Source organism: Nocardioides sp. NPDC051685, assembly GCF_044453405.1.
Lineage (GTDB): Bacteria > Actinomycetota > Actinomycetes > Propionibacteriales > Nocardioidaceae > Nocardioides.
Map to the genome: position 1 here is coordinate 115343 of NZ_JBITCR010000003.1, position 54393 is coordinate 169735.

Genomic DNA, 54393 nt, shown 5'->3' on the forward strand with positions numbered 1-54393 from the left:
GGCCTTCCGATGACGACCCTTGCGACGACGCAGTCGTTCCACACCTCCCAGCCCGCTCCTCAGCCCGATCCGCCGAAGGACGAGGACGTGGTCGCGGGCTGGACCGCCTTCGGCATCTTCATCGCGCTCTGCGTCGCCGTGGCGGTGATCGCGTGGAGCATGCTGCGTCAGTTCAAGAAGGTCGAGAAGGCCAAGGTCGAGGGTGTCTTCGGTGAGGAGGCCCAGGCGGAGGCGATCGCCCAGCAGGCCGCCAAGGACGAGATCAAGAAGCTCAAGCGCTAGCCAGAAGCCGAGATCAGAGCGTCGGCGCGATCGCGGGCAGCAGGTCCTGGAACGTACGCCCGTTGCCGATCTCACCCAGCGCGGTCATCGTCCAACCGCTCTCGGAGCGGCTGACCTTGGCCATGATCTCGGCGGTGTGCGGGCCCGACTCGCTCAGGTCGAAGCGGGCGATCTCGGCGCGCGTGTTCTCGTCGACGAGGCGGCAGAACGCGTTCTGGATCTGGGCGAAGCTCTGCCCGGTGAAGGAGTTGATCGTGAACACGATCTGCGCGACCTCCGGAGGCACCCGGTCGAGGTGGACGATGATCGACTCGTCATCGCCCTCACCCGTTCCGGTGCGGTTGTCGCCGGTGTGGGCGACGGCGCCGTCCCTCGACCTCAGCTGCCGGAACCAGGCCTGGTCGATGTGTCTGCCCGCCGCGTCGTAGAGGATCGCGGAGGCGTCCAGGTCGACGTCGGCGCCGCGGAAGCCGCCGAAGAGTCCCTGTCTGACCGCGTCCCAGCCGAGCGCGATCCGCACGTGCGTCATGCTGCTGCCGTCGCCTGTGGTGAGCGAGACCGACTGTCCCTTGGCGAGCGAGACGGACAACTGTTCCTCCGATGGCTGGACCGGCGAGGGGGACACGGCCACCTTAGTCAATCGTGACCGTCACCGGTTCCGTTCCGCTCGCCTCGACCAGGATCCGGTTGTGCTCGGCCTCGCCTACGACCCGGCCGCCCTCGACGGCGATGTCGGCCCCGTCGGGATAGTGGATCGGGCTGACGAAGATCTCGGTCGGCTCGTCGATCTCCGGCGCCGGCCGATAGGTGTAGCGGAACGCGCCGGTGGCGGGGTCGAAGGAGAGATCGACGGGCGTGCCGGCCGTGGCCTGCGGGTAGGTGCGGACCAACGTACGCAGCTTCTCGGGCTTCACCGTCGAGAGATCGGCGTCGTCGGCGAACATGCCCTGCGCGCCGTCGGCGGTGGTCGGGTCGTCCCAGTGCTTGTAGGCCCAGTGCATCCAGGAGGTGAAGTGGTCGTCGGCCGAGGCGGTGTCGATGGCCAGCAGCTCGGTGTTGTCGGTCGCGCCGAACTCCGACATCAGGTTGGTCGCGCCCATCGTCTCGGCCTGCTCGAGCGCCTCGAGGTTGTGGGTCTCGTCATAGTCCTTGCACCCGCTGACCCCGATCGGGATGCCCTGGGAGTCGAGATAGCCGTAGGGACAGTAGGCGTGCCAGGAGTAGCCGACCTGGTCGTCGTTCGCCGGCCCGAAGCTCGAGTTCGGGACCTGGTTGGCGAGCAGTTGCGACTCGTACCAGACGATCCCGTCGGGATCGGACTCCCGGATCGCCGCCGTCGCCCTCTCGTACGCCGGCTGGAACTCGTCCCGGTAGGAGCTCGCGCATCCGGTGATCGGGCAGGTCAGCCACTCCCGGCCCGCCCACGGCTCGTTGATGAGGTCGTAGCCCATCGAGTACGGCTGGTCGCCCCACCGCTGCGCGACGGCGCCCCAGGCCGCCGCCCAACCGTCCTGGACGCCGTCCTTGTTGGCCCAGAAGTTGTCGTAGACGGTGGCCAGCTCGGGGGTGATGTACGTCGCCGGGAAGGACAGCTTGATCGGCGGGTGCAGGTTGTAGGGCGAGGGCCGCTTCGCCGCCCAGTCGGGCACGCCCTCGCCGCCGTAGGTCTCGTGCCACATGTCCTGGTGGAAGTCGTACTGCATCCAGATGCCCTCGTCGGCGAGCAGGTCGATCACCCGCTGCCAGTCGTCGAGGTAGTCCTCGTCGACCTTCCCCAGGGAGTCCGGGGTCACGCCCGCCCACAGGGTGCCGATCCGGGCACCGTTGAACCCGTGCTCGGCCAGCCATTCGGCGTCGGCGGCGGTGAAGCCCTCGGCCGAGTCGGGCGGGACGTACGGGTCGTGCTTCCAGACCAGGTTCTGCCCGTGGACCAGCACGATCCGGCCGTGCTGGTCGACCAGCCAGCGACCCTCGCGGGACAGCCGGGGCGTCTCCTCCGCCGGGTCGGCGCCGGCCGGCCCGACCGGGCTCAGCAGCGAGGTCCCGAACGCGAGCACAGCCGCCGCGGCGGCAACGATGGCGAAGCTTCCCGAGCGAGGTGACATGTGCGGAACCTAGTGCTCTTCGTCACGTACGACAAGAACATGTTCTCATTCTGAGCGGCGGGCCGGGCGTAGAGGCCGTCCGGACGAGATCTGCAGTGGACAGGGCGGCCTCTCTGCGGTTGAGTCAGACGAGGAGCATTGGGGGAGAATGTCACCTGTGAGAGACGAAGCGAGCGGCTGGTCGGGAAACTGGGTGGCCGAGCGTCTGGGCGTGCGTCTGCGGACGACCGACGCGCCGAGCGGGATGATGATCACCGATCTGGTCGGTCTGGCGGTTCGACGCAACCCCCGCCGCGCACAGCTCCTCGTCTCCTCCGTCCTCGGCAAGCACGTCCCGACCGATCCGCGGCTGGTGACCGACGCCGGGCTGCGCCTGGGTGCCAAGGCCCGTGCCGCGGTCACCGGCGACGCGGTGGTGCTCGGCTATGCCGAGACCGCGACCGCGCTGGGCCATCTGGTCGCCGACGCGCTCGGGGCGCCCTACCTGCACTCCACCCGCCGGGTCGTCGACGGCATCGAGTCCGTGGCCGACTTCTACGAGGAGCACTCGCACGCGACCGCCCACCGGCTGCTCCCCGCCGACCCGGCCTTCCTGGCCCGCGCCGAGACCCTGGTGCTCGTCGACGACGAGGTCATCACCGGCAAGACCGTCGTCAACACCATCCGGGCGCTGCACAAGAAGTTCCCGCACAAGCACTACGTCGTGGCCGCTCTCGTCGACCTGCGCTCGGAGGCCGACCGCGGCCGGATGGAGCGCTCGATCAAGCGGTTGCGCGCCACGTTGGACGTCGTCTCCCTCGCGAGCGGCGAGATCGAGCTGCCCGAGGACCTCGCCGACAACGGCAACCGGCTCATCGACACCGTCGAGAACCTCCGTCAGCTGGCCGGGGTCGAGCCGAGCCGGCGCCCGCGCGGCGAGGTCGTCCAGGTCGTCGCGACCTGGCCGCGGGCCGTACCCGAGGGTGGGCGCCACGGCTTCACACCCAGCGCCTCCAGCTCCTACGAGTCGGCCGTCACGGTGACCGCCGCGGCCGTGGCCGGCCGCATCCCCGACGGCCCGGTGCACATCCTGGGCACCGAGGAGCTGATGTACGCACCCTTGCGGATCGCCTCCGCGCTGGCCGACCGGCGCGCGGCCGAGGGTCGGCGCCATGAGATCACCTACTCGACGACCACGCGTTCGCCGGTGCTCGACGTCGACGACCCGGGCTACGCGATCCGCACCGCGATCACCTTCCCGTCCCACGACGCGCCCGCCGACGGCGACGGACCGCGCTTCGCCTACAACCTGCGCGAGGGCGCCTTCGAGGCGATCGTGCTGGTGGTCGACGAGCCGGCCGACACCCCCGCGCTGCATCAGGAGGGCGGCCTGGTCGACCAGCTGGCCCGGATCGCGCCGCGGGTCGTGGTCGTCACCATCCCCGCGTTCGCCCCCGAGCCGCGCCACGACCAGCCGGCCCGGCAGCTGCCCGCCCCGGTGTACGGCCCGGCCTTCGGCTCCTACGAGCGGGACGACGTCGCCTGGCTGCTCACGGACCTCACCCCGGAGGACGCCGAGGCGGCAGCCGAGGCGCGTCCGGAGGAACCCGCCGACCTCTTCGACGAGGCGCTGAGCGCGTCGGCCCAGCGGGTGGCGTACGCCGTCGGCCTGGTCACCGAGCACGTGCTGGCCCGGCGCGGCCAGGACGCGGTGCTCGTCTCCCTGGCTCCGGCCGGCACCCCGATCGGGGTGCTGATGCGGCGCTGGGCACAGCGGGTGCACGGGCTCGACCTGCCCCACTATGCGATCTCGCTGGTCCACGGGCGTGGCATCGACCAGACCGCGCTCGCCTATCTGGCGGCCCACCACGACCCCGCCCGGGTGATGTTCATCGACGGGTGGACCGGCACGGGCGCGGTCACCCGCGAGCTGGCGGCGTCCGTCGAGAAGGCCAACTCCATGCTCGACGCCCACCTGCCCTCGCCGTTCTCGCCGGAGCTGGCGGCTCTCGCCGACCCGGGCCGGAGCGTGTCGATCTACGGCACCCGGGAGGACTACCTGATCCCGTCGGCGTGCCTCGACTCGACGGTCTCGGGCCTCGTCTCCCGCCCCGTCCTCGACGATGACCGGGTCGGCCCCAACGACTTCCACGGCGCCGTGTTCCACGCCGAACGGGCGGCCTCCGACATGTCCAAGAGGTTCGTCGACACGGTCGCGGCCCGGTTCCCGATCGTACGCACCAAGGTGATGCTCGACCTCGCGGCTCACCTCGGCGGTGACCACACGCCCACCTGGGTGGGCTGGGACGCGGTCGAGGACGTCGCCGACAGGTTCGGCGACGGTGACGTCAGCCTGGTCGCGGCCGGTGTCAACGACACCGTCCGGCTGCTGCTGCACGGCGAGCCGGCGCAGATCCTCGTCAACCCTGCCCGCGACGCCGACCTGGCTCAGGTCAAGAAGCTCGCCGAGGCGCGCGGCGTGCCGCTGGAGCGCGTCTCCGACCTGCCCTACTCCTGCATCGGGCTGCTGCGTCCCTGATGCCGGTGCGCTCGCCACAGGACCTGGTCGTCGTCGGGAGCATCAACGTCGACCTGACGGCGCTCGTCGAGCGGCTGCCCGGTGCGGGGGAGACCGTCGGCGGCGGGCGGCTGCGCCGTGACGTCGGCGGGAAGGGCGCCAACCAGGCGGTCGCCGCGAGCCGGCTGGGGGCGCGGGTGCGGATGGTCGGCGCCGTCGGCTCCGACTCGGACGGTGACTGGGCGGTCGAGACGATTCGGGACGCCGGCGTCGATGTCGGAGACATCACGACGGTCGACGCGCCGACCGGTACGGCCCTGATCGCCGTCGACGAGGCGGGGGAGAACCAGATCGTGGTCTGCGCCGGCGCCAATGCGTCGGTGGGCTCCGAAGGGATCTCGGTCGGGGCGCACGAGGCTGTGCTGATGCAGCTCGAGCTCTCCCTGGACGTGGTCCGGGCCGTGGCCGCCCGGGCGCCGGGCTTCGTCGTGCTCAACGCCGCCCCGGCGCAGCCGCTCCCGGCCGACCTGGTCGAGCGGGTCGATCTCTTCATCGTCAACGAGACCGAGTACGCCGCGATCCCCGAGCTGCGTGCGGCCAGGCGGGTCGCGGTGACCTACGGCGCCTCGGGTGCGGCGATGTTCGTGGACGGCGCCGAGGTGGCGAAGGTGCCCGCCGCCTCGGTTTCGGAGGTGGTGAACACCGTCGGCGCCGGCGATGCCTTCTCCGCGGCGCTCACCCTCGCGATCCTCTCGGGTGCGCCGGACGAGCAGGCGCTGCGTACGGCCTGCGCGGTCGGCGCGGCCGCCGTCGCACACCCCAGCGCCCAGCCGCCGCTCGACCGGTTGGAGACGTACGTCTAGGGCGCGTCTCCCAAATCCACGCCCGCTACGCGACGTTTCGCATCCGATCTGGCTGTGTTGGCGCCGCTCGACAGCCTCCAGGATGCCTTCGCAGCGCCGCCTTGCCAGATCGGCCCGAAACGCCGCTCGCGGCCGCCGTGTCTTTAGGAGACACGCCCTAGGCCAGCTCCTTGCGGAAGAAGTGGGTGGCGTGGGGGTTGTCGTTGTAGCGGTCGATGCGCTCGTAACCGGCCCGCTCGTACATCCCGATCGCCTCGGTGAGGACGTCGCGGGTGTCGAGGCGTACGACCCGGTGACCCAGTCGCAGCGCCTCGGCCTCGAGGTGGCGCAGCAGGCGTGAGCCGAGGCCGGCGCCGCGCCAGGCGGGGTCGACCCACATCCGCTTGATCTCGCCGGTGCCGTCGAACTCGCGCACCCCGCCGGAGGCGACCGGGGCGCCGTCGCTGGCGGCCACGAAGAAGGCGCCGCGCGGCGCCCGCAGGGAGGGGTCGTCGCCGAAGCCCTCGTCGCCGACGGTGAACCCGAAGCGGTCGCCGATCTCGGCGAAGTAGTGGCCCATCGCCTCCTGCGCCATCGGGTCGCGCGGGTCGACCCGCTCGATCGTGATCGTGGCGGCCCGCACCAGCAGGTCGGCCGTCGCCAGGGCCTCGTTGAGACGGTCGCGCTGCCGCTGCGTCAGCGGGTCGAGCAGGAGATGGGCGCGCTCCTCCGACCGGCGCTCGAGGTCCTCCCACTGCTTGACGCCGTCCTCGGTCAGCACCACCAGCCGGCGCCGGCCGTCGGAGGGGTCGCGGTCCATCGTGACGTACCCCTTGCTCTCCAGGGTCCGCAGCATCCGGCTGACGTAGCCGGAGTCGAGACCGCCGAGGCGGCTCCGCAGGTCCTGCACCGTGCCTGCGCCGAGGCCGATCTCGTAGAGGATGCGGGCGGTGCCGTAGGGAAGGCCGCTGCCGAGGAACGACTCCTCGAGCGCTCCCACGCGACGGACGTAGCTCATGTTGAACTTGCGCATCACCGAGGTGTCCACTGTCATGTATCTGACTTTAGTCAGATACTTCCTCGAGTCCAAGAGAATATCTGGAAATGACAAACGGCCCGTCCTCTCGGACGGGCCGTTTTCATGGGGTGAGCGACGGGGCTTGAACCCGCGACCCTCGCGACCACAACGCGATGCTCTACCAGCTGAGCTACGCCCACCATCGACTCGGACAGCGCATGTCCGAGCCGTCAGAAAGCATAGGGGAATCAGGCCGGATCTGTGGAATCGGCGGCCTCGGCCGGATCGCCCAGGCCGGTGATCGAGGCGCCGTGGCGGGCGGCGATCTCCTTGGCGGTGTCGGAGTCCGGCCCCGGCATCGGGACGAAGACCGCTTCACGGTAGTAGCGAAGCTCCTCGATCGACTCCTGGATGTCGGCCAGCGCGCGGTGGTTGCCGCGCTTGGGGGGAGCCGAGAAGTAGGTCCGCGGGAACCAGCGGCGCGACAGCTCCTTGATCGAGGAGACGTCGACGTTGCGGTAGTGCAGGAAGCCCTCCAGCTCGGGCATGTCCCGAGCCAGGAAGTTACGGTCGGTCGCCACCGTGTTGCCGCCCAGGGGCGGCCGGGAGTCCTTGGCGCAGTGCTCCCAGACGTACGCCAGGACCTGCTCCTCCGCCTCGCGCATCGTCACACCGTTCTCGAGCTCGACCAGCAGGCCGGACTTGGTGTGCATGTCGCGCACGAAGTCGTCCATCTGCTCCAGCGCCTCGGCCGGGGGTTTGATGATGATGTCGACCCCGTCGCCGAGCACGTTGAGATCGAAGTCGGTGACGAGGGCCGCCACCTCGATGAGCGCGTCGTTCTCGAGGGACAGCCCGGTCATCTCGCAGTCGATCCAGACCAGACGTTCGTTCAGTGAAGCCACTGGAGCACCCTAACGCCGCTGGTCAACGGCTTTACGGAGGGTTAGGCGACGATGTGATAACGGTTCCCATGGCGTGGTTTCAGGCTGCGCTCAGGAGATCGACCTATGTTGGCCCCATGAGCACGGATTCAGCCAGCAGCCACTCGCGCAAGGAGAAGCGTGAGGCCCGCGCTGCCAAGGCCGCCGCGGAGCTGGAGGCTCTGCGCAAGAAGCAGGCCCGCAAGTCGATCCTCACGGTCGTTGCGGTCGTCGCCGTCATCGCGGTGATCGTCGGCGGTCTCGTCTGGTTCAGCCTGAACCGCTCCGAGGACAGCGAGATCGCCGCGCCCGAGGCCGGCAACAGCGAGCACGGCCTGGTCATCGGTCCCGACGACGCGCCCCACAAGGTCGTCATCTACGAGGACTTCCTGTGCCCCTACTGCGGTGACTTCGAGGCCGCCTCCCGCAAGGACCTCGCCGACCTGGCCGCCGACGGCAAGGTGCAGGTCGACTACCGTCCGTTCGTGCTCCTCGACCGGGCCGGCCCCTACTCGATGCTCGCCACCTCGGCCTTCGCGGTCGTCCAGGAGGAGGCCGGCGCCGAAGCCGCCAAGAAGTTCCACGACCTGCTCTACGAGAACCAGCCCAGTGAGTCCGGCCCGTTCCCGAAGGCTGCCGATCTCGTCGACCTCGCGGTCGAGGCCGGTGCCGAGGAATCGGCGGTCAAGGACCGCATCGAGAACCTCGACGGCAAGGCCTGGGCCGACGCTGCCACCAAGGCGGCCGCCGCTGACGGCGTCCACGGGACTCCGACCATCCTGCTCGACGGAGAGCAGTTCCAGGACGGCAACAGCATCGAGGAGTACGCCGCGAACCTGGTCGAGCAGGTCTCCTGACCCGAGCGAGCGGTGGCTGGACCGCCGGCCGGCGGCGTAGTGTCGGTCACATGACTCGGCAGACTCAGCTCTTCCTCAGCGCGGTCGGGATCCTTCTGACGGCCTACTTCGCTGTGGTTGGACTGGTGACCGTCGTGCAGGCGATCTTCCAGGCCTGATGGTCGACGGGGCGGTCGGGAACGTACCTCTCGCTCGTGGTGCGGTCCGCGTTGCCCAGGGTTCGGCTGCCGTTTCGGTGGGCACCTTAGGGTTCGGCGACAGCCAATGGCGGCTGGGCCGAAAGACTCCAACGCGAAGGTGCTCGAGATGGCGTACGCGACGACCGAAGACGGCCATCGGATCTATGTGAAGCCGACTGATCCGCGGGCGCTCGGTCTGATCGCCAACAAGGGGCGGATCATCCCCGGCTCGCTGGAGCTGTGGCGGGTGGCGCTCGGGCTGCATCCTTGGCGGACGGTGATCGACATCGGCGTGAACTACGGCGAGATGCTCGTCGGGGTGGAGATCCCGGAGGGTGCGGAGCTGATCGGGTTCGAGCCGAACACGTCGCTGCACAAGGTCCTGCGCAAGACCCTCGACGCCCGCGGGATCGCGATCGATCTTCGCTCGCAGGCGGTGGCGGACACGCCCGGACAGGCGCGGTTCGCGGTCGACCGGACCTGGTCGGGGACGTCCTCGCTCTACGACGAGCGCCATGACGGGTCGGCTCGGTGGCAGCTTCGCGACGTCGAGGTCACCACGCTCGACGAGGTGCTCGGCGGCTCGGGGCGGTCGTTCTGCGTGAAGGTGGACGTCGAGGGCTTCGAGCGGGAGGTCGTCGACGGGGCGGCCGCGTCGCTCGACGGTACGGAGCGTTGGGCGCTGATGCTCGAGATCGAGCACATGGACCGCGGTTACCTCGCCGAGCTGGCCCGGACCCGCGACGTGTTCGTGAAGGAGAAGGACTCGATCGCGCTGCGACGCGTGCCCGGCGAGCGCATCGCCGTCGAGGAGCTGCTCGACGACCCCACCCTGCATCGCCAGGACTGTGTGGTCTTGAGCCCCGCGTTGTCCGTGGCGCAAACCTGAGGCCCTGAACAGCGATAACGTGGCGACATGACCGAGATCCAGATCGTCGAGCAGTTCCTGGCCGCCCTCGAGACCGGCAACGTCGACGCGGCGATGCTGCTGTGCGCGGACGACGTCACCTACCAGAACGTGCCCCTCCCGCCGGCCCGCGGCCTGTCCGAGGTCGGGCGCCAGCTGCGGGTCATGGGGAAGTACGCCACCGGCTTCGAGGTCCGGATGATCAACATCGCGGCCAACGGCCCGGTGGTGCTCACCGAGCGCATCGACGTGCTCAGTCGCGGCTCGGTCTCCGCCGAGTTCTGGGTCTGCGGCACCTTCGAGGTGCGCGACGGCAAGATCGTGCTCTGGCGCGACTACTTCGACTGGACGACGTTCATCGCCGCCGGGGTCAAGGGTGTCGGCCAGGCGGCGTTCGGCGCGATCCGGAAAGCAGTCGGCCGCTGAGTCGTTTGTGCGCACCGCACGAGACACCTCGTGCAGTGTTCTTGTGACGTCAGTCACAGCGAGCCCTACGCTCGGACCATGCCCCGTGCGTCAGTCGCTCTCCTCGCCCTCCTCCTGACCGCCTCCGGCCTGGTCGCCTCGACCGGCCCGGCGATCGCTGACCCCGAGCCACCCGGTGACCAGCCGCTGCCGGGCTACACGATCAGCAACCCGCCGGTGGCGCCGATCGCGGTCGACGGGCGGACGACCACGGTGCGCCAGGGCGTGCACGAGCATGCTGCGTACATCCTCGAGGTGCCGGCGGACTGGAACGGCGAGCTGGTGATGTGGGCCCACGGCTACCGCGGGCTCGGCTACACGCTGACGCCCGAGACCCCGGGGTTCGGGCTGCGGCGTACGTTCCTCGAGCAGGGCTACGCCTGGGCGGCGTCGAGCTACTCGACCAACGGTTACGACGTGGGGGCTGGGGTGCGCTCGACACGGGACCTGGCGACGTACGCCTCGACGTTGCTGCCCCACGCGGCGACCCGCACCTACGTGACGGGGGTGTCGATGGGCGGGCACGTGATCGGGCGCTCGCTGGAGCAGTATCCGGGCTTCTACGACGGCGCGATGCCGATGTGCGGACAGCTCGGCGACGTGGAGCTCTTCGACTTCTTCGTCGACTACAACCTCGGCGCCCAGGCGCTCGCGGGACACGACGCCTACCCCTACGACGCGGACTACCAGAGCGTCGACGTCCCGGTCATCAAGGAGCAGCTGGGGCTGAACGGCACGCTGACGCCGGAGGGCCAGCAGCTGCGGGCGATGACGATCGAGCGCAGCGGTGGACCCCGTCCGGGCGCCGAGGCGGCCTTCGGGCAGTGGAAGGACTTCCTGTTCACGCTGCCGTCGGTCGACGACGGCGGCACGCTGGCCTTCAACATCGGCCGGGTCGCGACCAACCGGGACACCGCCTACACCCCGAGCTCGCCGGTCGATCTCGACGCCGAGATCGAGCGGATCGACCCCACGGACCCCGCCGGGCGCTACAGCCACCGGCTCGACGCGCCGTCGCGGATCTCCGGCCGCCCGAGCGCCCCGGTGGTGAGCCTGCACAACCTCGGCGACATGTTCGTGCCGTTCTCGATGGAGCAGATCTATCGGCGCGAGGTGGACCGCCACCACCGCGACGGTCTGGTCGTCCAGCGGGCGATCCGGTCGGCCGGACACTGCGAGTTCAGCCCCGCCGAGGCCTCGACCGCCTGGGGCGATCTGGTCGACTGGGTCGAGCACGGCGACCGCCCGGCCGGCGACGACGTGCTCGATCGAGCCGCCGTCGCCGCACCCGACTACGGTTGTGCGTTCACCGATCCCATGGCGTACGGGACCGGGTCGCGGCGCCTCTTCGCGCGCTGCCCCTGACCGGGGTCAGCGGACGACGTCGTAGACGAGCTTGAGGATGCCGTTGCCGTAGGCCTCGGACTCGACCAGCGTGAGCCGCTGCTTGTCCTTGTCGGTCTCGCTCCACATCGACTTGCCGGCGCCGAGGACGACGGGGAAGACGAGCAGGTGATAGCGGTCGATCAGGCCGGCGTCGGAGAGGTTGCGGGCGAGCTCGGCGCTGCCGGCGACCAGGATCGGGCCGCCGTCGCCCTGCTTGAGCTTCTCGACCTCGTCCAGCGACCGCAGGACGGTCTGCGGACCCCAGCCCTCGACGAGGGCGTCGTCGCCGAGAGAGGTCGAGACGACGTACTTCGGGATCTCCTTGATCACCGCGAAGTCCTCGATGTCGGGCCAGATCGGTGCGAAGGCCTCGTAGCTGCGGCGGCCGAACATCATCGCGCCGGCCTCCTCCATCTCGCTGCCCTTGATCGCATAGGCCTCCGGCAGGAACTCGATGTCCTTGAACGTCCAGCCGCCGCTGCGGTGCTGCTCGGACGGCGAGCCGCCGCCGGGGGAGTCGACGACGCCGTCGAGGGACACGAACGCTGAGTAGATGAGGGTGCGCATGCGGCGATCCTGCCGCTCCGCGGCGTATGGCGCCAAGAAGATTTGCGGGCGCTACCGTGAACGTCATGACGGCCCGACGACGTGCTCAGGAGTTCTGCGAGGCGTACGGCCTCTCGATGCCGATCCTTCAGGCGCCGATGGCGGGTGCCTGTCCGCCCGTGGCAGCGGCCGCGGTCGCCGACGCCGGCGGGATGGGCGCGGCGGGGGTGGTGCTCGACTCGCCGTCGCGGATCGCGGAATGGGCGGACGAGTTCCGGTCGATGTCGGCCGGCCCGTTCCAGCTGAACATCTGGATCCCCGACCCGCCCGTGGACGACCCCGATGGGGTCTCGGCCGCGGAGGAGTTCCTGGGCAGGTTCGGTACGCCGGGCCCCGGGCAGCCGCCCGCGCCCTCGTTCGAGGAGCAGTGTGAGGCGATGCTCGCCGCCCGGCCGACCGTCGTCTCCTCGATCATGGGCCTCTTCTCACCCGACTATGTCGACCGTCTGCACGCGGCCGGGATCGCCTGGTTCGCGTGCGCGACGACCCTGGCCGAGGCGCGTGCCGCCCAGGAGGGCGGCGCCGACGCCATCGTCGCCCAGGGACTCGAGGCAGGCGGGCACCGAGGGGTCTTCGAGGCGGAGGTGGCGGAGCGTACGGCCGTGGGGCTGTTCGCACTCCTGCCGCACATCGTCGACGGGGTGGACGTGCCCGTCATCGCCGCCGGCGGGATCGCCGACGGCCGTGGGGTCGCCGCGGCGCTGACGCTCGGCGCGAGCGCGGTGCAGGTCGGCAGTGCGCTGCTGCGGTCGCCCGAGATCGGGATCGCCGACGCCTGGGCCGCCTCGCTCGACGGCGTCGAGCCGGAGGAGACGGTCGCGACCCGGGCCTACTCCGGACGGCTCGGTCGCGCCGCCCCGACTCCCTACGTGCGCTCCTGGGAGGACCCCGACGCGCCGTCGCCCGCGCTGTACCCGCACCATCGTCGCCTGGTCGCCAGGTGGCGCAAGGGTACTCCCGATCCCGGGGCCGCGGTGCCGCTGGACCGCGTCAACCACTGGGCCGGCCAGGCTGCCGGGCGTGCCGTCACCGAGCCGGCGGCGGACATCGTGACCCGGATGTGGAGCGAGGCCCGGAGTCTGCTTCCCGACACGGAGCAGGACGACGGTGTAGAACGGAAGGCATGAGCGAAACCTGGCCCCAGCGACTGCTCGCGGACGGCTTCGGCCGGATCGCGGAGACCCTTCCCACGATCGTCGACGGCCTCTCGGTCGACGACCTGCTGTGGCGGCCGTACGACGGAGCGAACTCGATCGCCTGGATCCTGTGGCACATCGCCCGGATGGAGGACGCCCAGATCGCGCCGCTCGCCGGCACCGACGAGGTGTGGTCGCGCGACGGCTGGGTGGAGCGGTTCGGGCTGCCGTATCGCCCCCGGGCGATGGGATACGGGCAGTCCGCCGAGGAGGTCGCGGCCTTCCGGCTGGAGGACCCGGCGCTGCTGACCGGTTACTACCAGGCCGTTCACGCGGCGACCCTCGAGCTCGTCGACTCGCTGAGTGAGGAGGATTTCGCCCGCGTCATCGACGAGCGCTGGGACCCGCCGGTCACCGTCGCGGTGCGACTGGTCAGCGTCGTCGACGACGCCGCCCAGCACATCGGCCAGGCGGCGTACGTCAAGGGGCTGCTCGCCCTTCGCTGAGAGCCGGCCTCAGAGCACGGCGGCGATGGCCTCGTCGACCGACGCGTCGCCCGAGACCAGCTCCCACTGCTTGCCGACGGTGGCGTCGTCGTCGATGACGGCGGCGATGACCGCGGCCACGTCGGCGCGCGGGATGGTATCGCGTTCGAGCTTCGGGGCGAGCTTCACCCGCCCGGTCGCGGGCTCGTCGGTGAGGCCGCCGGGACGCAGGATCGTCCACTCGAGGTCGCTGTCGCGCAGGGCGATGTCGGCGTCGCGCTTGGCCTCGACGTAGGCCTTCCACACCTCGCCGGCGTCAGCCGGCACCGGTTCGTCGACGCTGATCGCCGAGACCTGCACGAAGCGCTTGATGCCGGCCGCCTTCGCGCCCGCGATCGACTTCGTCGAGCCTTCCAGGTCGACGGTGCGCTTGCGCTCCTTGTTGCCGTCGGGGCCGCCGCCGGCGGCGAAGACCACCGCATCGCAGCCGGCGAAGGCCGCGGCGAACCCGTCGGCGTCCTGGTTCTCGATGTCGAGCAGGCCGACCTCGGCCCCGAGCGACTCGAGCTCGGCTCGGTAGCTCTCGCTGCGTACGAGCGCGAGCGGGGTGTGGCCCGCGGCGGCCAGGATCGGATGGAGGTGCAGGGCGACCTTGCCGTGGCCGCCGACGATGGCGATGCGCATGGCCTCAGCCTAGGCTGCTGATCGCTTGTCTCGTCGTCTCGCCGGTCCTGGAGCAGGGCTGCCCAGAGCGGGGTGAACGAAAATTCCTTCACCCGCGAGGGGCGAGTGAAAGTTTGTTCGCTCGGCGATGGCGAATGAAAGTTCGTTCGACCAGCGACGGTGAACGAACTTTCATTCACCTCCGCGACGACCTCGCCCGGAGCGGCGCCAGCTGGCAAGGAGCGAAGCCCGTGGGCTTCTGTGCCGGCTTCATCAGGCCGGCTTCATCAGGCCGGCGACAACGTTCCGAGCGCGTGCACGAGCGGCGCGAGCTCGGGGATCTGGGCGGCCTCGTCGAGTGCCGTACGCAGCACCTCGTCGTGCAGCGGACGGGCCTTCTTCAGCAGGGCCCGTCCGGCCGGCGTGAGCTCGGTGTAGATCCCGCGCCGGTCGTCGGCGCAGAGGATCCGGGTGAGCAGGTTGCGGTTCTCCAGGCGGGTGACCAGGCGGGTCGTGGCCGAGGAGGAGAGGGCCGCGGCGCGGGCCAGCTGCTGCATGCGCATGTGCCAGCCGTCCTGGCGGCTGAGCGCGTCGAGGACGGTGAACTCGACGACCGACAGGCCGTGCTCGCGCTGCAGTGCCTTCTCGAGCGCGGCCTCGATCAGTCCGTGCACGGCGGCCAGCGTGCGCCAGCCCTGAGCGCGGATCTCGACGGCGTCGTCAGCGATTCCCATGGGTCCTCCTTCGTGGACACCTCCAAGCATACCCGAGTTGCGCGGATAGTGCGCGCGTGCAACTATAAATACGAAGCGTGTGCAACTACTGCGTACGCCGACTATCGACAGACGCAACCCGTCTCGACCAAGGAGTCATCCATGCCCGTCGCACTGCTAGCCCTCGCGATCGGAGGGTTCGGCATCGGCCTCACCGAGTTCGTCATCATGGGCCTGCTGCCCGAGGTCTCCACCGACTTCGCAGTCAGCGAGACCACCGCCGGCTACCTCATCTCCGGCTACGCCCTCAGCGTCGCGATCGGCGCCATCGCCTTGACCCTCGCGCTCACCCGCGTGCCTCGTAAGTTCGCCCTGCTGGGCCTGATGGTGCTGTTCATCATCGGCAACCTGATCTCCGCGGTCTCGCCGGACTACGCCACGATGATGGTCGGCCGCATCATCGCCGCCCTGTGCCACGGCGCCTTCTTCGGCATCGGCGCCGTCGTCGCCGCGCAGCTCGTCGCCCCGGAGCGCAAGGCCAGTGCGATCGCCTTCATGTTCGGCGGCCTCACGCTCGCCAACGTCCTCGGTGTGCCGCTGGGCACCTTGCTCGGCCAGGCCGCCGGCTGGCGCTCGACCTTCTGGGCCATCACCGCGATCGGCGTCATCGCCTTCGTCGGTATCGCGCTCCTGGTCCCCGCCCACACCGGCCGCGGCGAGGAGGCCGCCCCGGCCGTACGCACCGAGCTGGCCGCCTTCACCAGCCCCCAGGTCTGGTTCTCGATCGCCCTGACCGTGCTCGGCTACGGCGGCATGTTCGGCGGCTTCACCTACATCGCCTTCACCCTGACCGAGGTCAGCGGCTTCTCCGCCGGTGCGGTGCCGTTGCTGCTCGTCCTCTTCGGCGTCGGCCTGTTCTTCGGCAACATCGTGGGTGGCCGTGCCGCCGACCGCGACCTGGTCCGCACTCTCGGTGTTCTCCTCGCGGCCCTGACCGTCGTGCTCGCCGTCTTCGCCCTCGTCGCCTCCAGCCAGGTGCTGACCGTCGTCGCGCTGGTCCTGATGGGCGCGGTCGGCTTCGGCACGGTGCCGGCCCTGCAGATGCGGGTGATGGGGTACGCCGACCAGGCGCCCACCCTCGCCTCCGGCGCCAACATCGCCGCCTTCAACGTCGGCAACGCGCTCGGCGCCTGGATCGGCGGCGTCACCCTCGCCGCCGGGCTCGGCTACACCTCGCCGCTGTGGGCGGGCGCCGGGGTCACCGCGCTCGGTCTCCTCGTGCTGTTGGTCGCCGTTCGTGCGCCCGGGGGCGAGCGGCGCGCGTCTGTCGCTGTTCCTGCCTGAACCCCAACTCCTGAAAGAAGGAAGTCATGACCATCCCGACCACCACCCTCAACAACGGCGTCGAGATGCCGCAGCTCGGCTTCGGCGTCTTCCAGGTGCCGAACGACGAGACCGAGGCGGCCGTGACGGCCGCGCTCGAGGCCGGCTACCGCAGCATCGACACCGCCGCGGTCTACGGCAACGAGGCCGGCGTCGGCCGCGCACTCGCGAAGTCCGGCATCGCCCGCGAGGAGCTCTTCATCACCACGAAGCTCTGGAACGCCGACCACGAGCGGCCCGTCGAGGCGTACGAGAAGAGCCTCGAGCTCCTCGGCCTCGACCAGGTCGACCTCTACCTGATCCACTGGCCCACCCCTGCCCGTGACCTTTATGTCGGCGCCTGGCAGGGCCTCGAGGAGCTGTACGCCGCGGGCCGGACCCGCGCGATCGGCGTCTCGAACTTCCTGCCCGAGCACCTGGACCGGATCGTCGGGCTCGGTGGCACGGTGCCGGCGGTCAACCAGATCGAGCTGCACCCGGCGCTGCAGCAGCGCGTCACGGCCGCCGCGAACGACCGGCTCGGCATCGTGACCGAGGCGTGGAGCCCGCTGGCTCAGGGCGCGGTGCTCGAGGACCCGGCCATCACCACGATCGCCGACCGCCTCGGCCGCACCGCCGCCCAGGTGATCCTGCGCTGGCACCTGCAACAGGGCCGGATCGTGATCCCCAAGTCGGTGACCCCGGCACGGATCGCGCAGAACATCGACGTGCTCGGCTTCGACCTCACCGCTGCCGACCTGGCCGCGATCGACGCCCTGGAGAGCGACGGCCGGACCGGCCCGGACCCGGCGACCTTCGACGCCGCCTGACGTCCGGACGTCCAGGGGCAGGTGTTATCGATCGGTGATCGGCCCAGGGGTGGTCTCCGTCCCGGTTCGGGGCATGCTTGGCCCATGCGATTGACCGAGCATGAGCTCACCGTGGCCCTGACCGGGACGGCGAAGGCCTTCCTGGGCTCCGGCCGGAAGTTCCGCAAGGGCGGCGCCGACATCGACCAGGTCTGGGATGAGACCGACCGGTTCCAGCGCTTCAAGCTCCTGGACAGCATCGGCACCCAGATCTTCCCGGTCCTCACCGACCTGCCCGACGTCGACGTCCCGGTCGGTGGTCGGCCGACCTTCTCGGAGGAGCAGATCCGCGAGTCCGTCGAGCGCCACATCGGTGACGTCGGCCGGCTCCGCCGAGCGGTCACGGTCAAGGCACGCGTCGCGCTCGTCCAGGCCGCCCTCTCCAACCTGCCGCCCCGGGCCGAGGGGGACCTGCGCCTGGACGGCTGAGTGCGCTCAGCCGCCCAGGCGCTTGGCGACGTTGTCGCTGAGGTGCTCGAGCGAGTCCTTGAGGATGGTGAACTCCTCGGTCTGCAGTGCCATGACCTCGGCGATGGTGTCGGGCACGCCTTCGGCCCGGCTGCGCAGGTCGGTGCCGGTGTCGGTCAGGCACAGCCGGACGCTGCGCTGGTCGTCGGGGTGCTTCTCGCGGGTGATCAGCCCGGCGGCCTCCAGGCGTTTGACCAGCGGCGTGATGGTGCCGTAGTCCAGGCCGAGCCGCTCACCCAGCTCTCCCGTCGTGATGGGGGAGCTCTCCCACAGCACGAGCATCGCGACGTACTGGGAGTAGGTCAGCCCCAGAGCGTCCAGGATCGGTCGGTAGGCGGCGGTCACGAGCCGCTGCGCGGTGTAGAGCGAGAAGCACAGCTGCTCGCTCAGCTCCAGGCTGTGGCGAGGCTCTGTCATGGGCCCCACCCTACAACCCTTGCGCGCAAGGTAAGTGAGGGGTAGATTCCTTGTGCGCAAGGTATTCGACCCTGGAGGAGTGACCGACATATCCAAGCCATCCCGCGCCCGCCGGCAGATCGCGTTCCTGCTCTTCGACGGCGTGAAGATGCTCGACTACGTCGGGCCCGCCGAGGTCTTCGTCGAAGCCAACCAGGCGGTGGATGACTACGACATCGTGCTGCTCTCGCCGGATGGGAAGGACGTGGTGACCTCCCTCGGCGGCCGGGTCTCCGTGCACGGCGCGGCCCACGACGCGGGCGCCTTCGACACCGTGATCGTGCCGGGCAGCGAGCTGCCGCCCCACGAGTTCGTACGCAGCACGCTGACCGAGGCGGCGATCTCGCTGGCTTCGCGTGCCCGGCGGGTGGTCTCGATCTGCAGCGGCGCCTTCGTGCTCGCCGAGATCGGCATGCTCGACTGCCGGCGTGCGACGACGCACTGGAAGTTCGCGCCGGAGCTCCAGCGTCGGTATCCGAAGGTGCGGGTCGATCCCGACGCGATCTTCGTACGTGACGGCAACACCCTGACCTCGGACGGCGTCGCGGCGGGAATCGATCTGGCGCTCGCCCTGGTCGAGGACGACCACGGCGCCGACATCGCGCGGCAGGTCGCCCAGCTCCTCCTCGTCTACCTGCAGCGCTCCGGCGGTCAGTCGCAGTACTCGGTCCCGCTGCGGGCCCGGGCACAACCGGCGTCGATCGTCCGCCGCGCGACCGATCTGGTCGATGCCGATCCCACCCGCGCCTGGACCGTGACCGACCTCGCCCGCCTCGTCTCGACCAGCCCGCGCCATCTGGCCCGGCGCTTCCGTGACGAGCTCGGCCAGTCACCTTCCGAGTACGTCACCGCGGTGCGCTTCGACCTCGCCCGGATGCGCCTCGAGGTCGGTGCGAGCGTGACCGAGGCGGCGGCGCAGTCGGGATACGGCAGCCCGGAGGCGCTGCGGCGTACGTTCGTCGCGCGGCTCGGCATCTCTCCTTCGCAGTATCAGCGCCGGTTCCGGTCCGCGCTGCTCGCCGAGCGCGGCCGGCGCAAGGGACGAGCCGAGTTCGAGCTGGCGGACTGAACCGCCTCAGAGCGCCTGGGTGCCGACGACCGTCACCAGCGCCAGGCGCTCGGCGTCCTCGGTGCCGGGCCCGGCGGTGTAGACCATGATCCGCGGGTGGTCGACGACCTCGTGCCGGGTCGTTTCGTGCTGCTGGGAGGGGTCGGCCCCGCCTCCCTACAGACCCTCTTCTACTGACCGAGCAGGGGCAGTACGTCGGCGATGGAGGCGACCACACGCGTCGGCCGGAACGGGAAGGTCTCGATCTGCTCGGGCCTGGTCGACCCGGTCTCGACGAGGATGGTGCGCATCCCGGCCTCGAGGCCGCTGATGATGTCGGTGTCCATCCGGTCGCCGATCATCACCGTGGTCTCGGAGTGGGCCTCGAGCTGGTTGAGGGCGCTGCGCATCATCAGCGGGTTCGGCTTGCCGACGTAGTAGGGGGCCCGGTTGGTCGCGGCGCTGATCAGCGCGGCCACGGAGCCGGTCGCGGGGAGCGTGCCCTGCGGGCTCGGCCCGCTCGGGTCCGGGTTGGTCGCGATGAACCGCGCGCCGCCCTCGATCAGCCGGATCGCCCGGGTGATCGCCTCGAACGAGTAGGTGCGGGTCTCCCCGAGCACGACGTAGTCGGGGTCGTTCTCCGTCATCACGTAGCCGACCGCGTGCAGTGCGGTCGTCAGCCCGGCCTCACCGACGACGTACGCGGACCCACCCGGCCGCTGGTCGGCGAGGAACTGCGCGGTCGCGAGCGCCGAGGTCCAGATCGACTTCTCCGGCACGTCGAGACCGGACCTGAGCAGCCGGACCCGGAGGTCGCGCGGGGTGTAGATCGAGTTGTTGGTCAGCACCATGAACGGCACCGACGTCTCGGTGAGCTTCGCCAGGAACTCGGCCGCTCCCGGGATCGGCTCCTCCTCGCGCACCAGGACACCGTCCATGTCGGTCAGCCACGTCTTGATGGGGCGCTCGTCGATCACGGAGACATCCTCGCCCACGGATCAGTATCTTGGCGAGATGGAGACCATCGACGGCGAGCCGGTGCTGGATCGGCCGACCGTGGCCGAGGTCGAGGCGTACTTCGACGCGGCCGCCCCCGACACACGTGCCGTGTGGTTGCGCTTGACCCGCAAGGGCGTCGAACCGGCCTCGCTGACCTCCGACGAGCTCGTCGACGTCGGCCTCTGCTTCGGCTGGATATCGGCCGTACGCCGCCGAGGCGATGAGGAGACCTACCTGCAGCGCTACACCCGCCGGCGCCCGGGTTCGAAGTGGTCCCGGCTCAACATCTCCAAGGTCGAGCGCCTCACCGCCGAGGGCCGGATGCGGTCGGCGGGGCTGGTCGAGGTCCGCGCGGCGCAGGCCGACGGGCGCTGGGACAACCCCTGGACCTGAATGGGCCCGTCCGTTGCGGTCGAGGTGCGGTCGAAGGTGTCCGGATTCGTGGGGTATCGGGCAGATACGGCGGGGCGGTTGGGGGTACCGAGCACCGAGGATTGACGTGACGTCGGGATCGCGACAGCTCCGGCGATGGGGGCTGCGGATCGGCGCAGAACTGCAAGGACTTCCACCATGCCAACGTTCACCACCTCTGACGGGACCGACATCTACTACACCGACTGGGGCACCGGGAAGCCGGTCGTGCTCAGCCACGGGTGGCCGCTCAGCTCGGACGCCTGGGCCGTCGAGTCCAAGCTGCTCGCCGACGCGGGCTACCGGGCGATCGCGCACGACCGCCGCGGCCACGGCCGCTCGACCAACACCGACCGTGGCCACGACATGGACACCTACGCCCGCGACCTGGCCGAGCTCATCGAGCACCTCGACCTCACCGAGCTGGTCGTGATCGGCCACTCGACCGGTGGTGGCGAGGTCGTCCGCTACGCCGCCCAGCACGGGAAGGGCCGGGTCCGCAAGGTCGTCACCGCCGGCGCGGTGCCGCCGATCATGGTCCAGTCGGAGACCAACCCCGAGGGGACGCCCATCGAGGCCTTCGACGACATCCGCGCCGGGGTGCTCGCCGACCGCTCGCAGTTCTACAAGGACCTCGCGGTGCCGTTCTACGGCTTCAACCGCGACGGCGCCAAGGTCTCGCAGGGTCTCATCGACGACTTCCAGCGCCAGGGGATGCTGGCCGGTCTGGTCGCTGCGTACAACTGCGTCAAGGTCTTCTCCGAGACCGACTTCACCGAGGACCTGAAGGCCCTCGACGTGCCGATCCTGATCGCGCACGGTGGCGACGACCAGATCGTGCCGATCGCGGCCGCCGCCGAGAAGGCGGTCAAGCTGGTCTCCGACGGCACCCTGAAGGTCTACGAAGGTGCTCCGCACGGCATCGCGGGTGACTACCAGCAGGCTCTCATCGCCGACATCCTGGAGTTCCTCGCCGACTGACCCCTGGGAATAGCCCGACGGCGCCCGCGCGCTGGGTGAGGTGTGAACCAGGACCGTCCGTCATGGGAGATGACGCTCGCCTACCAGGAGGAGCTGGCCGCCGGCTCCGCCGGTGAGGACGTACGCTCCGCCACCTGGCTGCTCGTCGACGACGGCACGGTCGTGCTGACCGCTGCCGGGCAGTCGCACCTGCTCCGTGCGGGCGACGCGGCTCTGGTCGGGGGACAGGTCAGGCACCGGCTGGCGACCCACGACGGGGCGATGCTCACCCGGGCCGACCTGCGGGCGGTCGCGGTGGCGTACCCGCTCGCCAACCCGCTGGTCGTCCGCGACTTCGTGGGCAGGCACGGTGGGGTGGCCGAGCTGGTGCGGCGGTGCCCGCTGGCCGGGCCCTGCCGGCCGTCGGCGCTGTTCGCCTCGGGCTACGCGTCGCTGCTCGGCGCCGCGATGACCGCCTCGTGGCTGGAGGACACCGGGCGCGGGACCGACGGTCCCGCGCCCGTCCTCGACCCGACCGTGGCAGAAGTGCTGTCCGCCTTGATCGCGGATCCGGCGCGGGCCTGGTCGGTCGAGGCGATGGCCGAGTCGGTGCATCTGTCGAGGTCGGCGCTGGGGGAGCGGTTCCGGCGCAGCCTGGGGCAGAGCCCGAGCGAGGCGCTGCGGGACGTCCGGATGCGGGCGGCTCGCCACCTGCTCGCCGGGGGAGACCGTCCGGTCGAGCAGGTGGCGTACGCCGTGGGCTACGGGTCGGGCGCGGCGTTCAGCCGGGCCTTCACCGCCAGCCACGGGATCGGTCCGCAGGCGTGGCGCGAGGATCCTTCAGGAGCGCGGGACGCGGAGCGCGCCGAAGCCCGCCGCGGCGACGACCGCGCCGATCGCGCCGATGAGGAGCACGCGTCCGACGCCGTACTCGTCGAGGACCGCGCCTCCTAGCGCCGCGCCGAGGGTGATCGCCACCTGGAACGCGGTGACCTGGAGCGCCAGCGCGGACTCGGTGCGCTCGGGCTCGACGCGGGTGACCCACAGCTGGGTGCCGACCGGCACCATGTTGAACCCGAACCCCCACACCAGCATCGCCAGCGCCATCACCGGCGTGCTCTCGGCGAGAAGGGTCAGCACCAGCCCGCCCGCGAGGAGGAGCGGCGCGACGGTGACGACCGCACGCAGCCGGTGGGAGAACCGCCCGGCGGCCAGGTTGCCGAAGAGGCCACCGAAGCCCCACAGCGCCAGCATCCACATGCCTGCGCCCGGGGAGATCTCGGCGATCGCGATCCGGATGAACGGGTACGCCACGAAGTTCCCGAGCACCGCCACGACGAGCACCACCACGCCGGCCACCAGGCGCGGGTTGCGGAGGGCCTGACGCATCATGGTCAGCCCGGCCGCCGGATGGGCCGGTACGGGTGGCAGCGTCCGCGCCAGTGCGGCGGCGGCGATCAGGCTCAGCACTGTCGCCACCGCGAACCCCCAGCGCCACCCCGGCCCGTCGGCGAGCAGCGAGCCCAGCGGCAGCCCGACGATCGTCGCGCCCGTCACGCCCATGGCGATCGAGGTCGAGATGACGTGGTCACGGCCGGGCGAGGCGTACGTCCCGACGGCGAAGGCGAACGACCAGTAGCCGGCGATCGCCGCCCCGAGAACCAGCCTGCCGAGGAGCAGGACGACGAAGCCGGGCGCCACCGCGACCGCCAGGTTGGCGACCGCGGCGGCGACGAGCAGGCCGACCAGCAACCTACGCCGGTCCATCTGGGGGAGGATCATGGCGATGGTCGGCGCGGTGGCCGCCCCGGCGATCGCCGTCGCGGCCACCGCGAGCCCGGCGGTCCCTTCGCTGATCCCGAGGTCGCGGGCCATCGTGGGCAGCACGCCCGCGGGCAGGAACTCGCTCGAGACCAGGATCGCGATCCCGGCGGCGAGCGCGACCACCGGAGCCGCGCGGCCCTGGGAGGTGGTCGAGGAGGTGGTCGAATCCGGCGTAGTCGTGGTCACCCTTCGATCGTCGCCGCGATCCGAGATCCCGCGTTGATCATCCGTCGCCCGTGCTTGACCGCATGACGCTCAGAGGATCAGTCGACCGTCCACGCGTCGCGGCAGCTGAAGCGGGTTGTCCTCGCGCAGCGCCTCCGGGAGTGTCTGGTCGGGAAGGTCCTGGAAGCAGACCGGCCGCTGGAACCTGCGTACGGCGCTCGCCCCGACGGCCGTGTGCAGCGCCGAGGTGGTGGCGGGGTACGGGCCGCCGTGCTGCATCGCCCAGGTGACCGCGACGCCGGTGGGCCAGCCGTTCCAGAGCACTCGGCCGGCCCTGTCGGCGAGCACGGCGAGCAGCGGTGCCAGGCGTGCGGCCTCGTGCTCCTCTGCCTGCACCGTGGCGGTCAGCTGGCCGTCGAGCTCGGCGGCGAAGTCGACGAGCTCGCTCTCGTCGTCGTACTCGACCACCAGGGAGACCGGGCCGAAGCACTCGTCCAGCAGCACGCGCTCGGCGCGGACCTGGTCCAGTGACGCCGCCAGCAGGGTCGGGCTGCTGCTCGGGGCCGGTCCGTCGGCGCCCGCGTGCAGCACCCGGCCGCTGCGCGCGCTGAGCCGGTGGAGCCCGTCGACGAATCCGGCGTGCAGCGACTCGTTGAGCATCGCCGTGCCCTCGACGGCACGGGTCGCGGTGGCCAGCGTCTCGTCCAGCCCGTGGCCGGCCGGCAGCAACAGCAGCCCGGGCTTGGTGCAGAACTGGCCGGCCCCGAGGGTGTACGACGCGACATACTGCTCGGCGAGCTCGGCTCCTCGCGCTGTGACCGCGTCCCTGGTCACGAACACCGGGTTGGTGCTGCCGAGCTCGCCGTAGAACGGAATCGGCTCCGGCCGCGCCGCGGCGATGTCGAACAGCATCCGTCCCGCCGAGGTGGAGCCGGTGAACGCGGCGGCGCGCAGCAGCGGGTGCTCGAGCGCCCGGACGCCGGCCTCGAGCCCGTGCACCAGCGCGAACGTGCCCTCGGGCGCGCCCGCAGCGGTGAGTGCGTCGTGGACGATCTCGGCGGTGCGTACGGACAGCCTCGGATGTCCGGGGTGGGCCTTGACCACCACGGGGCAGCCGGCGGCGAGCGCGGAGGCCGTGTCGCCTCCCGCGACGCTGAACGCGAAGGGGAAGTTGCTGGCGCTGAAGACCAGCGTGGGGCCGAGTGGCACCAGCATCCGGCGCAGGTCGGGCTGCGGTGGGGTGGCATCGGGGACGGCATGGTCGACGACCGCCTCGAGGAAGGCGCCGTCCCGGACGACCCCGGCGAACCGGCGCAGCTGACCGGTCGTGCGCGCGATCTCGCCCGTCAGGCGAGGCAGCGGCAGATGCGTCTCCTCCTGTGCGAGCGGCACGAGCTCGTCGGCGTGGGCGTCGATCGCATCGGCGACCGCGTCGAGCAGCGCGGCGCGGCGTTCGAGCGGCAGCGTGGCGAGTGGTGCGGCCGCGGCGGCGGCCGCAGTGACGAGGGCGTCGACCGTGTCGGCGGTCGTATCGGTCGGGGCGTGGGTGGTGATCGTCATCGGACCTTCTCCCGGGTCGCGGGGTCGGTGTCGAGCAGCCAGGACATGTCGTCCTTGCCCTCGACGACGGGGTTGGAGAGCGTGCCGACCTCCGCGACCCGGATGGTCACGACGTCGCCGGCGATCAGGGTGACCGTCATCTCCGGCACCAGGCCGGTGCCGGTGGAGAGCACCACACCCTCGGGGAAGTGCGTCTCGGCGAACAGCCACTCGACGAGCTCCGGCAGCCGCCGGCGCATCGTCGCGGTCGACGTCTCTGCCGACCAGACGGTCTGGGCGCCGCGACGGATCTCGACGTCGATGGCCAGGTCGTGGGCGTCGCGGACGTGCCAGGCCGGCCTGATGCCGGTGGCCAAGGAGCAGCTGCCGGCGTAGATCTTCGCCTGTGGCAGGTAGAGCGGATTGGTTCCCTCCAGGTCGCGTGAGCTGACGTCGTCGCAGACCGTGTAGCCGACGATCTCGCCGAACGCGTTCGCGACGACGGCGAGCTCGGGCTCGGGGACGTCGAGCCGGGAGTCGCGGCGCACCGCGATCGGCTCGCCGTCGGTCACCAGCCGCCAGGGCACCGACTTGAGGAACAGCTCCGGCCGCTCCGCGTCGTAGACCAGGTCGTAGACCGACGCCTGGGTGCTCTCCTCCTTACGGGCGGCTCGGGAGCGCTCGTAGGTGACGCCCGATGCCCAGACCTCCATCCGGCCGTCGGCCGGGGGCAGCAGGGTGACCCGCTCGAGCGGGACCGGATCGGCGCTCGGCGCGTCCACGGCGGCGCGGACGTCGTCGAGCGGAAGCGCCAGCAACGCGCCGAGCGAGGGGACGTTCACCGGCGTGATCCAGGCGTCGGTCCGCACTCCCACCCGGACCTGCTCGTCGTCGTGGTCGAGGTAGCGAACGATGTGCATGGGAGTCCTTTCGAAGGGGCGGTCAGAGGGTGGTCGCGAGCTGCCAGGGGACGAACTCCTCGTCGCCGTAGCCCAGCTCCTCGCTGGCGGTGCGGCGGCCGGAGGCGACGGCGAGCACGCGGTCGAAGATCAGCTGCCCCATCTCCTCGACGGAGGCGCCGCCGGTCGCGACCGGGCCGCAGTCGAGGTCCATGTCGTCGCGCATCCGCTCGTAGACCGCGGTGTTGGTGGCCAGCTTGAGACTGGGGGTCGGCTTGCAGCCGAAGGCGGAGCCACGGCCGGTGGTGAAGCACAGCACGGTCGCGCCGCCCGCGACCATGCCGGTGGCGTTGACCGGGTCGTAGCCGGGGGTGTCCATGAACACCAGGCCGCGTGAGGTGATCCGCTCGGCGTACTTCACGACGTCGCGCAGGGTGGTGGTGCCGCCCTTCGCGACCGCGCCGAGCGACTTCTCGAGGATGGTGGTGAGACCACCTGCCTTGTTGCCCGGCGAGGGGTTGTTGTCGATGGAGCTCCCGTCGGCCTGCACGTGCTTCTCCCACCAGCGGATCCGCTCGAGCAGCTTCTCGGCCACCTCGGGACCGGCGGCGCGGCGGGTGAGCAGGTGCTCGGCGCCGTAGATCTCCGTCGTCTCCCCGAAGACCGCGGTGCCGCCCTGGGCGACCAGGAGGTCGGCGGCGGCGCCGAGCGCCGGGTTGGCGGTGATGCCGGACCAGGCGTCCGAGCCACCGCACTCCATCGCCATCACCAGCTCGCTCGCGGGAACGGGCCGGCGGCTGATCGCGTTGGCCTCGGGCAGCATCGCCGCCAGCCGCTCGACCCCCGCGGCGACGGTCTTGCGCGTCCCGCCGAGGTCCTGGATCGACAGCGAGTGCAGGGGTACGCCGACCTCGCTGCGCGCACCGTCGGCGAGGTCGCGCACCTGGTTGACCTCGCAGCCGAGGCCGAGCATGAGGATGCCGGCGAAGTTGGGGTGCTGCGCGTAGCCGGTGAGGGTGCGGCGCAGCACCTCGAAACCCTCGTTGCCGGCGCCGGCCATCCCGCAGCCGAGGCCGTGGGTGAGGGGGAAGACGCCGTCGACGCCGGGGTAGTCGTCGAGGATCCCGGAGGCCTCGACCTGCCGGGCGATGGCGCGGGCGGCGGTGGCCGAGCAGTTCACCGAGGTGACGATGCCGAGGTAGTTGCGGGTGCCGACGCGTCCGTCGGCCCGGACGTACCCGTCGAAGGTGCGGGGTGCCGGAACGGGGTCCGGTGAGCGCTCGGTCCCGGCCGCGACCTCGTGCTCACGCTCGAACTGGCCGAAGGCGAGGTTGTGGCTGTGCACGTGGGCACCCGGCTCGATGGTGCCGACGGCGAAGCCGATCACCTGGCCGTACTTGTGGACTGCGGCCCCCGCCGGAAGGGCACGCACCGCGACCTTGTGGCCACCGGGAACATCGTCGAGGAGGACGAGCGGGTCTCGGCCCGTGTCGAGAACGGTGCCCGCGGGCAGCGCGTCGCGGGCGATGGCGACGTCGTCGTCGGGATGGAGGAGCAGGCAGGCCGTGTGGAGGCTGGTGGAGGTCATCGCAGATCTTTCTTTCTCAGGCGCGTACGTGGGTGCGGTCCTGGGTCCGGCCGGTCGGCCGGACCCAGGACGGCGGTGGGATCAGCCGCGGATGCGTGCGGGCAGCGGCTCGGCGTTCTTGACGATGAAGGCGTAGGAGAACGCACCGATCAGGGCGAAGCAGGACACGACCAGGAGCGGGACGACGAAGGACCCGGTCCTGTCCGCGAGCATGCCGATCAGGATCGGGCTGCCGATGCCGGCCAGGTTGGAGGCGAAGTTCTGGATGCCTCCGACCGAGGCGACATGGTTGTCGCTCGGGGCGACGTCAGCGGGCAGGGACCAGATGCCCGAGGCGGCGAACGCGAGGCTCGAGTACGCCGTCGCCAGCAGGACCAGGGCCATCCATGCCGAGGGCACCACGACGGCGAGGCCGATGACGGAGCCGCCCACCATCCCGCCGATGATGACCGTCTTGCGCACCTTCGTGACGTCCGCGCCCCGCTGGATCGCGCGGTCTGCGAACCAGCCGCCGACCCAGGCGGCCACCACGGCGCACAGGCCGGGCAGCGCGCCGAAGACGCCGAGCTTGAGCAGCGAGAACCCGCGCTCCTCCACGAGGTAGGTCGGGAAGAAGGTGATGAAGAAGTAGATGCACATGTTGAGGCAGAAGAAACCGAGCATCATTCCTCGGACGGTGCGGTAGCCGAACAGGTCGCGCCAGCGGACCTTCAGCGCCGACTCCGAGTCGGCGTCGGCGGAGCGCGCGCCGCCGGCGCGGATGTAGCCGAGCTCCTCGGCGTTCACGCGGCTGTGCTGGTCGGGGTCGCGGTAGGTGCGCCACCACGCCACCGTCCACAGCAGCCCGACGGCCCCCGTCACGATGAAGGCCGTACGCCACGACGAGACAGCCACCAGCGCGGTCACCACCGGCAGGGCGAGCACGCCGCCGACACGTGATCCGGAGTCCCAGATCGCCGTGGCGAAGGCGCGCTCCTGACGCGGGAACCACCGCGAGACGACCTTGGCACTGGTCGAGGGAGCCGGGCTCTCGCCGGCGCCGAGGAGCAGGCGGATGCCGAAGAGCGAGGCGAAGCTGGTCGCCGCGCCGGTCAGCATGGTGAAGAGCGACCACCACACGGACGCGGTGGTGAAGGATCGGCGGGGACCGACCTTGTCGACGTACCAGCCCGCGATGAGCTGGCAGAAGTCGTAGGACCAGAAGAACGCGGCAAGGATGAGTCCCTGCTGGGTCATCGTCAGATGGATGTCCTCGGCGATGAAGGGCAGTGCGACGCCGAGGTTGGCTCGATCGAGGTAGTTGATGGTCAGGCCACCGAAGGCGAGGGCGATGATGCCCCAGCGGACGCGGGTAGCGCCGGCGGGCGGCCGTGCAGCGACCGCAGCGGGCGCTGGGCCGGATCTGGTGTGTTGGGTGGACATAGGACGGTTCCTCCCCGGTCGCGTCGACCGGACGTAGCGAGATTCTGGTGGCTGAGGCCTCACGGATCCAGCGGCGATCGGCTGCCGTCCGTCTAAATCAAAGATCCTGTAGGATCTACGATCTGAGAGAGTGGCATGTGACAGCAGTCACGTCAAGGGGTGCGTGCAAGAATCTGTGCGACGCCATGGAGGTGGACGACGATGACGAGCGCTTCGGCTGCGGTGCCGCCGCCGGCCCGCATGCCCTCGAGGCAGACGCTGGGCGACGATGTCTATGAGCTGCTCAAGGCCCGCGTGATGGACCACGAGCTCGAGCCGTCGTCCCGGGTCAACATGGATGCGATCGCGCGCGAGCTCAACGTGTCGCCGACACCGCTGCGTGAGGCGCTGGCACGCCTCGAGGCTGACGGCCTGGTCCGCAAGGAGTCACTGCGCGGCTACTTCATCGCACCGCTGATCTCCCGAGACCAGTTCGAGAGCCTCTTCGAGTACCGGCTGCTGATCGAGCCGTGGTCGGCGGCCCATGCCGCCGAGCGTGCCAGCGAGGACCAGCTGCGCGAGCTGGTCGAGGAGCTGCATACCGTCGAGGAGGTGCCGACGGCGGACATCTACTCGGCCTACCGGGCCGTGGCGGCGCACGACCACCGGTTCCATGTGCTGGTGGCTCGGCTGTCAGGCAACGAATACCTACCCGCGGCGTTCGAGCGCACCAACTGCCACATGCACATCTTCCGTCTGTTCTACAAGAAGTACGTCGGCACCGCAGCCCTCGAGGAGCACACCCGCGTCGCCGACAGCATCTGTGCCGGCGACGCGACGGCGGCTCACGACGCGATGCGGGACCACCTCGAAGCGTCGCGGGCGCGGCTTCGTCAGGTGTTCGCCGACCAGGGGTGACCGGTCCGCCTGGACCTCAGCCGGCCTGCACCCCCGCGATGCCGACGGCGCGGGCGATGATCGCGTCGGCGAGAGGATCGGGAAGGCGTCCGATCATCGGCAGCATCCCGGCGCCCCGGCCGGCGGTGTAGAGGGTGCGTGGCCGAGCCGTGGTGATGGCGGTGACCAGCACCTTCGCGATCGAGTCAGGGTCGGCTAGGGCCATCTTCGCTCCTGCCTGGTCCGCGGCGGCGATCATCGGGGCATACAGCTGCTGAACCCGCGGGTCGGTCCGCTCGAACGAGTCCTCGGCGGCGGCTCGCGCCCGGGCGAAGATCGGGGTGTCCGCCGCCGTCGGCTCGAGGATGACGACCTTGATCCCCCACGGTGCCAGCTCGCTGCGCAACGCGACCGAGAGCGACTCCAGGGCTGCCTTGCTCGCCGAGATCGGTGCCATCAGCGGGACCGCCCGCCGAGCGGTGGGAGCGGACACGTTGACGATCCGGCCAGGTCCGGAACGCAGCAGCGGCAGGAACGCCCGGATGACGGTCGCGGGACCGAGCACGTTGACCCGCAGCTGCCGCTCCAGCTCGGCGCCCTCGACCAGCTCCACCGGTCCTTGCACGATGATGCCGGCGTTGTTGACGACCGCGTCGAGCGAGTCGGTGCCGAGATGCTTCGTCACCGTCTCCGCCGCGGCGGTCACCGAGGCCTCGTCGGTCACGTCCACCTGCACCGGAACCACGCCGGCCAGGTCGTCGAAGATCTTCGCGAGGTCGCGGTCGCGTACGCCGGCGAAGACCCGGTGGCCCTGGCCGGCGAGCATCCGCACCGTCGGCACACCGATGCCGCCGGTCGCTCCGGTGATGAATACGTTGCTCATTTCTTTCCTCGTTCCTCGGGGTCTGTCAGGCGATACGACGATCGTGACGAACCACGCCGGGGCCAACCAGATGCAGCGCATGCTGGTAGCCGGACCACCAGGCTTGGGCACAATGGAGGTCGTGACCACCGTCGACCTGCGCCGCGAGCTCGGCGACTTCCTCCGCAGCCGTCGCGAGCGCCGGCGGCCGGAGGACGTCGGGCTGCGGGTGAGCGGGCGCAGACGTACGCCTGGGCTGCGTCGCGAGGAGGTGGCGACCCTCTCCGCGGTGAGCGTCACCTGGTACACCTGGCTGGAGCAGGGGCGACCGGACGTACGGGCCTCTCGGCAGGTGCTCTCCAGCCTCGCCGAGGTCCTCGGCCTCGACGACCTCGAGACCCAGCACCTCTTCCGGCTCTCGGGTGAGCTGCCGCCCCGGCGCGCGGAGCGCTCCGAGCGCTCCGAGGCCGGTCGCTACCAGCGGCTGCTCGACCACCTCGACCCGAACCCGGCGTTCGTGGTCGACCGCCACTTCTTCATCGTCGCCTGGAACCGGGGAGCGGAGCTGCTCTTCCCCGGCCTCGGCCAGCTCGCCGACGCCGAACGGAACGTCATCTGGCTGACCTTCACCTCGCCGCAGGTGCGCGCGATGTCCGAGAGCTGGGAGGCCGAGGCTGCCGAGGCGGTGGCCTTCTTCCGCTCGCAGACCGCCGTCGACATGGCCGACCCTGAGGTCGCGAAGCTGGTCGCCGACCTGGAGTCGGTCAGCGAGGAGTTCCGTACGCTGTGGGGCCGGCGCGACCTGGCCGCGATCGGCTCCCACACCCGGGTCGTGCGCCATCCGAAGGTCGGGCGGGTCGAGCTGGAGCTCACCAAGATGCGCACGGTCGACGACGAGCTGACCATGGTCGCCTACCTGGCGCCACCGGGATCCGATGTGCTCCGCGCGCTCGCCGACGCCGTGCGCCACCCGTCCTAGACGGGTTTCATCGAGGAGGACCGAAACGGTTACGCCGCCGAAATAACCGCTCCTTACGCTCGAAAATGTTCATCTCATCAACATTTTGGAGCGGAGAGGGGAAGCCCATGACCGGGGCACGAGGTGCGGGACAGGTCGGGCCGGTGGACGGTCCGGCGTCCCTGGCGGGCGTGGAGCTGACCGCCCTGCGCAACGTACGCCTCCTCGACGGCACCCTCGCCGACCTCGATCTCGCGGCCGGCGAGATCACCGTCGTCCGGCCGGTCGAGGGTGGTCCCGGGACCGACGCCACGGGCTGGCGGCTGATTCCCGGTGCCGGCGAGCCGCATGCCCACCTCGACAAGGCGCTGAGCGCGGAGCTGATCACGCCCGGTCCGCGGGCGGGGAACGACCTGGTCGCCGCGATCGAGCAGTGGCGTTCGCTCGTCCCCACCCTCACCGCCGCCGACTTCGCCGACCGCGCCCGGCGGGCGGTCCGCCACTACGTGGCGAACGGCATCACCACGATCCGTACGCACGCCGACGCGCTCCTCGCCGGCGACCCGCTGCGTGGGGTCGACGCCCTGCTCGGCCTGCGCGAGGAGCTCCGTGGAACGGTCACCCTCCAGGTCTGCCTGCTCGCCGGTCAGGACGTCCCGGACGCCGTGATCGAGGACGCGATCGGCCGTGGCATCGACGTCCTCGGCGGCTGCCCCCACCTCGCCGAGGAGCCCACCAAGGAGACCGGTCGCATCCTCGACCACGCCGAGCGATCCGGCCTCCCGGTCGACCTGCACACCGACGAGCAGACCACCACCACTCACCTGGACCTGGCCGACCTCGCCGAGCAGGTCATCGCCCGCGGGCTGCAGCAGCAGGTGACCGCCTCCCACTGCGTACGCCTCGGCATGCTCGACCACGACCGGCGCCGCCCCGTCGTGGACCTGGTGGCGAAGGCGGGGATCGGCATCGTGACCCTCCCGATCACCAACCTCTACCTGCAGGGCCGCGACGCCGACGGCGCGGTGCCGCGGGGTCTGACCGCCGTCCGGACGCTGCTCGAGGCGGGGGTGCCGGTCGCGGCCGGCGCCGACAACCTGCGCGACCCCTTCAACCCGGTCGGCCGCGCGGACCCGTTCGAGACCACCTCGCTCCTGGTCGCCGCCGGACACCTCCGGCCGGCGGAGGCGCTCGCCGCCGTCACGACGTCCACCCGCACCGTGCTCGGGCTCCCGGCCGCGGGCACGGGACCGGGCAGCCGGGCGGACTTCCTGCTCGTCCCCGACGTGCCTCTCGACGAGGTCGTCGCCGGGGCCCGGCCCGCCCGCGTCGTCGTCCACGGCGGCCGCGTGCTCGCCGACACCCGAGTCAGCACCGTCCTCGATCTCGATCCCATGCCGAGGTGACATGAAAACGACCACCACCACGCTCGCCCTCACCGGGGTGACCAAACGCTTCCCGACCGGCACGACCGCGCTGACCGGGGTCGACCTGACCGTCGACGCCGGCGAGTTCGTCTCCGTCGTCGGCCCCTCCGGCTGCGGCAAGTCCACCCTGCTCCGGCTCGCCTCGGGCCTCGAGGAGGCCACGGTCGGCCGCGTCGACGTCGACGCGGGCACCACCAGCTACGTCTTCCAGGACCCCACCCTGCTGGAGTGGCGCAGCGCCCGGAAGAACGTCGAGCTGATCGGCGAGCTGAGTGGGCTGCCGAAGTCGCAGCGGCGACAGGCTGCTCAGGAGGCCCTCGACCTGGTCGGTCTCACCGGCTTCGAGAAGCAGCACCCGCGCCAGCTCTCCGGAGGCATGCGGATGCGGGTCTCGATCGCCCGCGCCCTGGTCGCCGAACCCGACCTCGCCCTCTTCGACGAGCCGTTCGGAGCCCTTGACGAGATCACCCGGCTGGCGATGCAGACCGAGCTGCAGCGGCTCTTCAGGCTCAAGGGCTTCGCCGGCCTCTTCATCACCCACTCCGTGGCCGAGGCCGTCTACCTCTCGACGCGCGTCGTCGTGATGAGCGGCCGGCCGGGCCGGATCGTGGCGGAGATCCCGGTGCCCTGGGAGTTCCCCCGCCCGCCCGAGCTGCGGTTCGAGTCCGACTTCGCCCACCTGGTCGGCCAGGTCTCCGAGGCACTGGAGGAGCACGCATGAGCGAGCGCAAGCGAGCGACCATAGGCCTCAGGCCGCCGGTTCCGTATTCTCCGCCCTTCGCTACGGAGGCGGCGGCATGAGCACCGAGCTGGTTGTCGAACCCGCCATCGAGCCTGCGACCGAGGCCGCAGCGGCAGAGCCACCCAGGCGACGTACGCCCCCGGTGCTGCGCCGGCTCGTCGCCAAGGTGGTGCCGATGATCGCGGCGCTCGCCGGTCTGGCGGGGCTGTGGTACCTGGTGACGTACGTCGTCCTGAGCGAGGACAAACGGTTCCTGCTCCCGCCGCCGCACCAGGTCTTCGGGGAGACCCTCGGCCGGCCGGAGATCATGCAGCCGATGCTCGCGGCGTTGTGGCAGTCGGTCCAGGTCGCGCTCGCCGGTCTGGTGATCTCGGTGGTGATCGGGATGGCCTGGGCGATGGTGATGGCGCAGACCCGGCTGCTGGAGAAGGTGCTCTACCCCTATGCCGTGATCCTGCAGACCGTCCCGATCCTGGCGCTGACGCCGCTGATCGGGATCTGGATGGGCTACGGCATCTCGGCCCGGATCGTGGTCTGCGTGATCATCGCGGTCTTCCCGATGATCGCCAACACGCTCTTCGGCCTGCAGTCGGCGACCGCGCCGGCCCACGACCTCTTCACCCTCAACCGGGCGACCCGGCTGCAGCGGCTGCTCAAGCTGCAGCTGCCCGCCGCGATGCCCGCGATCTTCACCGGCCTGCGCAACGCCGCGGGGCTGTCGGTCATCGGCGTGATCGTCGGTGACTTCTACTTCCAGCAGGGCAGCCCCGGCATCGGCGGCCTGCTCCGGGTCTACACACTGCGGCTCAGCATGGAGCCGCTCTTCATGGCGATCATCCTGACGGCCCTCTTCGGAGTCGTCGTCTTCTCGGCCTTCGCCGCTCTCGACCGTGCCGTGATCGGCAAGTGGTACGGCGAGCGCTGACCCTCCTCCACCCACGAGAAACGGAAACCGCATGAACCGATCCCTGAACCTCGCCAGACCCCGCCGCGCCACCGCCCTGGTCGCGCTGGCCACCGTCGTACCGCTCGCCCTGACCGGCTGCGGGAGCGACTCCGGCTCCGCCAACACCGCGAGCGCGGGGGAGGTGACGAAGGCGGAGAAGGGCAGTGCGAAGGACCTCTCCGACGTCTGCCCGGCGACCGTGGTGATGCAGCAGGACTGGCAGCCCGAGGCCGAGCACGGCGGCATGTACAGCCTGGTCGGTGAGGGCTACACCGTCGACACCGACAAGAAGTCCGTCACCGGGCCGCTCGTCTCCGGAGGCGTCGACACCGGCGTGAAGATCGAGGTCCGTTCGGGTGGTCCGGCGACCGGCTTCCAGCCCGTCCCGGCGACCATGTACCTCGACAAGGACATCCTCATCGGGGCGGTCAACACCGACGCCGCGATCGCCGCCGCGGCGAAGCAGCCCACCGTGGCGCTGACCTCGCAGCTGACCGTCTCGCCGCAGATCCTGATGTGGGACCCGAAGAGCCAGGACGACGCGAAGACCATCGCCGATGCCGCGAAGGACGGCGACCCGGTCGTGACTGCCGGCGACGTGATCCCGGCGCTGCTCGAGTCGCAGGGGATGATCGAGAAGAAGCAGTCGGACCTCTCCTACGAGGGCACCCCGCAGCGCTTCGTCACCGAGCCCACGATCCTGCAGCAGGGGTTCGCCACCGCGGAGCCCTACATCTACGAGAAGGAGATCAGCAGCTGGGGCAAGCCGATCGGCTACCAGCTCCTCTCCGAGGTCGGCTACAGCATCTACCCCGAGCCGATCGCCGTACGCGCCGAGGACGTCAAGAAGGAGGCCGACTGTCTGGCGAAGCTCGTCCCGGTGATGCAGCAGGCCGAGATCGACTACCTGGCGGACCCGGACTGGGCCAACGGGATCATCGTCGACATCGTCGACCGCTACCAGACCGGCTGGACCTACAGCGAGGGTGTCGCTGCGTACGCTGCCAAGACGATGACCGACCTCGACCTGGTCCACGACGACCCGAAGTCGGGGGTGTTCGGCCAGATCGACGGGGAGCGGATGAAGCAGATCGTCGAGACGTTCGCGCCGATCATGAAGCAGGCCGGCACGATCACCTCCGACGACATCGACCCGGAGTCGCTCTACGACAACCGGTTCATCGACGACTCGATCTCGATGAAGTGATGCAGATGACGATCACGCAGCGTACGTCCCTGGTGACCGCCCAGGTCGCCGACCGCCTCGGCGCGGACCGGGTCGAGACCGACCCGGCCGCGCTGGTCAAGCTCTCCTCGGACTGGTCGCGGATGTCGCCCGTCCTCCAGGAGAAGGTGCCGAGCGGCAGGTATGTCGCCGACGCCATCGTCCGGCCGCGGACCGAGCAGGAGGTCGCCGACGTGCTGGCCATGGCCTACGAGCACGACGTGCCGGTCGTCCCGCGTGGCGCCGGCACCGGCAACTACGGCCAGGCGACCCCGTTCACCGGCGGGATCATCCTCGACCTCCGCGGCCTGGACGCGATCGAGGTGCTGGCCGACGGCAACGTACGTGCCGGGGCCGGTGCCCGGATGACCCGGATCGACAAGGTGGTCCGCGACGCCGGGCGCGACCTGTGGATCTTCCCGTCGACCAAGGGGTCGACGATCGGCGGCTTCATCGGCGGCGGCAGCGCCGGCACCGGGACGATCGAGCACGGCACCACCGCCGACGGGTTCGTCACGGAGCTGACCGTGGCCCCGATGGACGGGAGCGGTCGTCTCTTCACCGTGCACGGCGAGGAGACGCTGCCCTACATCCACGCCTACGGCGTGACCGGCGTCGTGACCTCGGTGGTGGTCCGCACCGACCCCGCGCGGGACTGGGTGGCGGTCTACGCCGCCTTCGACAGCTGGGACGCGATGGTGTCCGTGCACCGCCGCCTGCTCGACCTGCCGGTGCTGCCGAGGCTGGCCTCGGGCGACGAGCCCGCGCTGGTCCCGACCCTGACCACCAACGTCTCGCTCGACCCGGCCCAGCACAGCCTGCGGGTGATCGCCGAGGCCTCCACGGTCGCCGAGATCGAGTCGCTCGTCGTGGCGGCCGGGGGCAGCGTACGGGCGTGTCTGGAGGACTACGCGGCATCCGATCTGCTCTCCGGGATGTCCTACAACCATCCGGTCTACTTCCTGCAGCGAGCCCACCGCGACCGGACCTGGTTCCACATGGAGACCGGGGGCGAGCTCTACTGGACCGACGCCGACCGGGTGCGGCAGGTCTACGACGGGCCGGTCTGGCTGCACCTCGAGCTGATGGGGAGGGGGCCGCTGGCGATGGTCGTCGCGGAGTACGTCTCCGAGGAGCAGGTCCTCGCCGGCATCCCGCGCTTCGACGAGATCGGCGTGGGCGTGCACTCGCCCCACCAGTGGTACGTCGACCGCAACCTCGAGCTCGTCACCGAGGTCGCGCGCGAACGCGACCCCAAGGGCCTGCTCAACCAGGGCAAGCTCACCGACCACGCGCTGGTCGACACCCGCGTCAACATCGGAGTCCGCTGATGCCCCGTTTCGCCGACCTCACCGCCCCCGAGATCGCCGCCCTGCCACCGGACACGGTCGCCGTCCTCGGCCTCGGCGCGATCGAGCAGCACGGTCCCCACCTGCCGGTCTCGACCGACTACGTGATCGCCGCCGAGGCGGCCTCGGCGGCTGTGGAGACGGTCGCCGCGGCGGGCAGCGCCTCCGTCGTGCTGCTCGAGCCGCTGGCCTACACGAAGTCCGACGAGCACTCCTGGTCGCCGGGGACGATCTGGCTCTCCTGGGACACCCTGATGCGGGTGCTCGTCGACATCGGCCGCTCGCTGAGCACCTCCGGGATCACCCGGCTGCTCTTCGTCAACGGGCACGGCGGCAACTCCGCGCTGGGACAGGTCGCCAGCCGGGAGCTGCGCAAGCAGTTCGGGCTGGCCACCTTCTTCGCGCACCTCTCCGTGCCACCCGATCAGGGCGGCCGCTCCTCGCGCGAGGACGAGCTCGGCCTCGGCATCCACGGCGGCCACGGGGAGACCTCGATGATGCTCCACCTGCGGCCCGAGCTGGTGCACCAGGAGCGCGGGGAGCGGAAGGTGCCCGACCACCTCGCGGGCTATACGCACATCGGCTTCGGCAAGCCGGTCTCCTTCGGCTGGCTCTCCGACGACTTCGGCACCGACGGATATCTCGGCGACCCGACCACCGCCACCGCCGAGGACGGCAAGGCCCGCTTCGAGGCGGGCGTCGCCACGCTGGCGGAGGTCATCGTGGAGGCCGCCCGCTTCACGCCGTCGGCATGACGCTGCGGATCATGGGCGCGCTCTCGGGGGATCTCTCGGTCGAGGGGCCCGCCGACGTGCTCGATGCCTCGGGCTGCCTGGTCACGCCCGGCCTGGTCAACGCCCATCACCACCTCCTGCAGACCGCGTTCCGCACCCTCCCGGGCACTCGTGGCGTACCGATGGCGACCTGGCTGCCCACGATGGCCGCGGCCTACGACCACGTCGGGATCGACGCCGGGCTGACGTACGCCGCCGCGCGGGCCGGGCTCGCCGAGTCGCTGCTCTGCGGGGTCACGACGGTCGCCGACCACCACCTGACCTGGCCGGCCGCCCTGGCTCCCGAGGAGACGGTGCCGCTGGCGCAGGGGACCGCACGGGCGGCGGCGGAGCTCGGCGCCCGCCTCGTCTTCGTCCGTGGTGCCGCCCGGGACGACCCCGAGACCGCGGCGCACAGTGCCGACCTGATCGCCGAGGCGCTGGTGGGGGAGGCGCCCGGCGGGGTGAGCGCCGACGGGATGCTGCAGGTCGCGGTCGGTCCGGCCGGGGTGCACTCCGACCCGGAGCCGACCTTCCGGCTGCTGGGGGAGGTGGCGGCCCGGCGCGGGCTGCGGCGGCGTACCCAGGCCAACGAGCAGGTCGACGTCGCGATCGCGGCCGAGCGCTACGGCCGGCGCCCGATCGACCTGTTGGAGGAGTGGGGCTGGCTCGCGCCCGACGTGACCCTGGCCCATCTGTGCGACGTGACGCCGGAGGAGATCCGGCGGCTCGCCGCGGCCGGGGTGAGCGCCACCCATGCGCCAGGCTGCGACCTGCCGATGGGCTGGGGGATCGCGCCGGTCGCCGCGCTCCGGGAGGCCGGCGTCGAGGTCGGGCTCGGCACCAGCGGCGGCGGCAGCAACGACGCCGGCCACCTGCTCGCCGACGCCCGGCTCGCCATGCAGGTGGCGCCGCTGGTCGGTCCGCCGCTGGCCGCCGCCGACGTGCTCGAGATGGCGACCACCGGCTCCGCGGCCGGCCTCGGTCGCCCCGGGCTGGGGTCGGGGACGGACCTGTGCGTGTGGGACGTCTCCGGCGTCGCCGACGCCGGGGTCCACGACCCTGTCGCCGGACTGCTGTGGGCCTCGCCCGGTCGGCGACCTCGGCACGTGGTCGTGGGCGGCCGGGTCGTCGTACGTGACGGCGTGCTCGTCACCGCTGACGAGCAGGAGATCGCGGCCGGCCTGAGGCGGTTCAGCGCCTGCGCTGCTCCTTGACCACCAGCAGCCGGAACAGCCCGCCGTCGGCGCTGGCCCACCGGTGACGTACGCCGCCGGGGATGTAGACCGAGTCGGCGGTCTCCATGGTCTGCTCCTCGCCGTCCAGGTCGATCCGCAGGGTGCCGCCCACCACGTAGACGAACTCGTCCTCCGGGTGCTGCCAGTAGCGGTCCCAGGCCGTCCCGTCGCCGGCGAACTCCATCGGGATGAACGCATGATCGGCCCCGGCGACCAGCGCCTTCACGGTGCCGCTGGAGGCCTCCGCGGTGCCGGAGTCGGAGCGGCGTACGACCGCTGCCGAGCCGGTGGAGACGCTCTCGACGCTGTCCGCCAGCAGGCCCTGCTGGGTGGTCCCCAGGGTCTGTGCGATCCGGAACAGCGACGACATCGAGGGGCGCGCCATCCCGCGCTCGACCTGGCTCAGGAAGGGGTGGGACAGGTCGGTCGCCTCGGCGAGCTGGACCAGCGTCATCCCCTGCGCCTTGCGCAGCTCCCGCACGCGGGCGCCCAGCCGCAGCACCGAGCGGTCGAGGGACTGTCGCGGGTTCCGAGTCATCTGCTCAACCTAGCCTCGAACGGGGTCCGGCGTTCACGGTGCCATGAGGAACTCACGGGTCCGTCATCTGTGGGAAACACCTCACTGTGCCGGACCCCGGGACGATGGTCCCGGAATGGGGTCGACAGCGGTAGTAGGTTGAAAGGCATGACCGTTCCTCCTGTGGTCAGACAGGAACAGCTCATCGATGAGATCGCCCTCCACCTCGCCGACGAGGTAGAGGGCGACTGGTCCACGTTGGTCTTCAACCATCGCAACCTGTCGATGTTCTTCACCGGTCGCATCGACGTGCACCGACCCGACGGCAGCTTCGCCTACGCCAAGCCGCCCGACAGCATCCTCGCGCTGACCGATGAGCTCAGGCGGGTGATGTACGAACCCGGCAAGGGCGCCTGGTTCTCCGCCCGCTGGACCATCGCGTGCGAGGGCGGCGAGACGCCCACGACGAACGTCGCGTTCAACTACGACGACGAGCCGGTCTGGCGCTGGCCCGCCCATCCGGGCCTGTACGCCATCGACCTCGAGACCTTCCCCCGCGACGAGGAGCGGGTCCCCGCCTGGCTCCGCGAGAAGGTCAAAGGCGCTCGCCGGACGCTGTAGCGCTCTCGTCATGGGGCGAGATGAGTCGCTCCACTAGGACGCACATCCACGGGCTGCCGAGCCTGTCGGGTGTGCCGAACCTCCGTCACTGAGGCCGGCGTTTCCTGGGCCGGCACGAAGTACAGGAGATTGCGGTTCCGTCCGGTTCCGCGCACCGCGCGGCATCTCGATTCGGCCGCAGCGCCCTCTCGGGGCCGCGGAACCGCGGAGTGGTCGGCGGCATGCCCCTTTCCGATGAGGGCCAGAACGATCCGCAGACCGGTCAGCGCCGCGATCCCGACCGCCATGACCAGCAAGGTCTCGAACGTCATGATGCGACCTCGATTCTTCCGACGAACACGCGGCTTGTGCCGCACGTTGTCCCGGAATGGTGACTCCCGTCACACCGCCTGGACAGCGTTCGGCGAGGGAAACCCAGGTCGCCATCACCCCCTGCGGAAAGCGTCAAGGATTTCGCGGATCGAGCGGCTGATACCTGCAGAGCTCGCGCCGCAACGCCGCCCCGAAGTCGCGCCGACTCTGCTCTTGGCCGGTATTCCGCGGGGATTCCGACGGGTGTGGAACAGCGGCGATCGATGTCGGTGTGACGCTCGACACAGGTGTGGGTGGGCCCTTCACTGAAGCGATCCCGCGTCGGCAGACCGCTGCCGACACGGTCGGCATCGACATCACGCCGAACTCGCATCAGGAGGACACCGCATGATCACCAGGGACGGCAAGAACTACTTCATCGTCGACGGCCACATCCACATCTGGGATGGGTCGGACGAGAACTGCCTGAACGACTACGGCAAGGGCTGGACCCAGTGCTTCTTCGACTACCACAACGGGCTCTCCCCGGAGGAGGAGAAGTGGCCGAAGGAGCGCTTCGCGAAGATCGAGAAGGCGGACGTCGTCAAGGACGTACTCGACAACGGCGGTGTCGACGTCGCCATCTTCAACCCGACGGTCCTGGGTGCGTTCTACAAGACCGGCTTCCGCCGCGAGAAGGAGGCGCTCGAGCTGGTGGAGGAGAACCCGGGCAGGTTCATCCTCAACACCTCCTGGGACCCGCGCTTCGGTGAGGAAGGCCTCGAGCTGCTCGAGAAGGAGGCTTCCGAGCGAAACATCCAGGGCGTCAAGCTCTACACCGCGGAGTGGCAGGGCGACTCCCGCGGCTACTCGCTCACCGACCCCATGGCCTACCGCTACCTGGAGAAGTCCCAGGAGCTCGGCATCAAGAACATCCACATCCACAAGGGCCCAACGGTCTGGCCGCTCGACCGGGACGCCTTCGACGTCCACGACGTCGACCACGTGGCCACCGACTTCCAGGACCTCAACTTCATCGTCGAGCACATCGGCCTGCCCAGGCTCGAGGACTTCTGCTGGATCGCCACCCAGGAGCGCAACGTCTACGCCGGCATGGCAGTCGCGATGCCGTTCGTCCACGCCAAGCCCCGCTACTTCGAGCAGATCATGGGCGAGCTCCTCTACTGGCTCGGCGAGGACAAGATCTGCTTCGGCAGCGACTACGCGATCTGGACCCCCCGCTGGCTGGTCGAGAAGTTCCTCGACTTCCAGTTCTCCGAGGGCAGCGAGTACGAGGCCATCACCGACGTCCAGAAGGCCAAGGTCCTCGGCCTCAACGCTGCGCGCCTGTATGACCTCGAGGTTCCCGAAGACGTCGTCGGAGTCGCAGAGGTGGACGCCCTCGCCGAGGTCGTGGCCTGATGTCGACCGCGTCCGACGTCCTCGCGGCGCTGGATGAGGTGCACGACCCCGAGGTCGACCGCTCGGTGACCGACATGGGATTCATCCGCTCCGTCACCGAGAACGGCGGTGGAGTGCGCATTGTCATGCAGCTGCCGACGTACTTCTGCGCGCCGAACTTCACCTGGCTGATGGTGGACGACGTACGTCAGGCGGCGGAGCGCGTCGTGGGGCAGGGGGCGGTCACCGTCTCCGTCGAGGACCACTTCGAGTCGGAGCGGATCCAGTCCGGCGTACGCAGCAGGAGCGGGTTCATGACCGCGTTCCCCAGCGAGGCCGAGGGTGACCTCGAGGACCTGCGCGACCACTTCCGGCGCAAGACCCTGCTCATCCGTCAGGAGCAGGTCTGTCGCCAGCTGGAGGAGGCCGGCGTCGACGCCGAGAGCCTGGTCGACCTCGTGCTGGGAGACGTCACCCGCCTCGCGCTTCCCGGTCTCGGGAAGTACCTGACCACGCGAGAGGAGCTCGGGGTCGGCTGCCGCCACGACGACCCCTTCCTCATCGCCGCCGATGGCCGTCCGGTGGGTCCGGAGCAGGTCCGGGCCCATCGGCGGTCTGCCCGCGTGATGGCCGTGTCCTTCGAGGGCAACGGTCATCTCTGCAAGGCGCTGCTCGCGGAGCGCTACCCCTCAGAACTCACCACCGTCGACGAAGGAGAAGTGGCATGAAGGCCGCCCGGCTCTACACCTATGACTCGAAGCTGGTCATCGAGGACGTGCCCAAGCCCCGGGTCACCGGGCCGCATGACGTGGTGATCAAGGTTGGCGCCGCAGGCGTGTGCCGTACGGACCTCCATGTCATCGAGAAGGTCTGGAAGGACACGCTCGACACCGAGGGCACCCTCCTGCCGTTCATCCTCGGCCACGAGAACGCCGGCTGGGTCGACGAGGTCGGCTCCGCGGTCACCACGGTGGCTCCGGGTGACACGGTGATCCTCCACCCGCACATCACCTGCGGCGTCTGCGCAGGGTGCCGTCGCGGGGAGGACATGTACTGCGAGACGGCCGGGTTCCCGGGGCTCGCGATGGACGGTGGGTACGCCGAGTACATGCTCACGAACGAGCGCGCCTGCATCAAGCTCGATCCGAGCCTCCAGCCGGTCGACGTCGCGCCGCTCGCGGATGCCGGCATCACGGCGTACCGGGCGGTCAAGAAGGCCGTACCCCGGCTCCAGGCCGGGACGAAGACGGTGGTGATCGGCGCCGGCGGTCTGGGGCACATCGCGATCCAGTCGCTCAAGGCGCTCAGCCCCACCGAGATCGTGGTCGTCGACACGAACCCGGATGCCCTCGAGCTCGCCAAGCAGATCGGTGCGGACATCACGGTCAACGCCGGCGAGGGGGACGTCGTCGAGGCGGTCAAGGACCTCGCCGGCGGAGACGGCGTCGAGGCCGTCATCGACTTCGTCGCCGAGCACGGCACCACCGACCAGGGCCCGAACATGCTGCGCCAGGGCGGGACCTATTACGTCGTCGGATACGGCGGCAACGTCAACGTGCCGGCCCTGCAGGTCATCTTCAGCGAGATCAGCGTCGTCGGCAGCCTGGTCGGCAACTACACCGAGCTCTCCGAGCTGATGGAGCTGGCGGCAGCCAAGAAGGTCACCCTCCACTCCCAGATCTACTCCCTCGACGACGCCAACGTCGCGCTCGACGACCTGCACCACGGACGGGTGCGCGGTCGGGCCGTCCTCATCCCCTGACCGGACCTCCGCACGACAAACGGAAGGAAAAACCATGTCCACAACCATCACCCCGGAATCCCGGGAGGACACTCGCGGGGACTCGTCCGGCGAGTTCCCGAAGGGCCGCGGCCCGATCGACTGGAACGGCGGCTGGCGCTGGATGTTCATCGGGAGCTTCCTGCTCGCCGGATCATTCATCGGGCTGCGGATCTACCAGCAGAAGTTCGCCTGGTACAAGGAGTACGGCCTGGACGCCGCAAGCGATGGCTTCCGGACGTACTGGTTCAACCTCTTCCTCGGCGAGCTGGTCGTCGTCACGATCGTGACGCTCGTCTGGTGGGGATGGCTGATCAAGTCGGGCCAGAACCTCGCTGCCAAGGCAGAGGCCAAGCCGATCAGCAAGGCCGAGGAAGTACGTCGCATCGCCGTCTTCTGGGGCCTGATCGGTGCCACGTCGCTGACGCTCTACTTCATGGCGAGCTTCTTCCCGAACCAGGACGGCGTCTGGCACCAGACGGCTGTTCGCGACACCGCGCTCACCCCCAGCCACATCGTGATGTTCTTCTGGGCGTTCCCACTCGGCATCACGATGACGGTGGGCACGTATCTCTATGGACGTACCCGCCTCCCGAAGGTCTACTCGCCCGACAAGGGCTTCCCCTGGTCCTTCTTCCTCCTCATCGCCGCCTCGGTCACCGAGATGATGCAGGTCGCGATGAACGAGTGGGGCCACAGCCTCTGGATCACCGAGGAGATCTTCGCCGCTCCGTTCCACTGGCCGTTCGTGACGTACGGCTGGCTGGCATCCGGGATCTTCGCCCTCTGGGCCGAGTCCCTGGGCCGGCTGCTCCAGATCGAGGACGAGATCGAAGAGGAACGACAAGCCGTCGCGACCTCGGATCCCGCGATCGCCTGACCAGTGGACCGTTCACATCCCCAAACCAAGGAGCCCTCATGAGTGCCACAGCTTTGGCGCCGGAGTCAGAGGAGCGTACGCAAGCCCTGCGGAAGCTGCTCAACCGCCGTTACACCTTCATCGACCGTAAGTGGGACATCGTCTTCTGGGTCACGGCCGCCTTCGTGGTCGCCGCCGCAGCCGACATCACCAAGCTCCTGTTCGCAGGAGACTGGGACTTCTGGACGGACTGGAAGGACCGTCAGTGGTGGCCGATGGTGACCCCGTTCGCCGTCATCATCATCCCCTCGGCACTGCAGTACATCCAGTGGCTCGCCTGGCGTATGCCGACGGGAGCGGTCTATACCGCCATCAGCATGACGATCGCGTCCTGGATCGGCCGCATCTTCAACTGGGACATGTTCGGCGGCTTCCCGCTGGCCTTCGTCTGGCCGGTGATGATCCTGGCGGCCGCCATCTGGCTGGACTGGGTCCTGTTGAAGACGAAGAGCTTCGTGTTGACCTCGCTGGTCGGAGCGTTCGGCTTCGCGCTGATCCTCTGGTTCACCAACTACACGGTGCTCGCGCCGTACCTGCAGCCGATCGACTGGATGGGCCTGCACGTCACCGTCGCCGACGTCCAGGGCATCGAGTACGTCCGGGGTCAGACACCGGAGTACCTCCGCATGATCGAGCACGGGTCGCTCCGCACCTTCCTCGGCGAGACCCAGTACGTCTCGCTGGCGTTCGGGGCCACCCTCGCCGTCGCCGGCTACTGGGTCGGCCAGGCCATCGGTCGCGGACTTGCCATCTGGCCCATCGGCCGCTTCATCAAGCGGTTCTGAGAGGAGTACGACATGCGTAGCAAACTGAAGTACATCGGCGCGGTGATGGCCGCTGCCGTCGCTGTGGTGCTCGCTCTGCCGCCGGCACCGGCGTCGGCTCATGGGGAGACAGCCCAGGAGGCCTTCCTCCGGATGGGCACGGTCGCCTTCTGGGACGTGAAGTACTCCGAGGAGAAGGTCGCCCAGGGTGAAGAGCTCACCATCACGGGGACGGCGAAGATCCTCGAGACCTACCCTGAGCAGCTCGCGGAGCCGAAGCTCGGCTTCATCGGCGTGATCGCTCCTGGGCCGACCGTCGTCATCAAGGAGCGCACCATCAACGGCCAGCCGGCCCCGATGGCGATCGAGATCGAGAAGGGCGGCGTCTACCAGTTCAAGATGGTGCTCCAGGGGCGCCGGGTCGGACACTGGCACATCCATCCCATCTTCGGTATCCATGGGGCGGGTTCGCTCATCGGTCCGGGACAGTATGTCGACGTGACGGAGTCCGCCGGCGGCTTCACCAACGACGTCAAGCTGCTGAGCGGGAAGACGGCCGACCTCGAGAACATCGGCATGGGCGGTGTCACCTTCTGGAACATCGTCTGGCTGGTGATCGGCTTCGCCTGGTTGCTCTACTGGATCGTCCCGAAGCCGACCGTGACGCGTCTGCCCGTGACGAGCCAGATCCCGCTCAACACCGACGGCGGTGCGTACGGGCTGATCACGAAGAAGGACCACCGCGTCATGAACATCATGATGGGCGCGACCATCGCTCTGGTGGTGGGCGGCATGGTGTGGCAGGCGCAGGCCTACCCGGACAAGATGCCGCAGCAGGTGCTCCACTTCGCCCCGGAGGCCGCGGTGGTCGATGCCAAGTTCGTCACGGCAGACGCCTCCGACGCCGCGTTCGACCCGGCGACGGACACCGTGACGGCGAAGGTCACCGTGCAGAACACGGGAAGCTCGCCCGCTTCGGTGGAGTCGTTCACGACGAGCACGCTCACCTTCCCGGTGGCTGCGGCGGGGAGTGAGGAGCGGTCGGTCCAGATCTCTCCGGCTACGCCCATCGCTCCCGGCGAGACACGGGAGCTGACGATGAGCATGACGGACGAGGTGTGGGCCAAGGAGCGGCTCATGCCGGTCGGCGAGTCGCGCATGCAGCTCACTGGTGTGCTGCGGCTCAAGGACGAGGACGGCCACGAGAACTTCGTGACCATCCAGAGCTTCGTCACCCCGTCGGCCATGGCCTGACGGAACCCGTTCGCCCGGTGGTGCCGCTCTCTCTCGGCACCACCGGGTTTCCACCCTTGAACCAGGAGTGCGCATCATGACCATCCCGACGATCCTTCCCATGCATGGGGGCGGCACGAGCTCCATGGACATGCTGATCGGGCTCGGTCCGGTCATCCTCGGAGGACTGCTGATCGGCATCTTCGTGCTGATGCTCTCGATCGACATGTCCGGCACATCGAAGCGGCGCTACCAGTCGGGTTACCGCGATGAGCGTCCGACGGGGGCACGGCTGCTCTTCAGCGGCAAGTACTTCGAGCTCGAAGAGCTCCTCAGACGCGATGCCCAGGAGCCCACCCGGACCCGGGAGACCGTGCCGGCAGAGCAGCAGGCGGACGGGAAGTGACCAGCATGAGAAGCCACGCACAGGTGGACGAGTCGCCGACGGGCTGGCGAGCGTTCGACGTCGCGATCGAGAGAGGAGCGGTCGCCGGGAGCCTGTCGGCCCTGGTCATCATCGCGCTGCTCGCTCTGGCCGGCGCGGTTCAGGGGGTCGGTGCGGCGACGCCCTTCTACGCGATCGTCTCGATCCTGTCGCCGGGTGCTCTCGAGGTGTCTCAAGCCGCGACGGCGGCCGGCGACGCGGCACCCTTCTTCCAGCAGGAGTTCGTCGGCGGACTGGGGATCTGTGTGGTCCTCGGTGGCGTGAGCGGAGCGATCTTCTCGCTCGGCACGCTGAACCATCGTGTCACCGGACGTGCTCTGTACGTCGTCGCCGCCCTGCACGGAGTCATCCTGATGTGCTTCTTCTACCTGGTCTGCCTCCAGGTCATCGGGACCGTGGTGGGCGCGCAACCGGAGGCCTCGAGCCTGAGCAACCTGATCGGCTGGCCGTGGATGGTCGGGATCCACGTCGTGCACGGTCTCGTCCTCGCGCTCGTCATCAGCAGCCGTCTCGTGACCAACGAACGTCGTCTCGGAAGGAACCAACCTTCATGATCAGCACACGTCTCACGCTTTCCGTCGTGGCCCTCCTCGCCGCCTCAGCTCTCAGCGCGTGCGGAGCGGAGACCACCGCGGCGGAGGCGGATCACGCCGGGCACAGCTCGACGGAGACAGCGGTGCCCTCCGCGAGCGCCACGCCCTCGCCGGCGGACACGCGGCCGACGGGCAACGTCATCCGCATCGAGGTCATGGGCGGGGAGCTGTCCCCGCCCGCACATCTCGAGCGCGTCGGTCTCGGTGAGTCGGTGACGCTCGCCGTCACCAGTGACGTCGCGGACGAGGTGCATCTGCACGGCTACGACGCACACGTCGACCTCGTGGCCGGCCAGGAAGGCGTGCTCACCTTCACCGCCGACATCCCTGGCCGTTTCGAGGCGGAGCTGGAGGGGGCAGGCGCGCTGCTCGTCGAGATCGAGGTGAAGTGATGATCCTGACCCACGGGCTGGGTGGTCGCTCGGACCTCCCCATCCCGGTATGGATCGCCCTGTACGTCGCGGTGGGGGTCCTGCTGTTCTCCTTCCTCGCGCTCGGGCTGCTGTGGCGCTCGAGCCGGTTCGGGACCGAGGACGGGGTAGCGCTCCCGCGGTGGATACAGGTCATGGTGGGGGAGCGGGCCTCACGGATCGCGCAGGCAGTCGCGCTGGTCGGGACCCTGGCCTTCCTCGCGGTCGCGTGGTTCGGTCCGACGAGTGTGGCGACGAACCCGTCTCCCACCTGGCTCTACGTGTGGGTGTGGGTCGGCCTGGTGCCGTGCTCGCTGCTCCTGGGGCCGGTGTGGCGGTTCCTCAACCCGGTGCGGGCACTGGCACGGCTGCTCCGCAGAGCTGTGCCGTCCCGTCTCCGGCGGTCAGGGCTTCCGGCGCGTGTGGGCCGGTGGCCGGCCGTCGCCTCGCTGGGCGTGTTCCTGTGGCTGGAGCTCGTCTTCGACCACTCCGACGAGCCGCGGGTGGTGGCCGGGTTCGTGACCGCGTACGTCCTCGTGCACGGGATCGGCGGTGCGATCGCCGGTCCGCGGTGGTTCGACGCCGCCGACGGCCTGGAGGTCTATTCGGCGACCATCGCGCGGCTCTCGCCGTGGGGTCGTTCGGGGGAGGGCGAGGCGGTTCTCCGCCACCCGCTGGCCGGGCTCGCCGCCATGCCGGTCCCGCCGGGGCAGCTCGCCGTGCTGTGCACGCTGCTCGGGTCGACGGCCTTCGACGGGGTGACCCGGACCTCGATCTGGGGCGACCTGACCCGCGACCTCGTCGGTCCCGGCTATCTGATCACCGGGACCCTCGGCCTGGTCGCCGCCATCCTGGTGGTCGCCGGCGCCTACCAGCTGTCGATGCGGGCCACGGATGCCTTCTCAAGGTATGCCGACGGCACCTCGCGGGCCTTCGCGCACACGATGGTGCCGATCATCGTCGGCTACACCGTGGCCCACTACTTCTCGTTCGCGATCTTCCAGGGTCAGGTCGGCGCGATCCTGGCGTCCGACCCGTTCGGGCGGGGATGGGACCTCTTCGGCTCGGCACAGGCGTCGATCGACTACCTGGTCGTCTCGCCCAGGACGATCGCCGTCGTACAGCTCGCCGCGGTGGTCTGCGGACACGTCGTCGGTGTCGTGGCGGCCCATGACCGCTCACTCGAGGAGCTACGTCCGCGATCGGTTGCGGTGGGGCAGCTGCCGTACCTCCTGTTGATGGTCGGTCTGACCTCGACAGGTCTCGTTCTGCTGATTGGACTGTGAGAAGTGATGATCACTCCGTTGCACATCGTCGACTATCTGTGGGTGTTCCCGATGGTGGCCATCGCGCTCGTCGCCGGTCTCTACGCGTGGCTGAAGGCGCCGTCTCCCGTCGAGCGCGAAGAGCGCACCGAGACGGACGGGTCACCCGACTGAGGGTTCAGGCGCCGGGCTCGATGTTGTAGGCCTTGATCTTGCGGTAGATCGAGGCCCGCGACATGCCGAGCGCCTCAGCTGCGCGCGCCTTGTCCCAGTCGCAGGCTCGCAGCGACTCCACGATGGCGTCCCGGGTCATCCACTCCAGCGGGGTGAGCCGATACCGCAGGCCGCTGCCGAAGTCCGCGGGGAGGTGCTGCTCGCGCAGGACGGAGTCGGTCGCCGCAGGGATCATCCTGGTGACCAGCTCGACGACCTCGGCGAGATTTCCCGGCCACGGCTCGCGAATCAGGCGGGTGAGCAGCTCGGGGGAGACCGACGTGACACGTCCCCGGCTCAGTCGGCGCACCATGTCGGGCAGCAGCACGCGTAGGTCCTGGACGCGTGCCCTCAGCGGGGGAAGCGCGATCATCGGGATGCCGGCGGCGGCCAGGTCGCTCTCGGCCTCCTCGGAGCCCTTGCCACCCTTGTGGTGGGTGCGCGTGGTGAAGGTGAGCCAGCCGCTGGCCGAGGGCAGGTCCATGCCGTTGACCAGCTCGGCGAGGCGGCCGGCCGCCAGTCCGTCGGCGTCGCGGACGATGACAGGATGACCATTGGCGAGCCGCTCGCCGACCGACTTGAGCTTGGCCTCGATGTCGACGTCGCCGCAGTCGATGACGACGACCGTACGCCCCGGGAACTCATGCATCGCGATGTCATGGATGAGGGTGCGTTTGCCGGTGCCCGGCTCGCCGACGAGGCAGACGGGCAGTCGTGCGGTCGCCATCCGGCCGACCATGGCCATCGGGCCGAGAACCAGCGGACTGAGCTGATGGGCTCCGCGTGGACGGGGCGGGCTCGACTGCTGCATGGGTGGTGCGGGAGCGGAGGCGGGCACCTCGACGATCGCGCCGTCGAGTCGGCCGTAAGGCGAGCGGATGGCGCGCACGGTCAGGTGGTGGCGTACTCGGTGCCGGACATGAGGGAGATCTCGGCGCGGTCGGCGTTGCCGAGGGCGTCCACTGTCAGTGTCCACAGCTCGGTTCGCCCCAGGCCGCCGATGCGGTCGGCCGCGGTGGCCGACCCGATGAAAGCCTCGTCGCTGACGGCGATGACGCGGTCCTCGGCAGCCCGGCTGCTGCGGAGATACTGCTCCAGCAGTGACCGCGCTCCTCGGCTCGACATCGTGAGGAGGCTGTCCTCGATGGAGGCACCGGCCTGCCGGACCAGTGCCGTGAGCGCGGGATGTGCACGGTCGGCCCAGGTGGTGATGTCCAGGACGCCGAGCTGGCGGCGGGTGATGGGGTCGCGCACGGGGACACCGACGCAGGCGAACACCTGGAGCTGCTCGTTGAAGTGCTCGGCGCCGCGTACGAGGGCGGTCGATCGATCCTCCAGGGCGGTGCCGATGCCGTTGGTCCCGGCGTACTTCTCGGCGTAGCTGAATCCCGGAGCGAGCAGGGCGCGGTCGAGCTGTCCTTCGAGGCTCGGCTCGCCCGAATGGCGCAGCAGCACCTTCCCGGTGCTGTCGCCGAGGATGAGGGTCAGCGGGCTGCCGTCGATGTCGCTCTGTACCTTCTCGATGACAGGGCGGGCGGCGCGGACCAGCCTGGTCGACAGATTGAGGTTGTCGTCGTAGGGCAGGTCGAGGCGGTCGCCGAGTGCCTGGCTGTCGTAGGAGCGACGCCAGGACGCGAGGATGCCGTCGCGGACCCCGGCATCGGGATCGGTCGAAGCTCGTTCCTTGAGCCGTTCGAGGGAGTGCGTCAGCACGTCGGACCAGTTCGGCATGGCGCTGGGCATGGGCGTTCTCGTTTCTGCCTGAGCCTGTCTCAATGTGAGACCCATCACACTAGTCCGGTTTGCTTTGATCAGTTGCAGGTAATCGGCGGGTTACTTCTACACCGGAGGAAACCATGACGGAAACGACCAGTCTGGACGCAGTCGAAGGCATCCCTGCACAGAAGAGAGTCCTCAACTCGGCGATCCACATCGCCAATACGCTGGCGATCATCGCCGAGAACCCGGCGGGCGTGTCGGCCAAGGTGCTGGCACGCCGCCTCGAGCAGAGCTTGTCGACCACCTACTACGCGCTGCAGACGTTGACGGACGTAGGGATGATCGAGCACTCGCCGACCACGTCGGGGCTCTACACCCTCGGTCCGCAGATCGCCGCCTTGTACCGGGGCTACGTCGCCAACCGGACGCAGCCGGAGCGACTCGCGGCGGTGCTGCAGGATCTGCGCGACGAGACCCGCGCGCGGGCCTATCTGGGTTGGTGGAAGCAGGGCGATCTGGAGATCGCGGACACTCGAGGACGCCGGGGCGCGGCAGAGCTGCGCGACATCTCCGCGGGCTACCGCGGCGGCGCTCATGCACTCGCCCTCGGCAAGGTCATGCTCGCCTCGATCGGCTCCGATCGCTGGCCCGACTACCTGCGGCAGCCGCGCCTGCGGAGATTCACCGATCACACCCTCGACACCCCGGATCGGCTACGCCGCGAGGTGCTTCGAATGCGGGCGGCGGGGTTCGCAACCGACGTGGACGAATACGAGCTGGGCGTCTCGTGCATGGCGGCCCCGGTGCGGGACAGCGCCGGACGGGTGATCGCGGGTCTGGGCGTCTCCGTCTCGTCCCGCCGTTTCCTGGACGAGCGTGAGCAGCTGGAGCTGGCGGTCAGGCGGGCGGCACGGGACGCGACCCGGATGTACGTCGACCTCGACCCGCTCACGGCCATGGTGTGCGAGCGGGCCTGGGCATGACGTACCGGGCGTTGGCTGCCGCGCTGGGGACGCTGTCCCTGTGGGCAGCGACCTCCTGCGGTGGGTCAGGAACCTCGTCGGACACCGGTGAGACGAAGGTCGGGGTGGCCGGATGGGGCGATGGTCTCGTCGACCACCAGGCTGGGTATCGGCTCGCTGACATCCGGGCCGAGGGTGGGCGTGCCGGCCGGATCCGCTTCGAGCTCGAATCCGGACGAACAGACATCGCCGAGCTGACGTCGTGGTACTGGTCGGCGGACCTCCGCTACGTCGAGCGAGCTGTGGCGCAGCCGACGCGTGACGGCGCCTGGGAAGCGTCGTTTCCTGATATCCCAGGAGGCCCGGGCCACCTCGTGGTGGCCTTCGACAGCGGCGACGAGGAGATCGGAGACCTCGTCCTCGGCTCCGATCTCGTCACGCCGCGAGCGAAGCACCGGTCGTCCGAAGCTCCTGTCTCCGATGGGGACGTGCAGAAGGTCGGCGCGTACGACGTCACGCTGTCGGGCGACCTGCTGCTCGCCCAGCCGTCGACGCTGACCCTGACGGTGTCCTCAGCCGGCACGCAGGTCGAGTACGCCGAGGCGGAGATCGCCGCCATCAGCATCGCCAGCGGAGCCTTCGCCCGGTTCGAGGCGGAGCCGGACGGGACGTTCAGTGGCACGCCGTCGTCGCCGGGACGCTTCCGTCTCGTGGTCGATGTCCTCGTCGCCGAGCAGCCGTTGCACGCGGTGTTCGAGCGGACCGCCTTCGGCTGATCCCCGAGCGTGGCGCCGGGGGACGTCAGAGCATCGCACCGGGATTCATGATGGAGCGTGGGTCGAACACCGACTTGATCTGCTCCTGGAGGGCGACCGCTTCGGGGGTGAGCTCGCGGCGCATGCCGTCACGCTTGAGGCGGCCGACGCCGTGCTCGCCGGAGATCGTTCCGCCATGCGCGAGCGCGAGGTCGATCAAGTCGTCGAAGGCGGCCCGAGCCCGGTCCGCGGCCGCGTGATCGCCGCGCTCCGTCACGATCAGCGGGTGGAGGTTGCCGTCGCCGGCGTGAGCGATCGTCGCGATCGTGACCTCACGTCGTTCGGCGATGAGGCGAGCGGTCTCCAGGACCTCAGCCAGCTCGGAGACAGGGACGCAGATGTCCTCCGTCAGCACGTCGCCCAGCCGTTCGACGGACGGGTAGGCGAGACGGCGGATCCCGAACAGCTCATCGGCCTCGCGCGGATCGCTCGACTGCGTCGACCAGGTCGCGCCTGCGGCGTCGAACCGGTCGAGCACCGCCGCCGCCTCGGCCTCGCCGGCCGTGGCGGACGTATCGACCCTGGCGATCAGCACGGCGGCATCCAGGTCTCCCGTTCTGTGCCAGGTGTCGATCGCGCGCAAGGTGGCATGATCCAGGAGCTCCAGTGCGGCCGGGGTCAGCCCGGCCGCTCGTACCGCTGCGACGGCGCTTCCGGCGGTGCGCAGGGAGGGAAAGCCGGCGACCACGGTGCGGGCCTGCGTCGAGAGCGGACGCAACCTCAAGGTGGCTTCTGTGATGACACCGAGCGTGCCTTCGGAGCCGACCAGGAGCCCGGCGACGTCGAGCCCGACCACTCCCTTCGCCGTGCGACGTCCGGCTCGGTGGAGCCGACCCTGCCCGTCGACGAACTCGAGGGCCAGGACGTAGTCACGGGTGACGCCGTACTTCGCGCAACAGAGTCCGCCTGCGTTGGTGGCGATGTTGCCACCGATCGTCGACCACTCGGCGCTCGCCGGATCCGGCGGGTACCACA

The 54393-nt window shown here is 69.9% G+C and carries 59 protein-coding genes and 1 tRNA gene (2 of these 60 only partly in view); 39 read left to right on the plus strand and 21 right to left on the minus strand.

Going from position 1 to position 54393, the window contains the following annotated elements:
* Positions 1-282 carry the 3' portion of a hypothetical protein gene (locus tag ACIA03_RS10565; RefSeq protein ID WP_045548424.1) on the plus strand. It extends 6 nt beyond the left edge of the window, so the window shows 282 of its 288 coding nt (coding positions 7-288); its start codon lies off the left edge, out of view; the stop codon is at positions 280-282.
* Positions 283-295: 13 nt separating this feature from the next.
* Here ACIA03_RS10565 and ACIA03_RS10570 read toward each other — a convergent pair whose 3' ends face one another.
* On the minus strand, positions 296-871 hold the full coding sequence (locus tag ACIA03_RS10570) for a TerD family protein (RefSeq protein WP_396982021.1): 576 nt from the start codon (positions 869-871) through the stop codon (positions 296-298).
* Between the two features lie 43 nt (positions 872-914).
* Positions 915-2387 (minus strand): cellulase family glycosylhydrolase, encoded by a 1473-nt coding sequence (locus ACIA03_RS10575; RefSeq protein ID WP_396982023.1) that lies wholly within the window; start codon positions 2385-2387, stop codon positions 915-917.
* Between the two features lie 148 nt (positions 2388-2535).
* On the opposite strand from ACIA03_RS10575, the gene ACIA03_RS10580 reads away from it, so the two are divergent.
* Both ACIA03_RS10580 and ACIA03_RS10585 read left to right on the plus strand, forming a co-directional pair.
* Positions 2536-4905 (plus strand): phosphoribosyltransferase domain-containing protein, encoded by a 2370-nt coding sequence (locus ACIA03_RS10580; protein WP_396982025.1) that lies wholly within the window; start codon positions 2536-2538, stop codon positions 4903-4905.
* Positions 4906-4910: 5 nt separating this feature from the next.
* A complete protein-coding gene (locus ACIA03_RS10585) occupies positions 4911-5747 on the plus strand; it encodes a ribokinase (protein ID WP_396982027.1) in 837 nt (278 codons plus the stop codon).
* Between the two features lie 157 nt (positions 5748-5904).
* Here ACIA03_RS10585 and ACIA03_RS10590 read toward each other — a convergent pair whose 3' ends face one another.
* The 3 genes from ACIA03_RS10590 to orn form a co-directional block, all read right to left on the minus strand.
* The gene (locus ACIA03_RS10590; RefSeq protein WP_396982029.1) at positions 5905-6780 is read right to left on the minus strand and encodes a GNAT family N-acetyltransferase; all 876 of its coding nucleotides are present in this window, start codon (positions 6778-6780) and stop codon (positions 5905-5907) included.
* Positions 6781-6868: 88 nt separating this feature from the next.
* A tRNA-His gene (locus ACIA03_RS10595) sits at positions 6869-6944 on the minus strand.
* A gap of 48 nt (positions 6945-6992) precedes the next feature.
* A complete protein-coding gene (orn, locus tag ACIA03_RS10600) occupies positions 6993-7640 on the minus strand; it encodes an oligoribonuclease (RefSeq protein ID WP_396982893.1) in 648 nt (215 codons plus the stop codon).
* A 125-nt stretch (positions 7641-7765) separates the two neighbouring features.
* Here orn and ACIA03_RS10605 point away from each other — a divergent pair, with 125 nt between their 5' ends.
* From ACIA03_RS10605 to ACIA03_RS10620, 4 genes are all read left to right on the plus strand, one after another.
* Positions 7766-8524 carry a DsbA family protein gene (locus tag ACIA03_RS10605; RefSeq protein ID WP_396982031.1) on the plus strand — a complete coding sequence of 253 codons (759 nt, stop codon included), beginning with the start codon at positions 7766-7768 and terminating at the stop codon, positions 8522-8524.
* Between the two features lie 306 nt (positions 8525-8830).
* A complete protein-coding gene (locus ACIA03_RS10610; protein WP_396982033.1) occupies positions 8831-9592 on the plus strand; it encodes an FkbM family methyltransferase in 762 nt (253 codons plus the stop codon).
* A 27-nt stretch (positions 9593-9619) separates the two neighbouring features.
* Positions 9620-10036 (plus strand): limonene-1,2-epoxide hydrolase family protein, encoded by a 417-nt coding sequence (locus tag ACIA03_RS10615; protein ID WP_396982035.1) that lies wholly within the window; start codon positions 9620-9622, stop codon positions 10034-10036.
* A gap of 78 nt (positions 10037-10114) precedes the next feature.
* Positions 10115-11440, plus strand: coding sequence for a hypothetical protein (locus tag ACIA03_RS10620; RefSeq protein ID WP_396982037.1), 1326 nt, complete (start codon positions 10115-10117; stop codon positions 11438-11440).
* 6 nt (positions 11441-11446) lie between these two features.
* On the opposite strand, the gene ACIA03_RS10625 is transcribed toward ACIA03_RS10620, so the two are convergent.
* The gene (locus tag ACIA03_RS10625) at positions 11447-12028 is read right to left on the minus strand and encodes a dihydrofolate reductase family protein (RefSeq protein WP_396982039.1); all 582 of its coding nucleotides are present in this window, start codon (positions 12026-12028) and stop codon (positions 11447-11449) included.
* Between the two features lie 65 nt (positions 12029-12093).
* On the opposite strand from ACIA03_RS10625, the gene ACIA03_RS10630 reads away from it, so the two are divergent.
* Positions 12094-13194 carry an NAD(P)H-dependent flavin oxidoreductase gene (locus tag ACIA03_RS10630; RefSeq protein ID WP_396982041.1) on the plus strand — a complete coding sequence of 367 codons (1101 nt, stop codon included), beginning with the start codon at positions 12094-12096 and terminating at the stop codon, positions 13192-13194.
* On the plus strand, positions 13191-13709 hold the full coding sequence (locus ACIA03_RS10635; RefSeq protein WP_396982043.1) for a DinB family protein: 519 nt from the start codon (positions 13191-13193) through the stop codon (positions 13707-13709). The genes ACIA03_RS10630 and ACIA03_RS10635 overlap by 4 nt, the downstream gene beginning before the upstream one ends.
* Before the next feature lie 9 nt (positions 13710-13718).
* On the opposite strand, the gene ACIA03_RS10640 is transcribed toward ACIA03_RS10635, so the two are convergent.
* Together ACIA03_RS10640 and ACIA03_RS10645 are read right to left on the minus strand one after the other, a co-directional pair.
* A complete protein-coding gene (locus ACIA03_RS10640; RefSeq protein ID WP_396982045.1) occupies positions 13719-14372 on the minus strand; it encodes an NAD(P)H-binding protein in 654 nt (217 codons plus the stop codon).
* 266 nt (positions 14373-14638) lie between these two features.
* A complete protein-coding gene (locus ACIA03_RS10645) occupies positions 14639-15085 on the minus strand; it encodes a MarR family winged helix-turn-helix transcriptional regulator (RefSeq protein WP_396982047.1) in 447 nt (148 codons plus the stop codon).
* 141 nt (positions 15086-15226) lie between these two features.
* Between ACIA03_RS10645 and ACIA03_RS10650 the strand changes: the two genes are divergently transcribed.
* The 3 genes from ACIA03_RS10650 to ACIA03_RS10660 all read left to right on the plus strand — a co-directional run bounded on the left by ACIA03_RS10650 (position 15227) and on the right by ACIA03_RS10660 (position 17724).
* Positions 15227-16408, plus strand: coding sequence for an MFS transporter (locus ACIA03_RS10650; RefSeq protein ID WP_396982049.1), 1182 nt, complete (start codon positions 15227-15229; stop codon positions 16406-16408).
* A 26-nt stretch (positions 16409-16434) separates the two neighbouring features.
* Positions 16435-17256, plus strand: coding sequence for an aldo/keto reductase (locus ACIA03_RS10655; protein ID WP_396982054.1), 822 nt, complete (start codon positions 16435-16437; stop codon positions 17254-17256).
* A gap of 84 nt (positions 17257-17340) precedes the next feature.
* Positions 17341-17724, plus strand: a complete 384-nt coding sequence (locus tag ACIA03_RS10660; protein WP_396982056.1) for a hypothetical protein — start codon at positions 17341-17343, stop codon at positions 17722-17724.
* A gap of 6 nt (positions 17725-17730) precedes the next feature.
* Here the strand turns inward: ACIA03_RS10660 and ACIA03_RS10665 are convergent, their stop codons facing one another.
* Positions 17731-18180 (minus strand): MarR family winged helix-turn-helix transcriptional regulator, encoded by a 450-nt coding sequence (locus ACIA03_RS10665; protein ID WP_396982058.1) that lies wholly within the window; start codon positions 18178-18180, stop codon positions 17731-17733.
* 79 nt (positions 18181-18259) lie between these two features.
* On the opposite strand from ACIA03_RS10665, the gene ACIA03_RS10670 reads away from it, so the two are divergent.
* Entirely contained in the window at positions 18260-19288 is a 1029-nt protein-coding gene (locus ACIA03_RS10670; protein WP_396982060.1) for a GlxA family transcriptional regulator, read from the plus strand.
* A 170-nt stretch (positions 19289-19458) separates the two neighbouring features.
* Here ACIA03_RS10670 and ACIA03_RS10675 read toward each other — a convergent pair whose 3' ends face one another.
* Positions 19459-20244, minus strand: a complete 786-nt coding sequence (locus ACIA03_RS10675) for an HAD-IIA family hydrolase (protein ID WP_396982062.1) — start codon at positions 20242-20244, stop codon at positions 19459-19461.
* A 37-nt stretch (positions 20245-20281) separates the two neighbouring features.
* On the opposite strand from ACIA03_RS10675, the gene ACIA03_RS10680 reads away from it, so the two are divergent.
* The 3 genes from ACIA03_RS10680 (at position 20282) to ACIA03_RS10690 (ending at position 22591) form a co-directional block, all read left to right on the plus strand.
* Positions 20282-20659 (plus strand): YdeI family protein, encoded by a 378-nt coding sequence (locus ACIA03_RS10680; RefSeq protein WP_396982064.1) that lies wholly within the window; start codon positions 20282-20284, stop codon positions 20657-20659.
* 177 nt (positions 20660-20836) lie between these two features.
* The gene (locus ACIA03_RS10685) at positions 20837-21658 is read left to right on the plus strand and encodes an alpha/beta fold hydrolase (RefSeq protein ID WP_396982066.1); all 822 of its coding nucleotides are present in this window, start codon (positions 20837-20839) and stop codon (positions 21656-21658) included.
* Positions 21659-21700: 42 nt separating this feature from the next.
* Positions 21701-22591, plus strand: a complete 891-nt coding sequence (locus ACIA03_RS10690) for a helix-turn-helix domain-containing protein (protein ID WP_396982068.1) — start codon at positions 21701-21703, stop codon at positions 22589-22591.
* Here the strand turns inward: ACIA03_RS10690 and ACIA03_RS10695 are convergent.
* The 5 genes from ACIA03_RS10695 to ACIA03_RS10715 all read right to left on the minus strand — a co-directional run bounded on the left by ACIA03_RS10695 (position 22478) and on the right by ACIA03_RS10715 (position 29074).
* The gene (locus ACIA03_RS10695) at positions 22478-23647 is read right to left on the minus strand and encodes an MFS transporter (protein ID WP_396982070.1); all 1170 of its coding nucleotides are present in this window, start codon (positions 23645-23647) and stop codon (positions 22478-22480) included. The genes ACIA03_RS10690 and ACIA03_RS10695 overlap by 114 nt on opposite strands.
* A gap of 69 nt (positions 23648-23716) precedes the next feature.
* Positions 23717-25186 (minus strand): aldehyde dehydrogenase (NADP(+)), encoded by a 1470-nt coding sequence (locus ACIA03_RS10700; protein ID WP_396982072.1) that lies wholly within the window; start codon positions 25184-25186, stop codon positions 23717-23719.
* Complete coding sequence (locus tag ACIA03_RS10705) at positions 25183-26085, minus strand: fumarylacetoacetate hydrolase family protein (RefSeq protein ID WP_396982075.1); 903 nt, start codon at positions 26083-26085, stop codon at positions 25183-25185. Before ACIA03_RS10705 ends, ACIA03_RS10700 begins: the two co-directional genes overlap by 4 nt.
* Before the next feature lie 22 nt (positions 26086-26107).
* Positions 26108-27652, minus strand: a complete 1545-nt coding sequence (locus tag ACIA03_RS10710; protein WP_396982077.1) for a UxaA family hydrolase — start codon at positions 27650-27652, stop codon at positions 26108-26110.
* Positions 27653-27733: 81 nt separating this feature from the next.
* Positions 27734-29074, minus strand: coding sequence for an MFS transporter (locus ACIA03_RS10715; protein WP_396982079.1), 1341 nt, complete (start codon positions 29072-29074; stop codon positions 27734-27736).
* 201 nt (positions 29075-29275) lie between these two features.
* Here ACIA03_RS10715 and ACIA03_RS10720 point away from each other — a divergent pair, with 201 nt between their 5' ends.
* Positions 29276-29971, plus strand: a complete 696-nt coding sequence (locus ACIA03_RS10720; protein WP_396982081.1) for a GntR family transcriptional regulator — start codon at positions 29276-29278, stop codon at positions 29969-29971.
* Positions 29972-29987: 16 nt separating this feature from the next.
* Here the strand turns inward: ACIA03_RS10720 and ACIA03_RS10725 are convergent, their stop codons facing one another.
* Entirely contained in the window at positions 29988-30833 is an 846-nt protein-coding gene (locus tag ACIA03_RS10725; protein WP_396982083.1) for an SDR family NAD(P)-dependent oxidoreductase, read from the minus strand.
* A 112-nt stretch (positions 30834-30945) separates the two neighbouring features.
* On the opposite strand from ACIA03_RS10725, the gene ACIA03_RS10730 reads away from it, so the two are divergent.
* From ACIA03_RS10730 to ACIA03_RS10765, 8 genes are all read left to right on the plus strand, one after another.
* Positions 30946-31791 carry a helix-turn-helix transcriptional regulator gene (locus ACIA03_RS10730; protein ID WP_396982085.1) on the plus strand — a complete coding sequence of 282 codons (846 nt, stop codon included), beginning with the start codon at positions 30946-30948 and terminating at the stop codon, positions 31789-31791.
* A 107-nt stretch (positions 31792-31898) separates the two neighbouring features.
* Positions 31899-33176, plus strand: coding sequence for an amidohydrolase family protein (locus tag ACIA03_RS10735; RefSeq protein WP_396982087.1), 1278 nt, complete (start codon positions 31899-31901; stop codon positions 33174-33176).
* Between the two features lies 1 nt (position 33177).
* On the plus strand, positions 33178-33918 hold the full coding sequence (locus tag ACIA03_RS10740) for an ABC transporter ATP-binding protein (protein ID WP_396982089.1): 741 nt from the start codon (positions 33178-33180) through the stop codon (positions 33916-33918).
* A gap of 76 nt (positions 33919-33994) precedes the next feature.
* Positions 33995-34864 (plus strand): ABC transporter permease, encoded by an 870-nt coding sequence (locus tag ACIA03_RS10745; RefSeq protein WP_396982091.1) that lies wholly within the window; start codon positions 33995-33997, stop codon positions 34862-34864.
* Positions 34865-34895: 31 nt separating this feature from the next.
* Positions 34896-36092 carry a hypothetical protein gene (locus ACIA03_RS10750; protein WP_396982093.1) on the plus strand — a complete coding sequence of 399 codons (1197 nt, stop codon included), beginning with the start codon at positions 34896-34898 and terminating at the stop codon, positions 36090-36092.
* Positions 36093-36097: 5 nt separating this feature from the next.
* The gene (locus ACIA03_RS10755; RefSeq protein ID WP_396982095.1) at positions 36098-37441 is read left to right on the plus strand and encodes an FAD-binding oxidoreductase; all 1344 of its coding nucleotides are present in this window, start codon (positions 36098-36100) and stop codon (positions 37439-37441) included.
* On the plus strand, positions 37441-38214 hold the full coding sequence (locus tag ACIA03_RS10760) for a creatininase family protein (protein ID WP_396982097.1): 774 nt from the start codon (positions 37441-37443) through the stop codon (positions 38212-38214). Before ACIA03_RS10755 ends, ACIA03_RS10760 begins: the two co-directional genes overlap by 1 nt.
* Positions 38211-39449 carry an amidohydrolase family protein gene (locus ACIA03_RS10765; protein ID WP_396982099.1) on the plus strand — a complete coding sequence of 413 codons (1239 nt, stop codon included), beginning with the start codon at positions 38211-38213 and terminating at the stop codon, positions 39447-39449. The genes ACIA03_RS10760 and ACIA03_RS10765 overlap by 4 nt, the downstream gene beginning before the upstream one ends.
* Here ACIA03_RS10765 and ACIA03_RS10770 read toward each other — a convergent pair.
* Positions 39427-40008: an XRE family transcriptional regulator gene (locus ACIA03_RS10770; RefSeq protein ID WP_396982101.1), complete on the minus strand. Its 582-nt coding sequence runs from the start codon at positions 40006-40008 to the stop codon at positions 39427-39429. The two genes, ACIA03_RS10765 and ACIA03_RS10770, sit on opposite strands and share 23 nt — an antisense overlap.
* Before the next feature lie 147 nt (positions 40009-40155).
* Between ACIA03_RS10770 and ACIA03_RS10775 the strand changes: the two genes are divergently transcribed.
* Positions 40156-40608, plus strand: coding sequence for an agglutinin cell wall attachment protein (locus ACIA03_RS10775; protein ID WP_396982103.1), 453 nt, complete (start codon positions 40156-40158; stop codon positions 40606-40608).
* Positions 40609-40616: 8 nt separating this feature from the next.
* Here ACIA03_RS10775 and ACIA03_RS10780 read toward each other — a convergent pair whose 3' ends face one another.
* Positions 40617-40919: a hypothetical protein gene (locus ACIA03_RS10780; RefSeq protein WP_396982105.1), complete on the minus strand. Its 303-nt coding sequence runs from the start codon at positions 40917-40919 to the stop codon at positions 40617-40619.
* A 388-nt stretch (positions 40920-41307) separates the two neighbouring features.
* On the opposite strand from ACIA03_RS10780, the gene ACIA03_RS10785 reads away from it, so the two are divergent.
* The 11 genes from ACIA03_RS10785 (at position 41308) to ACIA03_RS10835 (ending at position 49883) form a co-directional block, all read left to right on the plus strand.
* The gene (locus ACIA03_RS10785; RefSeq protein WP_396982107.1) at positions 41308-42321 is read left to right on the plus strand and encodes an amidohydrolase family protein; all 1014 of its coding nucleotides are present in this window, start codon (positions 41308-41310) and stop codon (positions 42319-42321) included.
* Entirely contained in the window at positions 42321-43028 is a 708-nt protein-coding gene (locus tag ACIA03_RS10790) for an iron-sulfur cluster assembly protein (RefSeq protein WP_396982109.1), read from the plus strand. The genes ACIA03_RS10785 and ACIA03_RS10790 overlap by 1 nt, the downstream gene beginning before the upstream one ends.
* Positions 43025-44062 (plus strand): NAD(P)-dependent alcohol dehydrogenase, encoded by a 1038-nt coding sequence (locus tag ACIA03_RS10795; RefSeq protein WP_396982111.1) that lies wholly within the window; start codon positions 43025-43027, stop codon positions 44060-44062. Before ACIA03_RS10790 ends, ACIA03_RS10795 begins: the two co-directional genes overlap by 4 nt.
* Positions 44063-44096: 34 nt before the next feature.
* Positions 44097-44960 carry a methane monooxygenase/ammonia monooxygenase subunit C gene (locus ACIA03_RS10800; RefSeq protein WP_396982113.1) on the plus strand — a complete coding sequence of 288 codons (864 nt, stop codon included), beginning with the start codon at positions 44097-44099 and terminating at the stop codon, positions 44958-44960.
* Positions 44961-44998: 38 nt separating this feature from the next.
* Positions 44999-45784 (plus strand): methane monooxygenase/ammonia monooxygenase subunit A, encoded by a 786-nt coding sequence (locus tag ACIA03_RS10805; RefSeq protein WP_008359136.1) that lies wholly within the window; start codon positions 44999-45001, stop codon positions 45782-45784.
* Positions 45785-45796: 12 nt separating this feature from the next.
* A complete protein-coding gene (locus ACIA03_RS10810) occupies positions 45797-47017 on the plus strand; it encodes a methane monooxygenase/ammonia monooxygenase subunit B (protein WP_396982115.1) in 1221 nt (406 codons plus the stop codon).
* 76 nt (positions 47018-47093) lie between these two features.
* Positions 47094-47402, plus strand: a complete 309-nt coding sequence (locus ACIA03_RS10815) for a hypothetical protein (RefSeq protein WP_396982117.1) — start codon at positions 47094-47096, stop codon at positions 47400-47402.
* Between the two features lie 5 nt (positions 47403-47407).
* Positions 47408-47995, plus strand: coding sequence for a hypothetical protein (locus tag ACIA03_RS10820; RefSeq protein WP_396982119.1), 588 nt, complete (start codon positions 47408-47410; stop codon positions 47993-47995).
* A complete protein-coding gene (locus ACIA03_RS10825) occupies positions 47992-48426 on the plus strand; it encodes a hypothetical protein (protein WP_396982121.1) in 435 nt (144 codons plus the stop codon). The genes ACIA03_RS10820 and ACIA03_RS10825 overlap by 4 nt, the downstream gene beginning before the upstream one ends.
* Positions 48426-49730 (plus strand): hypothetical protein, encoded by a 1305-nt coding sequence (locus ACIA03_RS10830; protein WP_396982123.1) that lies wholly within the window; start codon positions 48426-48428, stop codon positions 49728-49730. The genes ACIA03_RS10825 and ACIA03_RS10830 overlap by 1 nt, the downstream gene beginning before the upstream one ends.
* A 6-nt stretch (positions 49731-49736) precedes the next feature.
* A complete protein-coding gene (locus ACIA03_RS10835; protein WP_396982125.1) occupies positions 49737-49883 on the plus strand; it encodes a hypothetical protein in 147 nt (48 codons plus the stop codon).
* A 4-nt stretch (positions 49884-49887) separates the two neighbouring features.
* Here ACIA03_RS10835 and ACIA03_RS10840 read toward each other — a convergent pair whose 3' ends face one another.
* Both ACIA03_RS10840 and ACIA03_RS10845 read right to left on the minus strand, forming a co-directional pair.
* Positions 49888-50811 (minus strand): helix-turn-helix domain-containing protein, encoded by a 924-nt coding sequence (locus ACIA03_RS10840; protein WP_396982127.1) that lies wholly within the window; start codon positions 50809-50811, stop codon positions 49888-49890.
* Positions 50812-50813: 2 nt separating this feature from the next.
* Complete coding sequence (locus tag ACIA03_RS10845) at positions 50814-51665, minus strand: GAF domain-containing protein (RefSeq protein ID WP_396982129.1); 852 nt, start codon at positions 51663-51665, stop codon at positions 50814-50816.
* Between the two features lie 113 nt (positions 51666-51778).
* Between ACIA03_RS10845 and ACIA03_RS10850 the strand changes: the two genes are divergently transcribed.
* On the plus strand, positions 51779-52624 hold the full coding sequence (locus tag ACIA03_RS10850) for an IclR family transcriptional regulator (protein WP_396982131.1): 846 nt from the start codon (positions 51779-51781) through the stop codon (positions 52622-52624).
* Complete coding sequence (locus ACIA03_RS10855; RefSeq protein WP_396982133.1) at positions 52621-53379, plus strand: hypothetical protein; 759 nt, start codon at positions 52621-52623, stop codon at positions 53377-53379. Before ACIA03_RS10850 ends, ACIA03_RS10855 begins: the two co-directional genes overlap by 4 nt.
* Before the next feature lie 25 nt (positions 53380-53404).
* Here ACIA03_RS10855 and ACIA03_RS10860 read toward each other — a convergent pair whose 3' ends face one another.
* On the minus strand, positions 53405-54393 hold the 3' portion of the coding sequence (locus tag ACIA03_RS10860) for an FAD-binding oxidoreductase (protein WP_396982135.1). Its footprint extends 391 nt past the window's final position; only the last 989 of its 1380 coding nucleotides appear in the window; the start codon falls outside the window, past its right edge; it ends in the stop codon at positions 53405-53407.

Coding starts and splice junctions, on each gene's coding strand:
- ACIA03_RS10575 (WP_396982023.1), bottom strand. CDS start 2,387: ATGTCACCTCGCTCGGGAAGCTTCGCCATCGTTGCCGCCGCGGCGGCT.
- ACIA03_RS10580 (WP_396982025.1), top strand. CDS start 2,536: ATGTCACCTGTGAGAGACGAAGCGAGCGGCTGGTCGGGAAACTGGGTG.
- ACIA03_RS10590 (WP_396982029.1), bottom strand. CDS start 6,780: ATGACAGTGGACACCTCGGTGATGCGCAAGTTCAACATGAGCTACGTC.
- ACIA03_RS10605 (WP_396982031.1), top strand. CDS start 7,766: ATGAGCACGGATTCAGCCAGCAGCCACTCGCGCAAGGAGAAGCGTGAG.
- ACIA03_RS10610 (WP_396982033.1), top strand. CDS start 8,831: ATGGCGTACGCGACGACCGAAGACGGCCATCGGATCTATGTGAAGCCG.
- ACIA03_RS10615 (WP_396982035.1), top strand. CDS start 9,620: ATGACCGAGATCCAGATCGTCGAGCAGTTCCTGGCCGCCCTCGAGACC.
- ACIA03_RS10620 (WP_396982037.1), top strand. CDS start 10,115: ATGCCCCGTGCGTCAGTCGCTCTCCTCGCCCTCCTCCTGACCGCCTCC.
- ACIA03_RS10625 (WP_396982039.1), bottom strand. CDS start 12,028: ATGCGCACCCTCATCTACTCAGCGTTCGTGTCCCTCGACGGCGTCGTC.
- ACIA03_RS10630 (WP_396982041.1), top strand. CDS start 12,094: ATGACGGCCCGACGACGTGCTCAGGAGTTCTGCGAGGCGTACGGCCTC.
- ACIA03_RS10635 (WP_396982043.1), top strand. CDS start 13,191: ATGAGCGAAACCTGGCCCCAGCGACTGCTCGCGGACGGCTTCGGCCGG.
- ACIA03_RS10640 (WP_396982045.1), bottom strand. CDS start 14,372: ATGCGCATCGCCATCGTCGGCGGCCACGGCAAGGTCGCCCTGCACCTC.
- ACIA03_RS10645 (WP_396982047.1), bottom strand. CDS start 15,085: ATGGGAATCGCTGACGACGCCGTCGAGATCCGCGCTCAGGGCTGGCGC.
- ACIA03_RS10650 (WP_396982049.1), top strand. CDS start 15,227: ATGCCCGTCGCACTGCTAGCCCTCGCGATCGGAGGGTTCGGCATCGGC.
- ACIA03_RS10655 (WP_396982054.1), top strand. CDS start 16,435: ATGACCATCCCGACCACCACCCTCAACAACGGCGTCGAGATGCCGCAG.
- ACIA03_RS10660 (WP_396982056.1), top strand. CDS start 17,341: ATGCGATTGACCGAGCATGAGCTCACCGTGGCCCTGACCGGGACGGCG.
- ACIA03_RS10665 (WP_396982058.1), bottom strand. CDS start 18,180: ATGACAGAGCCTCGCCACAGCCTGGAGCTGAGCGAGCAGCTGTGCTTC.
- ACIA03_RS10680 (WP_396982064.1), top strand. CDS start 20,282: ATGGAGACCATCGACGGCGAGCCGGTGCTGGATCGGCCGACCGTGGCC.
- ACIA03_RS10685 (WP_396982066.1), top strand. CDS start 20,837: ATGCCAACGTTCACCACCTCTGACGGGACCGACATCTACTACACCGAC.
- ACIA03_RS10700 (WP_396982072.1), bottom strand. CDS start 25,186: ATGACGATCACCACCCACGCCCCGACCGATACGACCGCCGACACGGTC.
- ACIA03_RS10705 (WP_396982075.1), bottom strand. CDS start 26,085: ATGCACATCGTTCGCTACCTCGACCACGACGACGAGCAGGTCCGGGTG.
- ACIA03_RS10710 (WP_396982077.1), bottom strand. CDS start 27,652: ATGACCTCCACCAGCCTCCACACGGCCTGCCTGCTCCTCCATCCCGAC.
- ACIA03_RS10715 (WP_396982079.1), bottom strand. CDS start 29,074: ATGTCCACCCAACACACCAGATCCGGCCCAGCGCCCGCTGCGGTCGCT.
- ACIA03_RS10720 (WP_396982081.1), top strand. CDS start 29,276: ATGACGAGCGCTTCGGCTGCGGTGCCGCCGCCGGCCCGCATGCCCTCG.
- ACIA03_RS10725 (WP_396982083.1), bottom strand. CDS start 30,833: ATGAGCAACGTATTCATCACCGGAGCGACCGGCGGCATCGGTGTGCCG.
- ACIA03_RS10730 (WP_396982085.1), top strand. CDS start 30,946: ATGGAGGTCGTGACCACCGTCGACCTGCGCCGCGAGCTCGGCGACTTC.
- ACIA03_RS10735 (WP_396982087.1), top strand. CDS start 31,899: ATGACCGGGGCACGAGGTGCGGGACAGGTCGGGCCGGTGGACGGTCCG.
- ACIA03_RS10740 (WP_396982089.1), top strand. CDS start 33,178: ATGAAAACGACCACCACCACGCTCGCCCTCACCGGGGTGACCAAACGC.
- ACIA03_RS10745 (WP_396982091.1), top strand. CDS start 33,995: ATGAGCACCGAGCTGGTTGTCGAACCCGCCATCGAGCCTGCGACCGAG.
- ACIA03_RS10750 (WP_396982093.1), top strand. CDS start 34,896: ATGAACCGATCCCTGAACCTCGCCAGACCCCGCCGCGCCACCGCCCTG.
- ACIA03_RS10755 (WP_396982095.1), top strand. CDS start 36,098: ATGACGATCACGCAGCGTACGTCCCTGGTGACCGCCCAGGTCGCCGAC.
- ACIA03_RS10760 (WP_396982097.1), top strand. CDS start 37,441: ATGCCCCGTTTCGCCGACCTCACCGCCCCCGAGATCGCCGCCCTGCCA.
- ACIA03_RS10765 (WP_396982099.1), top strand. CDS start 38,211: ATGACGCTGCGGATCATGGGCGCGCTCTCGGGGGATCTCTCGGTCGAG.
- ACIA03_RS10770 (WP_396982101.1), bottom strand. CDS start 40,008: ATGACTCGGAACCCGCGACAGTCCCTCGACCGCTCGGTGCTGCGGCTG.
- ACIA03_RS10775 (WP_396982103.1), top strand. CDS start 40,156: ATGACCGTTCCTCCTGTGGTCAGACAGGAACAGCTCATCGATGAGATC.
- ACIA03_RS10780 (WP_396982105.1), bottom strand. CDS start 40,919: ATGACGTTCGAGACCTTGCTGGTCATGGCGGTCGGGATCGCGGCGCTG.
- ACIA03_RS10785 (WP_396982107.1), top strand. CDS start 41,308: ATGATCACCAGGGACGGCAAGAACTACTTCATCGTCGACGGCCACATC.
- ACIA03_RS10790 (WP_396982109.1), top strand. CDS start 42,321: ATGTCGACCGCGTCCGACGTCCTCGCGGCGCTGGATGAGGTGCACGAC.
- ACIA03_RS10795 (WP_396982111.1), top strand. CDS start 43,025: ATGAAGGCCGCCCGGCTCTACACCTATGACTCGAAGCTGGTCATCGAG.
- ACIA03_RS10800 (WP_396982113.1), top strand. CDS start 44,097: ATGTCCACAACCATCACCCCGGAATCCCGGGAGGACACTCGCGGGGAC.
- ACIA03_RS10805 (WP_008359136.1), top strand. CDS start 44,999: ATGAGTGCCACAGCTTTGGCGCCGGAGTCAGAGGAGCGTACGCAAGCC.
- ACIA03_RS10810 (WP_396982115.1), top strand. CDS start 45,797: ATGCGTAGCAAACTGAAGTACATCGGCGCGGTGATGGCCGCTGCCGTC.
- ACIA03_RS10815 (WP_396982117.1), top strand. CDS start 47,094: ATGACCATCCCGACGATCCTTCCCATGCATGGGGGCGGCACGAGCTCC.
- ACIA03_RS10820 (WP_396982119.1), top strand. CDS start 47,408: ATGAGAAGCCACGCACAGGTGGACGAGTCGCCGACGGGCTGGCGAGCG.
- ACIA03_RS10825 (WP_396982121.1), top strand. CDS start 47,992: ATGATCAGCACACGTCTCACGCTTTCCGTCGTGGCCCTCCTCGCCGCC.
- ACIA03_RS10830 (WP_396982123.1), top strand. CDS start 48,426: ATGATCCTGACCCACGGGCTGGGTGGTCGCTCGGACCTCCCCATCCCG.
- ACIA03_RS10835 (WP_396982125.1), top strand. CDS start 49,737: ATGATCACTCCGTTGCACATCGTCGACTATCTGTGGGTGTTCCCGATG.
- ACIA03_RS10845 (WP_396982129.1), bottom strand. CDS start 51,665: ATGCCCAGCGCCATGCCGAACTGGTCCGACGTGCTGACGCACTCCCTC.
- ACIA03_RS10850 (WP_396982131.1), top strand. CDS start 51,779: ATGACGGAAACGACCAGTCTGGACGCAGTCGAAGGCATCCCTGCACAG.
- ACIA03_RS10855 (WP_396982133.1), top strand. CDS start 52,621: ATGACGTACCGGGCGTTGGCTGCCGCGCTGGGGACGCTGTCCCTGTGG.